Below are 57,671 nucleotides of genomic sequence, written 5' to 3' on the forward strand. Positions count from 1 at the left end.
GATCATCCTCTCAGACCAGCTATCGATCGTCGCCTTGGTAGGCCATTACCCTACCAACTAGCTAATCGAACATCGGTCCGTCTGACCGCGCGAGGTCCGAAGATCCCCCGCTTTCTCCCGTAGGACGTATGCGGTATTAGCGTAAGTTTCCCTACGTTATCCCCCACGTTCAGGTAGGTCCCGATGCATTACTCACCCGTCCGCCACTCGCCACCCACAGTATTGCTACTGCTGTGCTGCCGTTCGACTTGCATGTGTTAGGCATGCCGCCAGCGTTCAATCTGAGCCAGGATCAAACTCTTCACTTAAGTTTTCGACAATTCGTTCCTTGCGGAACTCCTCATCTATCTTTCTGAAGCGTTAGTCCCAACCGAAAAACTCATTACTGTGTTTCTTTGGTTGGACGCTTGCATTTCTTTGGACAGGTCGTAACCCTCCATCGCAAGACGTCCACACAATTCACCTGCGCACACTGTCAAAGATCAATCGCTTGTCACTGATTCCTCAGTAACTACCTGAGACGTTTCGTCCTAGGTGAGCCGCCCATTCTACATCGCTTTTCGCGACCGTCAACACCTTGAGAAGAGAAATTTTCTATCCGCGGGGGTGGTGACACCCTTCGTGAAGAGCTGCTCGTCGAAGGGGGGAGAATCATAGCGCCGCAGCGCCTCTCTGTGAAGAGGGCGCGCACACTTTTCTCGAAACAATGCACAAGATGACGACATTCCACCTCACGTCGTCGACTCTGCAGGTGCTCTACTGATGATCTCGCTCGACGTCATGCATTCGATGCAGATCGTATCGGTGAGCAGCATCGATCGCTTGCGAAGCCGCGCCACACCTGCACGTGCGAGGTCGCTCCCCGCACGTACTACGCGCTCTATCCATCCACGCAAGGCGTCTACTTGTTATGTACCGGAGTTTTCAGCCGGTGAAGCGCTTTGAAGGGATGCGCAGGCAGGTGTTGCGCCGAAGATCGCGGGCAGCGTATGCGCGGTGGGCAACTCTGATGTACCGAGCAGGCCGAGGCGAAAGGGGATCAGGGCCTCTGGGCGCAGATTTTCCAGCGCGTCCCAGTCATCTTCAAAAGGAATGAACTGTTGCATGGTGTGCTCCCTGAACGATGCGCCGCATGGTGGCGCGCAGGAGCATCAGAACAGACGGCCCGGTCAATGCGATGACGAGATCGGGCCGTTTGCGGGCAGGCAGCCGCCTTTAGTCGAGTTCAATCATCTCGAAATCGTCCTTGGTGGTGCCGCAGTCCGGGCAGGTCCATGTCAGGGGCACGTCTTCCCAGCGCGTACCGGCAGGAATACCTTCATCGGGCACGCCGACGGCTTCGTCGTAGATATAACCGCAGACAACGCACATCCATTTGCGCAAGGCAGTAGTGGCTTCGGTGGAACTCTGGCTCATTGTCGGACTTCTATGATCACGAGGGAAAGGCACATTCTCGCAACTCGTCGGGGATTGCGAAAGCATGCATCATCGCGCATCAGCCTATCCACGCGTGTGAGATTACGATTTGAAAACGTTCGCACAAACTATAGGCCGCGGCCTGTATGCGATCACCGATGGCCCGCGGGCCGACCTGACGGACGTGGTGACGCAGGCGCTGGCCGGCGGCGCGCGACTGCTGCAATACCGCGACAAAAGTAACGATTCGACACGACGTTACAATGAGGCCGCAGCGCTCAGGCAGCTGTGCGACGCCTACGCCGTGCCGCTAATCATCAACGACGATATCGCGCTGGCGCAGGCGGTGGCTGCCGATGGCGTGCATCTAGGCAGGGACGACGACGACCTTGCGGCCGCTCGTACCGTGCTGGGCAAGAACGCGATCATCGGCGTCTCGTGCTACGACTCATTGCAGCGGGCAAAGACGGCGGCGGGCGCAGGTGCGAGCTATATCGCATTCGGAGCATTTTTTACTTCGCCCACCAAACCGCTGGCGCCACGCGCTTCGATCGAGTTGCTGAGGCAAAGTGCCGCGCTGGATGTGGCGCGGGTGGCGATTGGCGGCATCACCCCGGACAATGCGGCATCGCTGGTTGAAGCTGGCGCCGACTATCTGGCCGTGATCTCGGCGGTGTTTGCCGCTACTGACGTGCGCCGCGCGGCACAAAGCTTCACCGACCTCTACTCATCTTTTTGCGGAACATCACCATGACGAGCAACCACGAACTCTTCCAGCGTGCACAGGCGCTGATGCCCGGCGGCGTGAATTCGCCGGTACGCGCGTTCAAGTCGGTCGGTGGCGAGCCGTTCTTCACCGCACGCGCGGATGGCGCCTATCTGTGGGATGTGGAAGGTACGCGCTATATCGACTATGTGGGCTCATGGGGCCCGATGATCGTCGGACACAACCATCCGGGCGTACGCGAGGCCGTCGAGCGCGCCGTGAAAAACGGACTGTCGTTCGGCACGCCCTGCCCGGCCGAGGTGACCATGGCCGAGACGATCACTCGACTGATTCCTTCGATCGAGATGGTGCGCATGGTGAACTCCGGCACCGAGGCCACGATGTCGGCGATCCGCCTCGCCCGCGGCGCCACTGGCCGCTCGAAGATCGTGAAGTTCGAAGGCTGCTATCACGGCCATGGCGACAGTTTCCTGGTGAAGGCCGGTTCCGGTGCACTCACGTTCGGCGTACCGACTTCGCCCGGCGTACCGAAGGCCAATGCCGATCTCACACTGACGCTGCCGTACAACGACCTCGATGCGGCGAAGGCATTGTTTGCCGAACAGGGCAACGACATCGCAGGGCTGATCATCGAGCCGGTTGCCGGCAACATGAACTGCATTCTGCCGATGGATGGCTACCTGCAAGGCCTGCGCGAACTGTGCACGCGGCACGGTGTGCTGTTGATTTTCGACGAGGTGATGACCGGCTTCCGGGTTGCGCTGGGCGGCGCGCAGGCGCATTACGGCGTGACGCCGGACCTGACCACCTTTGGCAAGATCATTGGCGGCGGCATGCCGGTGGGTGCTTACGGCGGCCGTCGCGAACTGATGGAACAGATCGCGCCAGCCGGACCGATCTATCAGGCAGGTACCTTGAGCGGCAACCCGGTGGCGATGGCCGCAGGTCTGGCGATGCTGGAACTGATCCAGGTACCGGGCTTTTACGACCATCTCGCGGCAAGCACGCGTCTGCTGACCGACGGACTCCAGTCGGTGGCTGACGCTGAAGGCATCCCTTTCAGCACCAACCGCGTCGGCGGCATGTTCGGTTTGTTCTTCACCGGCGAGAAGGTGGAGAGCTACGCACAGGCCACAGCGGCGGATGCGGCTCTGTTCAATCGTTTCTTCCACGGCATGCTGAAGCGAGGCGTGTATCTCGCGCCATCGGCGTTCGAGGCAGGCTTCATTTCAAGTGCGCACAGCGAGCAGGACATCGCCGATACGTTGCAGGCTGCGCGTGAAGCGCTGCGCGAAGCACGCGCCTGACCCGCTTCGCCCACGCCGTCATGGCGTGGGCGGCAATCTTTACCAGCTGCCAGTATTCGGCATCGACACCCACGGCTCCTGCGGTGGCAGGTGGCCGTCCTGCAACAGCTCAATTGAGATCAGGTCGGGCGAGCGCACGAACGCCATGTGTCCATCACGTGGCGGGCGACAGATGGTGTAGCCCATGGCCCGCAGTCGGGCGCAGGTGACGTAGATGTCGTCCACGCGAAACGCGAGGTGGCCGAAGTTGCGCGCCGAGCCGTAGTCTTCCTGCGAGCCCCAGTTCCAGGTCAACTCGATTTCCGCTGCGGGACTGTCGGACGCGGCGAGAAACACCAGGGTGTACTTGCCCTCGGGCTCCTCCTTGCGGCGCACTTCGCGCAGACCCAGCCCCTCGCAATAGAAACGCAACGAGGCGTCGAGGTCACGCACGCGAACCATGCTGTGCAGATATTTCATCAACTTGCCTCTTTGCAAAAGAACTAGGCTGCCACGTAGGCCGTCAATGCCACATGCAGGCGCCGCAGACCTTCGGCCAGGTCGGCGTCGCTGATCGTCAGTGGCGGCACGAAGCGCAGCACGTCGGGGCCTGCCTGCAGCACGAGCAGACCATGCGCAGCGGCATGATCGAGAATCTCACCGGCCTTGCCCTTGTGCGCATCGTTCAATACGGCGCCGAGCATCAGGCCGCGACCACGCACTTCGGCAAATAGATTCAGTTCGTGGTTGATGCGTGCCAGCCCTGCGCGCAGATCGTTCGCCTGCCGCTCCACATTCATCAGTACCGCCGGCGAAGCGAGCTTGCGCAATGCGACGCGCGCCACCGCCGCCGCCATCGGATTGCCGCCAAAAGTCGTCCCGTGCGCGCCGTATTGCAGTACCTCGGCCACCTTCGGGCCAGCGAGCATCGCGCCGATCGGGAATCCACAGCCGAGCGCCTTGGCCAGGGTCACGATGTCCGGACGCACATGATCCTGAGTGTGCGCGAACAAAGTCCCGGTGCGGCCCATACCGCACTGGATCTCATCCAGCACCAGCAGTGCGTCGTACTGATCGCACAGTTCGCGGATGCGCTTGAGGAATCCCGGCGCAGCCGGCAGCACCCCGCCCTCACCCTGCACTGGTTCCAGCATCACGGCGGCAATGCCGCCTTCGGCGAATGCCGTTTCCAATGCAGCGACGTCGTTGAAATCCAGATAGCGGAAGCCTCCCGGCAACGGCTCGTAACCTTCCTGATACTTGGGCTGCGCGGTTGCGGTGACGGTAGCCAGCGTACGGCCGTGGAAGGAGCCGCGGAACGTAACGATGACGCGCTGCTCCGGCGGGCGCCCCTTGGACGCAGCCCAACGACGCACCAGCTTGATCGCCGCCTCGTTCGCCTCGGCGCCGGAATTGCACAGGAACACACGCTCGGCGAAGTGCGATGCGCGTACCAGCTCTTCGGCCAACCGCAGCGGCGGCTCGGTGTAGAACACATTGCTGCTGTGCCAGAGCTTCTGCGCCTGCGCGGTGAGCGCGGCAAGCAGATCCGCATCCTGATGGCCAAGCGCGTTGACCGCGATGCCAGCACCGAAGTCCACGTATTCGTTGCCATCGGTATCCCAGACTCGCGCGCCCTTGCCGTGATCGAGCACCAGCTCGCGCGGCTTGTATACCGGCACCCAGTAACGCTTGCCGAGGTCGATCAGGGACTGCGTGGAGTGATCTTGTGCGTGCATGGTGGATTCCGGGCGCTGTCGCCAGGACAACACCGTCAAGGGGATGAGCGGGAACGCGACTGCCCGCGAGCCTCGCGGCGTCCTGCGCTGATGCGCATCATAAACTGCAGCTGGCTTTTGCACGATGTGCCGGATCAGGTCGGCGTGTCCGAGGCGGTTCAATCCGCCGGCCGCGCACGGACACGATGCCTTCTCGGCATGGCGGAGCATTCCCAGTGCGACTGAGCCAGGTCAGCGCAACTGCTCAGGCACCAGCTGGTGTTTCTTGCACAGCCGGTAAACGGTGACCCGCGAGACCTTCAGCCGACGCGCGCATTCACTGATGTTGAAACGACTCTCGCGCAGACAGATCTCCACCGCTTCGCGTTCGGCTGACACGCGGGTCAGCCCCAGACTGGAGCGGTGGCCGTTCGTCAGCGGAGCATCTTGCAGATCCAGATCGGCCACGCTGATCAGCGTGGCTTCGGCCACCACCGCGGCGCGCTGCACGCGATTGAGCAACTCGCGTACGTTGCCGGGCCACGAAAATGCGCGCATCGCCTGCTTGGCGGAATCGCTGAACAGACGGGCGTGGCTATGGTGCTGCTCGCGGAACGCGTCGAGAAAATGCTGCGCAAGCATTTCCACGTCTTCCGCGCGCTCGCGCAATGCCGGCATGCGCAAACGCAGCACGTTGAGCCGGTAGTAGAGATCCTCACGGAAGTGACCTGCGGCTACCGCCGTCTCCAGGTCGACATGGGTGGCCGCCAGCACGCGTACATCCGCACGGATCGGCTGGCTGCTGCCGACTCGCTCGATGGTGCCCTCCTGCAGGAAGCGCAGCAAGCTGGTTTGCGCGTCCAGCGGCAGGTCGCCAATCTCGTCGAGGAATACCGTGCCACCGGATGCACTCTCGATGTGGCCGATCCGTCGCGCATTGGCGCCGGTGAATGCGCCGCGCTCGTGACCAAACAACTCTGACTGAACCAGGTTCGAAGGCAGCGCACCGCAATTGATGGTGACGAATGGCCGCATCGCGCGCACCGACAACTCATGCAACGCGCTCGCTGCAACCTCCTTACCTGTACCGGTTTCACCCGTGATCAGCACGGGCAGATCCACCGGTGCGTATTTGCGGATACTTGAACGCACGGCCAGCATCGCGGCACTCTGTCCGACCATGCCGAGCGTGTCCGCTTCGGGCATCGACACTTGGGGCTGCTTGCTGTCGCTGAAGCGCGCCAGCGTCTCCAGCAGCCGTGGCATATCGATTGGCGCTGTGAATAACTCGGCGCAGTTGAGCAAAATGCGCTTTACCAACGGCTGTTGCGTCGGCATTTCGGACGAGACCAGCGCGATCCACGGCACTCTTGGATATTGGGCGATCTGGCGCCCCATCGCCTGCAACACGTTGTCGTCGCCATGGCGGAAATCGGCCATCGCCACCACGGTTTGACCGGTGCGGACCCCGACCCCTTCGCGCGCCTGGATATTGGCTACCCGGACTGACCAGCCTGAATTGGCCAGGGATTGTTGCTCCGCTGCGATCGGCTGACCAAACCAGACCACGCAACGCCCGCCCCTCGCAGTGTCGTCCATTGTCCCCTCCCGTCCACCATCCTGCTTATTGGTTGTCCGCTACCGGCAGTTCACCGCCAGTCATGGCTTAGGCATAGAAGAACATTGCTGTCAATAGAGTGCCGAACTATACGCCACAATTGATGCACTGAGATGACTTACCGTCAGGTAATCACCTGAATGCGTGTCAGGGAATACTCCGCATGCACGCTGAAATCCAGTCAAACCGGCATTAGAGCGGCCTCAAGCGAGAAATAAATCCGGCAACAACGGCGTGCCGGGGCTTACGGCATAGGCATCGAAGTCATTGATCCCGGACATCCGCAAAATCTCTTCATCGATGGCGAAATGGCCGGTGTAGCTGCGCGCCGGCAGGCTGAAGATGGCATGTGCGGCATCGGCGACGATTTCCGGCTTGCGGCATTGCTCGGCCTTCACACCATCGATCATGGCGATGGCTGCAGTGGCTATCACCGTGCGCGGCCACAAGGCGTTCACCGCGATGCCGAGCGGCGCGAACTCCGCGCTCATGCCCAGCACGCACAGGCTCATGCCGTATTTGGCGATGGTGTAGGCGGTGTGCGGCGCGAACCATTTCGGATCGAGGTTCGGCGGCGGCGACAGCATCAGCACATGCGGGTTGGCCGCCTGCTTCAGGTACGGCAGGCAACTACGGGTCACCAGGAACGTGCCGCGGGTATTGACCTGGTGCATCAGATCAAAGCGTTTCATCGGCGTGTCGGCGGTGCCGGCCAGCCAGATCGCGCTGGCGTTGTTGACCAGAATATCGATGCCACCGAAATGTTCAGCCGCCTGCGCGGCGGCGGCCACGACCTGCTCTTCTTCGCGGATATCCACCTGCAGCGCCAGCGCCTTGCCGCCGGCTGCCTCGACCGCCGCGGCGGCGGTATGGATGGTGCCGGGCAACTTCGGGTTGGCCACGCCACTCTTGGCCGCGATCACGACATTCGCCCCGTCACGCGCCGCGCGCAGCGCAATCGCCAGTCCAATGCCCCGCGAGGCACCGGTGATGAACAAGGTCTTGCCAGCCAGATTGCCCATGAGCATCGACTCCGTGGAAAACGTCAGTCTAAAGCTCCCGGTCGGTTGACGCTGATCCAGTCCACGAGCACGCCACGCTACGCCGGCAATTCAGGGCTTCTGAAAGCGCGGCAGGATGTCGCGCAACTCTGCCAGCCTCAGCAGCGGATCGGTGAGCTCAAGCATGTGCTGCTGCTCGCTCGGATCCAGCGGCAACAACTCGGCCAGACGGAAACCCAGCCAGCTCGCATCGTCGTAGGCACTGCGCGGCGCGTGTCGCCAGTGCGGCGCCATGGTTTCGATCAGTCGTTCGAGGATGCTCTGCAACAAGGCGAATTCCACCGGTACCTGCTGCTCCGGCTCGGTCGGCCAGATCTCAACTTCGCCACGCAGCAGACCATCGGCACGCGCCCGGCTGCGCTCGACGCGGAAACGTGAGCCGCCCTCGGCAACGATGCCGAGCAGACCATCTTCATCACGGTGGAAATCGCTGATCCGGGCGATCGTGCCGATCGCGGTCGGCACGGCCGGCATACCGGCTTCGCGCCCTTCAAGGATCAGGCACACGCCGAAGCCGGTGTCGTGACGCGTACACTCGCGCACCAGGTCGAGATAGCGCGGCTCAAAGATGCGCAGTTGCAACTGGCCACCGGGGAACAGCACCGTGGCGAGCGGAAACAATGGCATCTCGATGAGCGCAGACTGGGTGGCCATACGGCAAGTGTAGCCAGTGCGTCGTATCCGGTCAGCGGCGCCCGTCACGACAACGGCAGATTCAACCTTGGCGCAAACGTTCTACGAAGCGACGCGGCGCCGCCTCGAAGCCGCCGTTCGACATGAAGATCACCTGATCGCCGGGCTGTACCTTTGTCTCCAGCAAATCGATCAACGCGTCCACGGTTGGGGCGGTGTGGCCGCGACCATCCAGCGCCGCGGTGACGTGCCCGGCATCCCAGGGGAGTTCGGGGCGATGCAGGAACACCACCGCATCGGCGTCCTTCAGTGAAGGGGCCAGTGCTTCGGCGTGAGCGCCCTGACGCATCGAGTTGGAGCGTGGCTCCAGCGCCACCAGGATGCGCGCCTTACCCACGTTTGCGCGCAGGGCGGCCAGCGTGGTGGCGATCGCGGTGGGGTGATGGGCGAAGTCGTCGTAGACACGCACGCCATTCACCTCGCCGACCAGCTCCATCCGTCGCTTGACGCTTTCGAACGTGCTGAACGCGCTCAGCAGCGCATGAGGATCGGCGCCCTCGGCAGTGGCGGCGGCCAGTGCGGCGAGCGCGTTCATCACGCTGTGGTTGCCCAACAGGGACCAGCGCACTTCGCCGATCAGCTCGCCGCGGCGGTGCACGGTGAATGCCGAGCCATCCGCTTCGATGAGCGTGGCCTGCCAGTCGCCACGGCCGATACCGAATGTTTCAACCGGAGTCCAGCAGCCCATCGCCAACACGTCGGCGAGAAAGTGATCGTGCGCGTTGACGATCAGCCGACCGTTGCCCGGCACGGTGCGCACGAGATGATGGAACTGGCGCTGGATTGCAGCAACATCCGGAAAAATGTCCGCATGGTCGTATTCGAGATTGTTGAGGATCGCGATGCGCGGCCGGTAGTGCACGAACTTCGAGCGCTTGTCGAAAAACGCGGTGTCGTACTCGTCCGCCTCGATCACAAACGGCTTGCCCTGCCCGAGCCGTGCCGACACACCAAAATTGCCGGGTACGCCACCAACCAGAAACCCAGGGGCGAAGCCTGCGCTCTCCAGCAGGTGTGCCAGCAGGCTGGTGGTAGTGGTCTTGCCGTGGGTGCCGGCGACCGCCAGCACGTCGCGTCCGGCCAGCAACGTCTCGCCCAGCCATTGCGGGCCGGAGATGTAGCGCAGGCTTTGGTCGAGCATGTATTCCACGGCGGGGTTGCCGCGGGTCATCGCATTGCCCACCACCACGAGATCGGGCGCGGGCTGCAGGTGTTCGGCAGTGTAGCCCCGCATCAAATCGATGCCGAGTGCTTCGAGCTGGGTGCTCATCGGCGGATAGACGTTGGCGTCGGAACCTTCGACCTCGAGTCCCAGTTCACGCGCCAGCGCGGCGACACCGCCCATGAAGGTGCCGCAGATACCGAGGATGTGCAGTCGCATGAGCTACCCGATGGTGTGAAGAACGTTCGCGTGAAGAACGTTCGCCTAAAGACTTGCCATGGCGCAACGCGATTGCGGGTTGCCCCCAGACAGCGGATCGCCAACTGGCGACCCGCGAGGATCAGCCGCTTGCCGCGGCCGATTCGTTCTCGAGCGCATGCTTGACCCGCGCGGTGACCTCGTCAAGCTCGCCGACGCCGTCGACGATCTGCAGCTTGCCGCGCTTGGCGTAGAAATCCGCCACGGGCGCGGTCTGTTCGGCATAGATGGCCAGGCGCTTGCGCACGACTTCGGGATCGTCATCCTTGCGATGCTCCGCCTTGAAGCGGATTTCGCAGCGGCCGATGATCACCTCGCTCGGCACCTTCAGCTTCACCACCGCATCGAGCGGCTGGACGATACGTTCGAGCAGGTGGTCGAGCGCGTCAGCCTGGGCCAGGTTGCGCGGATAGCCGTCGAGAATGAAACCGGCCTTGGCGTCGTCCTGGGTCAGACGATCCTCCAGCATACCGAGCAGGATGTCGTCAGATACCAATTGGCCCGCATCCATCACGGCCTTGGCCTTGAGCCCCATCGGAGTGCCCGCCGCAACGGCGGCGCGCAGCATGTCGCCGGTCGATATATGCGGCACACCTAATTCCGTCTTCAGCCGGGCGGCCTGCGTGCCTTTGCCCGAGCCGGGCGCACCAAGTAGGACGAGTCGCATAATGCTCCACAAGTTCGGCGGCCTGCCGCACACTGCAGCAACCCGTCCGTATCCAGATTTGGCTGTCAAATTAGCGTCTGCACCCGGTGCCGTCAAACGGCGGCATCACTCACCTGTCGCCAAGTGCTTGTTGTCAAAAGATTTGCCCCTGACCAAAAACACGCCATTACCGCCTGAACAGCGGCCCGAATGACTGCTCCAGTGAGGACCCCATGAGCCCGACCCGCCGCCCGGCCCCTATCTCCGGCAACCTGCTTTACGCCCAATCCGGTGGCGTCACGGCCGTTATCAATGCCACCGCCGCCGGCGTGATCGAGGCCGCGCGCGCCAGTGGCGTAAAGGTCTATGCCGCACGCAACGGCATTCTCGGCGCACTGCGCGAGGAGCTGATCGATACCTCGAAGGAATCGAAGAGCGCGATTGCCGCGCTCCGCCACACGCCAGGTGGCGCGTTCGGCAGCTGTCGCTACAAGCTGAAATCGCTGGAGGACAATCGGGCCGAGTACGCACGATTGATCGATGTGTTCCGCGCCCACGACATCCGCTGGTTCCTCTACAACGGCGGCAACGACTCCGCCGATACCGCGCTGAAGATCTCGCAGCTGGGCAAGGTCATGGGCTACGACATCCGCTGCATCGGCGTACCCAAGACCGTGGACAACGACCTTGCCGTCACCGATTGCTGCCCCGGCTTTGGCTCGGTCGCGAAATACACCGCCATCTCCACGCTGGAAGCGAGCCTCGACGTGGCGTCGATGGCCTCGACTTCGACCAAGGTATTCATCCTCGAAGTCATGGGCCGCCACGCTGGCTGGATTGCCGCTGCCGCCGGTCTGGCCGGTGAAGGTGCGGATGCCGCGCCGCATATCATCCTGTTCCCCGAGAACCCGTTCGACGAAGCGGCGTTCCTGGCCAAGGTGAAGGCGACCGTGGAGCGCGTCGGCTGGTGCACCGTGGTCGCCTCCGAGGGCGTGCGCAACGCAGCTGGCCAGTTCCTCGCCGAAGCGGGTACGCGCGATGCGTTCGGCCACGCGCAGCTCGGTGGCGTGGCGCCGGTACTGGCGGCCTTGGTGAAAGAGAAGCTTGGCTACAAGTACCACTGGGCGCTACCCGACTACCTGCAGCGCTCTGCACGACATGCCGCGTCGAAGGTCGATGCCGAACAGGCCTATGCGGTCGGGCGCGCCGCCGTGGAATACGCGCTGAAAGGCATGAATGCAGTGATGCCGGTGATCGTGCGCACGGCAGATGCCCCTTACCGCTGGAAGATCGAACCGGCGCCGTTGGTGAAGGTCGCCAACCGCGAAAAGAAAATGCCCAAGGGCTTCATCAGCCGCGACGGCTTCGGCATCACCGCCGCCGCGCGCCGATACCTGGCACCGTTGATTCAGGGCGAGGCACCGCCTCCGTATGGCAAGAACGGGCTGCCCCAGTATGAGGTGTTGAAGAATCTTGCCGTGGCGCAAAAGCTGCCGGTGTTCGGCCGTTGATGGATTGAAGGCAACCGCAGTTCGGCCTTGCAGGCTCATGGCCCGGGCACGTCTTTTCCGGATGGGTGTTGTCTTTCGTAGGTTGGGGTGAGCGCAGCGATGCCCAACGTCTTTGCGGGATGCTTGAGGGACTTGTTGGGCATCGCTGCGCTCACCCCAACCTGAGCGAGGACTCGTCGGGGTGTGTTCCTACAATTTCAGGAAGGCGTCGAGTGCGCGTTGATACGCAGGATCTTCCTGGATCGTATTGTGTCCCGCCCCGACAATCACGAGTTCCTCGGGTGGCGCGACAAAACTTGCCACCAGCACGGCGGTGCGCGCCGGATCGATGACCTGGTCATCAGCGGCACGCAACACCAGTACTGGGCAACGCACCTGTCCGGCAAAACGCCATGATTCGTAGCGATCCTTCAGTAGCCACGATACCGGCGCGTAGGGATACGCGCCTTGTGCCACGCGCTGCAGACTGTCGAACGGGGTGACCAGCACCAACCGCTCCAACGGCCGCCGCGCGGCAAGCTGCATCGCAACGCCACTGCCCAAGCTGCGGCCAATGACAGCCACACCGGTGTGGTGACCCGCCACCTCGTCATACAGCGCCAGCGCATCATCGATCAGCGCCGACTCACTGGGTTCGCCGCTGCTCGCACCGTAGCCCCGGTAAGGCAGCAGGTAGATCGTCCGATCCGGAAACCAGCGGGAAAATTCCTCGCGCAAATCCTCGATGCGCTCGCCGTTGCCGCCGAAGTACAGCAGCGCCCTGGTCTTCCCCGGATTGACGACCCAGCCGCGCAACACCACGCCATCTCGCGGCAACACGAAGTCCGGTGCCTGCCGCACCGGACGGCTCGACGCGGGCATATAAATCAGGTGCCTCTGATTCAGATACAGATAGACACATGCCAAACCGTACAGGCACAGCAAGATGGCGATGGATACACCCACTACGCGCCATGGCATGCGATTCCCCTGTTTCCATTGCAGGCAACCTTGAGCTTAGGCTCGCCCAGGACTTGCGCACAAGCGAAAGCCTGCTCGACATTTCCATTCGCGCCGAACTGCATCGCATCCGTTGCGCCGCACAACACGATACGTCACAACCTCTGCCTATACTCGACCGGGCCGCCCGTTCTGGACGGCCGCCGTCGGGATGCCAACGGCATTCCGGCTTCCTGAGACGATAACTCGTGGGGGAGGTTCCGATGCTGCAGCAGTATGGTGTGTGGATAGCGCTGGCGTGTGCGGTGGTGGCCATTCTTTATGGCGCGTTTTCGGTGCGCTGGATCCTGGCGCAATCCCCCGGCAATGATCGGATGCAGGAGATTGCCGCGGCGATCCAGGAGGGCGCACGCGCCTACCTCAATCGCCAGTACACCACCATCGGTGTGGTCGGTGTGGTGCTCTTCCTGGTGGTCGGCTTTGCCCTGAACTGGCCCACGGCGATTGGTTTTGCGATCGGCGCGATCCTCTCCGGCGCAACCGGCTATATCGGCATGAATGTCTCGGTGCGCGCGAACGTGCGCACCGCCGAAGCCGCGCGCAGCGGTCTGGCCGCGGCAATGAACGTGGCGTTTCGCGGCGGCGCGATCACCGGCATGCTGGTGGTCGGACTCGGCCTGATCGGCGTGGCCGGCTACTACGATGTGCTGCGGCACGTCGGCTACTCGAGCGATGCTTCGCTGCACGCCATGGTCGGTCTCGCGTTCGGCTCCTCGCTGATCTCCATTTTCGCGCGCCTGGGTGGCGGCATCTTCACCAAGGGTGCGGACGTCGGTGCCGATCTGGTGGGCAAGGTCGAGGCCGGCATTCCCGAGGATGACCCGCGCAATCCGGCCGTGATCGCCGACAACGTGGGCGACAACGTGGGCGATTGCGCCGGCATGGCGGCGGATCTGTTCGAAACCTATGCGGTAACGCTGATCGCCACGATGCTGCTGGGCGGCCTGATGGTATCCACCGCCGGTGCGAACGCGGTGCTCTATCCGCTGGTGCTTGGCGGCGCTTCGATCATCGCCTCGATCATCGGTGCATTGTTCGTCAAGGTGAAGGCGGGTGGTTCGATCATGGGCGCGCTGTACAAGGGCGTCATCGTCTCGGCGGTGCTCGCTGCCGCTGCGTTTTATCCGCTCACCACGCAACTGATGAGCGACTCGTCGTACGGCGCCACGAATTTGTGGGGTTGCTCGCTGATCGGGCTGGCGCTGACCGGCGCGATCGTGTGGATCACCGAGTACTACACCGGCACCCAGTACAAGCCGGTGCAGCATATTGCTTCCGCCTCCACCACGGGCCACGGCACCAACATCATTGCCGGGCTGGGCGTGTCGATGAAATCGACGGCGATGCCGGTGATCGTGATCTGCCTGGCGATCTGGGGCGCGTTTTCCCTGGGTGGCCTGTACGGCATCGCGATCGCCGCCACGGCCATGTTGTCGATGGCTGGCATGATCGTCGCGCTGGATGCTTATGGCCCGATTACCGACAACGCCGGCGGCATCGCCGAGATGGCCGATCTGCCGCCGGAAGTGCGCGGTGTCACCGACCCGCTCGATGCGGTCGGCAACACCACCAAGGCAGTGACCAAGGGCTATGCGATCGGTTCGGCGGCGCTCGCCGCTCTGGTGTTGTTTGCCGACTACACGCATAACCTGCAAGCCGAGCATCCCGGACAGACGTTCGTGTTCGACCTGTCCGATCACATGGTGATTATCGGTCTGCTGATTGGCGGTCTGATTCCGTACCTGTTCGGCGCGATGGCGATGGAGGCCGTCGGCCGCGCTGCCGGCGCGGTTGTGGAGGAAGTGCGTCGGCAGTTCCGCGAAATCCCCGGCATCATGCTGGGCACTGCCAAGCCGGACTACTCGCGCGCGGTGGACATGCTGACCAAGTCGGCGATCAAGGAAATGATCGTGCCATCGCTGTTGCCGGTGGCCGTGCCGATTGTGGTCGGTCTGCTGCTGGGGCCGAAGGCACTCGGTGGTGTGCTGATCGGCACCATCGTTACCGGCCTGTTCGTGGCGATCTCGATGACCACCGGTGGTGGCGCTTGGGACAATGCGAAGAAATACATCGAAGATGGCCACCACGGTGGCAAGGGCTCGGAGGCTCACAAGGCCGCGGTCACCGGCGACACTGTGGGCGACCCGTACAAGGACACCGCCGGCCCGGCCGTGAATCCGCTGATCAAGATCATCAACATCGTCGCCCTGTTGCTCATCCCTCTGCTCTGACCATGAACCACACGGTCACGCCGTAACGAGCAACGGAGAAGCCCCGCCCTGTGCGGGGTTTTTCTTTCATTCCTGAGATCCTTCAACCCGGCTGCGTTGGCCCTGACTTTAGTCACGGGCGGCCATGCCATCCAACGCGTACGCTCGGCCGAAGGCGGGCCGCATCCGCTGGATCCATCTGCACACAAGGAGCACACGATGAAATCGGTCTGGCTGATGCTGGCACTCGGCGTCACACTGACGGGCATGAACACTACCAACGCCCAAGACAACAAACCCGCCACCCCACCCGCAGACACCCAGGCCAGCGATGATCCGTTCCTGTGGCTGGAGGACATCCACAGCACCCGCGCGATGGATTGGGTGAAAAAAGAGAATGCGGTGACGACGAAGCAGTTCGTCGGCAACGCCGAGTTCACGAAAACCCGCGACGGCATACTCGAAGTGCTCGATTCGGACGCGCGGATTCCCGATGTCCGCCGCATGGGCGATCACCTGTACAACTTCTGGCGCGACAAGGCACATCCGCGCGGCATCTGGCGGCGCACCACGTTGGCCGAGTACCGCAAGGCCAACCCACAGTGGGAAGTGTTGCTGGACGTCGACGCGCTGAACAAGGCCGAAGACAAACGCTGGGTCTTCAAGGACGTGCAATGCCTGAAGCCGAAATACGACCGCTGCCTGATTTCGCTGTCACCGGATGGCGGCGATGCAGTGACCGTGCGCGAGTTCGACATCCCTGGCAAATCCTTCGTCAAGGGCGGTTTCGACTTGCCTGTTGCGAAGACCGAGGCCAGCTGGATCGATGAGGACACCCTTTACGTCGGTACCGATTTCGGTCCCGACACGATGACTGAATCGAGCTATCCGCGCATTGCCAAGGAATGGAAGCGCGGCACGCCATTGACGGCGGCCGCCACGATCTACGCGGGCAAGCCCACCGATCTCGCCGTCAGCGCGTCGCACGATCGCACGCCGGGTTTCGAGCGTGATTTCGTCAGCGTCGCGAAGGATTTCTTCCACAGCGAGCTGTACCAGCGCATCGGCGACAAGCTCACACGTGTTGATGTTCCCACCGATGCCACCGCCGACGCCCATCGCGAATGGTTGTTGGTGCAGACGCGCTCACCCTGGACGATCGATGGCACGACCTACCCGTCCGGCGCACTGCTGGCAACGACATTCGATGCGTTCATGGCCGGCAAGCGCGTGTTCACCGTGCTGTTCAAGCCGGACGCGCATACCTCGCTGGCCACGTACGCCTGGACCCAGCATCACTTGATCCTGGATGTGCTGGACGACGTCAAGAGCCGACTGGAAGTGCTGACGCCGCCAGAAAACGTGACGACCACGGGCGACTGGAAGCGCGAGGCGATGCCGAACGCGCCCGCGATGAGCACCATCAACGTGGTCGACACCGATCCCGACCACAGCGACGAGTACTGGCTCGGCGTCACCGGCTTTTTGGCCCCGTCGTCGCTGCAGCGTGGTGTGCTGGGCAGCATACCGGCCGAGACGATCAAGCATGACCCGGCATTTTTCGATGCCTCGAAGTTCGAGGTCAGCCAGCACTTTGTCAGTTCGAAAGACGGCACCCGCGTGCCGTACTTCGAGATCGCGCCCAAGGGCATCAAGCTGGATGGCTCCAACCGCGCGCTACTGTACGGCTACGGTGGTTTCGAAGTTTCGCTGCAGCCGCACTACAGCGGCAGCATCGGTCGCGCCTGGCTGAATCGCGGCGGCGTATACGTGGTCGCGAATATCCGCGGCGGCGGTGAATACGGCCCGGCCTGGCACCAGGCCGCACTGAAGGCAAATCGCCCGCGTGCGTACGAAGACTTCGCTGCAGTCGCCGAGGACCTGGTCAAGCGCGGAGTGACTTCCGCGAAGCATCTGGGCGCCGAGGGTGGCAGCAATGGCGGCCTGTTGATGGGCAACATGCTGACGGTCTATCCACAGCTTTTCGGTGCGATCGCGTGCGAGGTACCGCTGCTCGACATGAAGCGCTACACGCACTTGTCGGCCGGTGCGTCATGGATGGCCGAATACGGCAATCCGGATACTTCGGACTGGAACTTCATCAAGACGTTCTCGCCGTATCAGAACGTGGAAAAAGACGCGCACTACCCGCCGGTGCTGTTCTACACCACCACCAGCGACGACCGTGTCGGCCCGGTGCAGGCTCGCAAGATGGCTGCGAAAATGCAGGCGATGGGACACGCGAACGTGTGGTTTTACGAGAACCTCGAGGGCGGCCATGGTGCGGGCGCGGACAACAAGCAAGCCGCGCTGATGCATGCGCTGGCCTACGATTTCTTGTGGGATCAACTGAAGTAACAGAACATCTTGTACAACCCGTCACCCGATCCGTCATCCCGAAGGCAGGGACGACGGATCGGGGCGTTTTCGAGGCGTCGGTATGCGCACGGCAACAGCGCTGTTCACAGCGCATGCTGCCGTCAACGCATGAAGTAAACTTTGCGCCACACCGATCAAGTCCCTGCGCCATGAGTACAAGTACCCCGATCCGCCCCGAATTACGCGAATGGATTCTTGCCACGACGCGCGCCGGGCACGGCCTGCCGGCCGTCCTGCGCCTGATGGAGGAGAACGGCTACAACCCGCGGCAAAGCCGCAGCATTGTCGCCGAAGTGCTGAAGGTACCGCTGGCCGCGTTGCATGCGACCACCCAGCATGCGGCCGCCAAAGCGCCGCAGGGTATGCGCACGAAACACCCCGAAGCGCCCGAGGTCATCGTCGACGGGCACACTATCGGCGTCTCGCTCAGTGTGGACGCTCCCACACTGCGGGTACTCGATGGCATCCTTTCGGAGCAGGAATGCACCGATCTGATCGAACTGGCACGGCCGCGACTGCAGCGCACACTCACCGTCGACACCGATGGCAGGTATCAGGTGGATCAGCGGCGCACCAGCGAAGGCACGTTCTTCGCGATCAACGAACTGCCCCTGATCGGCCTGATCGAGCAACGTCTCAGCCGATTGCTGGAGATTCCCGTCGATCACGGCGAGGGCTTGCAGATCCTGCATTACCTGCCAGGCCAGGAATACGAGCCGCACTACGACTGGTTCGATCCCGAACTGCCCAGCTTCGGCCCGATGACCAAGTGGGGCGGTCAACGCATCGCCAGCGTGGTGATGTATCTGAACTCCCCCGAGCAAGGCGGCGGTACCGCGTTCCCCGGGATTGGGCTGACGATTACCGCACGGCGGGGTTCGGCCGTCTATTTCGCCTACGAGGGCGGTGACCGGACTTCACTGCACGCTGGCCTGCCAGTGATCCGCGGCGAAAAATGGATCGCCACAAAATGGCTGCGCGAACGACCGTTCCGGAACCGGCGGATGGCGTAAACCGCGCCGTTTTTCTGATCCATTGCTGCGCCGCAGCAGCGTTTCGCGTATCCTTGTAGACCCACTACCCACTCTGCGCAAGGACATCCCATGGGTCTGCATCTTGTCTCCGCCGGCCGCGACGTGCCGAACGAAATCAACGTCGTCATCGAAATCCCCAAGGATGCCGAGCCGGTAAAGTACGAAGTGGAAAAGGAAAGCGGGGCGATCTTCGTCGACCGCATCCTGTCCACGCCGATGCGTTACCCGTGCAACTACGGCTACGTGCCGGGCACGCTGGGTGGCGATGGCGATCCGCTGGACGCGCTGGTGATCCTCCCGCTCCCGCTGATTCCCGGCTCCGTGATCCGCTGCTTGCCGGTCGGCATGCTGAAGATGACCGACGAGGCGGGCAGCGACGAGAAGCTGCTCGTGGTGCCCGCGCCGAAGATCTTCCCCGGCTACTCGCACATCAACGACATCAAGGGCGTGTCGCCGCACTGGCTGGAGCGGATCGGCCACTTCTTCGAGCACTACAAGGATCTGGAGAAGGGCAAATGGGTGAAGGTCGAAGGTTGGGTCGGCGCCGACGAGGCGAAGGCAGAGATCGTCGCCGGCATCCAGCGCTACGAGCAAGCCAAGTGACCCTGGTTTGATCCTGCGGCGCGGCGTTTCATCGAAACGGCGCGCCGCTTTTTTTTGCGCCATCGCCGAGCGAAGGTGCAGGTCACTTTTCCCAGGGTGGATGATCACCCAGTCGCTCGGCTAGAAAATCGACGAAAGCGCGCACTCGTGGCGGCACCAACCGGCGCTGTGGCATCAGCGCATGAATGCCGGTCTCCGCAATCGAATAGTCCGGCAGTACCTGCAGCAATCGCCCGTTACGCAGCTCCTCGTGAACATGCCAGGTCGAATGCAGTGCGATGCCAAGGCCGGCCACCACCGCATCACGCAGCAATTCGCCAAGGTTGCTCTCGAAGCGCCCATGCACCCGCTGCGCCATGTCGCGACCCGCCCTATCGGTGAAGCGCCATACATCCTGCCTCCCCTGACTACCTACCAGCAGCAGGCACTCATGTGCTGCCAGATCGGCGGGAGTGCGTGGATGCCCGTGCTGCTCCAGATAGGCCGGTGAGGCACACAGCACACGTCGATTGGTGGTGAGCTTGCGCGCCACCAGGCCTGAATCGTCGAGCGCACCGACCCGTATCGCCAGATCGAAGCCCGAGGCGACCAGATCCAGCATCTGGTCGTTGAGGTTCACGCTCAGCTTCACGCGAGGATGAAGCGCGAGGAACTCCGGTAGCAAGGGCGAGATGTACTGACGCCCGAACGAAGCCGGCACGGTGACCCGCAACGTACCGGCGACCTCGGTGCCCGCCTGGCGCAAGCCACTGGTCAATGCCTCCAGATCCTCCACCAGGGAGCGGCCCTGTGCAGCCAGCGCAGCACCTTCCGGGGTCGCATGCAGCTGGCGCGTCGTCCGATGGAGCAGACGCACGCCAAGATCCCGCTCCAGCCGTTTCAGCCGCTGGCTGGCGACTGCCACCGAGAGATCGAGACTGCGGGCGGCAGCGCTGATCGAACCCAGATCGAGCACGCGCAGGAACAGGCTGAGGTCGCCGACGCGATCCATGATTATCAACCATTTGTTGAGGATGATTACTCATCTTGGTGGTTTTTGACAAAAAGGCAAGCGCCTAAGCTGGCGACTCTTTCCCACGCGATTTCTTGTCATGGCCATCGTCCCTGTCACCCGAGCCCGCACGCCACTGGCGCTGTGCGCGCTGACCGCCGGCGCGTTCGGCATCGGCACCACCGAATTCGTGATCATGGGTCTGCTGCTGCAGGTCGCCGCCGACCTGCACGTCAGTGTCGCTGCCGCCGGCCTGCTGATTTCCGGTTATGCGCTGGGTGTGTTTGTGGGCGCGCCAGTACTCACCGTGCTGACCAGCCGGATGCCGCGCAAGGCAGTCTTGGTGGCGCTGATGATGATCTTTACGGTCGGCAACCTCGCCTGCGCGCTGGCGCCGAACTACGACGTGTTGATGGTTGCGCGGGTGATCACCTCGCTCGCCCACGGCACCTTCTTCGGCGTCGGCGCGGTAGTGGCTACCGGACTGGTCGCCGAGGATCGCAAGGCCTCGGCGATCTCGATCATGTTCACCGGCCTCACCGTAGCGACCTTGCTTGGCGTGCCCGCAGGCGCGTGGCTTGGCCTGCACTTCGGCTGGCGCGCCACGTTCTGGGCGGTGGCCGCGATCGGCGTGATCGCCACGCTCGTTATCGCCACTCTGGTGCCCACGGCGAAAGACAATACGTCGCCGATCAACGTGCGTGCAGAAATGAAAGCCATCGCCCGTCCGCCGGTGCTGCTTGGCCTGCTGATGACGGTGCTTGGGTTCGCCGGTGTGTTTACTGTGTTCACCTACATCCAGCCGATTCTGACCCGGGTGACCGGCTTCGCCGATAGCGCCGTGTCGCCGATCCTGCTGGTCTTCGGCGTCGGCCTGATCGCCGGCAACCTGCTCGGCGGCCGTCTCGCCGACCGCCGTTTGATGCCGGCCCTGCTGGCGACGCTGACGACGCTGGCCGTCGTGCTGGGTGCGATGACATTTGTCTTGCATGACAAGACCCTCAGCGTGATTTTCGTCGGACTGCTCGGCGTGGCCGCATTTGCCACCGTGCCACCACTACAGCTGTGGGTCCTGCAAAAGGCCAACGGCGCACAGAGCCTCGCGTCGAGCCTCAACATCGGCGCGTTCAACCTTGGCAACGCGCTGGGTGCATGGCTTGGCGGTGTCGTGATCGAGCGCGGCCCCGGCCTCGGCTCGGTGACCTGGATCGCGGCGCTGGTGACAGTGGCCGGCCTCGCCGTCGCGCTCTGCAGCCTGCGTCTGGAGCGCGGCCGACGCCCGGTGCTGGCTATTGCCGCCTGCCCACAGACATAACAACCCACCACTTCCCACCACTCATGCAACGCAACGGAGTCTTCCCATGGACTATCGCTATCTCGGCAATTCCGGCTTCAAAGTTCCCGCACTCGGTTTCGGTGCCGGCACGTTCGGTGGCAAGGGACCCTTGTTCAGCGCGTGGGGCAACACCGATATCACGGAGGCAAAACGCCTGATCGACATCTGCTTCGATGCCGGCGTCAACTTGTATGACACCGCAGACGTCTATTCGGATGGCGCGTCGGAGTCGATTCTCGGCGCGGCGCTGAAGGGCCGGCGCGAGCGGGCCATCATCTCCACCAAGATCACACTGCGCGCAGGCGATGGCCCAAATGACGTGGGTGCGTCCCGTCATCATCTCGTCAGCGGTGTGGAGCGTGCACTCAAACGTCTCGGCACCGACTATATCGACCTGTTGCAACTGCACCACTTCGACGCGATGACGCCGGTGGAGAGCGTGATGTCGACGCTCGACGATCTCGTGCGTGCCGGCAAGGTGCGCTATCTCGGCGCATCGAATTTCTCCGGCTGGCAGCTGATGAAATCGCAGGCCGCAGCGGATCGTTACGGCTACTCGCGGTTCGTGGCGAACCAGACCTATTACTCGCTGATTGGGCGCGACTACGAGTGGGAGCTGATGCCGCTCGGCCTCGACCAGGGTGTCGGCGCGGTGGTGTGGAGCCCGCTCGGCTGGGGGCGACTCACCGGCAAGGTCCGCCGCGGCGAGCCGCTGCCCGCTGGCAGCCGCCTGCATGACACCGAAAGCTTCGCGCCGCCGGTGGACGAGGAGCGCCTGTACCGCGTCGTCGACGCGCTGGATGCGATCGCCACGGAAACCGGCAAGAGCATCCCGCAGGTTGCATTGAACTGGCTGCTGCAACGCCCCACGGTATCGACCGTGCTGATCGGTGCACGCAACGAGCAGCAGTTGCGTCAGAACCTCGATGCGGTGGGCTGGAACCTCAGTAGCGAACAGATCGCAAAGCTTGATGTTGCCAGTGCTGTCACGCCGCCTTACCCCTATTACCCGTATTGGAATGGACAGTTCACCGAACGCAATCCACCTGCCGTCTGAATCATCCGGTCACACCTGTCTTTGGAGCTCTCCATGAAAGCTGTTGCCCTCACCCGCTACCTTCCCATCGACGATCCCGATGCTCTGGTCGATGTCGAGCTACCCAAGCCTGTCGCAGGCGAGCATGACTTGCTGGTTCGTGTCGAAGCAGTCTCGGTGAACCCGGTCGACACCAAGCTGCGCTCGCCGAAACCCCAAGTCGAGGCGCAGCCGAAAGTGCTCGGCTACGACGCGGCCGGTACGGTCGAGGCCGTCGGTGGATCGGTCATCGGTTTCAAACCCGGCGATCGCGTGTACTACGCCGGCGACGTTACCCGACCCGGCAGCAATGCCGAGTATCAGCTGGTCGATGCGCATCTGGTCGGCCATGTGCCGCAATCGCTCGATCTGGCCGCGGCGGCGGCGCTACCGTTGACCACGCTCACCGCATGGGAACTGTTGTTTCAGCGCATGCCGTTCGATAGCGAGCACGGTGGCGAGGGCAAGTCGTTGCTGATCATCGGCGGTGCCGGCGGGGTCGGCTCGATTGTGATCCAGTTGGCTCGACATGCCGGCTTCACGGTGATCGCTACCGCTTCGCGCCCGGAAACCATCGCGTGGTGCCGCACGATGGGCGCCCAACACGTGATCGACCATCGCCACCCGTTGCCGGCACAACTGGCGACGCTGGGTTTCGAGCAGGTCGATGCCGTGCTCAACCTCGCCGACACCGAACGCTATTGGGACACCATTGGCCAGATACTGGCACCGCAGGGCCACGTCGGCCTCGTCGTCGAACCGGCCGGCGCACTGAAAATCGGTGACCCGTACAAGGCCAAGTGCATCGGCATCCACTGGGAAATGATGTTTGCCCGGTCACGCTTCAAGACCGCCGACCAGGCCGAACAAGGCCGTATCCTCGAGCGCGTTGCCGCGCTTATCGATGCCGGCAAGCTGCGCAGCACGCGCACCGAAACGATGGCGCCGATCTCGGCGGCGAACCTGCGCGAGGCACATCGTCGGCTGGAATCCGGTACCAGCATCGGCAAACTGGTAGTGGCTGGCTGGTAGTACGCGCTTCTACTACGCGCTTGCGCAGACGGACCAGCGTATGCGCCCCGTCTGCGCAAACAACGATCTGCTATCAGCCGCGTTTGCCGGACGCGGACTTTTTACCCGGCGCCGCTTTTGCCGGCTCGCCTTTCTTGCCCAGCTGTTCCAGTAGCGTATTCATGTCTTCGGCATGCTCCTCTTCCATCGCCAGAATGCCTTCGAGCATGCGACGCGTGGTCGAATCGTCGGTGCCGATGTAGTCGATGATTTCGCGGTAGCTGTCGATCGCGATGCGCTCGGCGACCAGGTCTTCCTTGATCATGTCGACCAGGTCGACACCTTCGACATAGTCGGCGTGGCTGCGGCTGAGCATGCCTTCCGGCGACAGGTTCGGCTTGCCATCCAGCTGGGTGATGCGCTCGGCGATCAGATCGGCATGACCCTGTTCCTCATTGGCGTGTTCAAGAAATTCGGCCTTGACGCTTTGCGAGTTGATCCCCGACGCCATGTAGTAGTGGTACTTGTAGCGCAGGACGCAAACCAGCTCGGTCGCCAGCGCATGGTTGAGCAGCTTGATGACGGTGGGCCGGTCAGCGGCGTAGCCCGCCGTCATCGCACCCTTCTCGATATCCTTGCGTGCGCGTTTGCGGATGTTCTCGATGTCGCTGACGAACGGCTTGCTCTTGGCCATGGCTTGCTCCTGTGGACGCGGGAATGGGTAGCGGCATGGCTGGCTGCCGCTACCAACGAAACCTCCACAGCGTAGGAATGCGCATGAAAAAGCCAGGTGAAGACGACTTCACCTGGCTTGGATTTGCACCCTACTGCTCAACCATCAGGCCTTGCGATACACCTCGGCACCCTGCTCACGGAATTCGGCAGCCTTTTCGGCCATCCCCTCGTCGATCGCCTCGAACGCTTCCATGCCGTGTTCGGCGGCGTAGTCTCGAACGTCCTGGGTAATCTTCATGGAGCAGAATTTCGGCCCGCACATGGAACAGAAGTGCGCGCTCTTGTGCGCATCCTTCGGCAGCGTTTCGTCATGGAATTCCTTGGCCTTTTCCGGATCCAGACCCAGGTTGAACTGGTCGTCCCAGCGGAACTCGAAGCGTGCCTTCGACAATGCGTTATCGCGCACCTGTGCACCCGGATGACCCTTGGCCAGGTCCGCCGCATGGGCGGCGATCTTGTAGGCAATGATGCCGTCGCGCACGTCCTGCTTGTTCGGCAGGCCGAGATGCTCCTTCGGCGTGACATAGCAGAGCATTGCGGTGCCGAACCAGCCGATCATCGCCGCACCGATTGCGCTGGTGATGTGGTCGTAGCCCGGCGCGATATCGGTGGTCAGTGGCCCCAACGTGTAGAACGGTGCTTCGCCACACTTCTCCAGCTGGCGATCCATGTTTTCCTTGATCAGGTGCATCGGCACGTGGCCGGGACCCTCGATCATGACCTGCACGTCGTGCTTCCAGGCGATCTGGGTCAGTTCGCCCAGGGTGTCGAGCTCACCGAACTGCGCCGCGTCATTCGCATCCGCGATACAGCCCGGACGCAGGCCGTCGCCGAGGCTGAAGGCGACGTCATACGCCTTCATGATTTCGCAGATGTCCTCGAAGTGCGTGTAGAGGAAGTTTTCCCGATGATGGGCCAGGCACCACTTCGCCATGATCGAGCCACCGCGCGAGACGATGCCGGTAACGCGCTTGGCAGTCAGCGGCACGAAGCGCAGCAGCACGCCGGCGTGGATGGTGAAATAGTCCACGCCCTGCTCGGCCTGCTCGATCAGCGTGTCGCGGAAAATTTCCCAGGTGAGGTCTTCTGCGACGCCGCCCACTTTCTCCAGCGCCTGGTAGATCGGCACGGTGCCAATGGGGACCGGCGAGTTGCGGATGATCCACTCGCGGGTCTCGTGAATGTGCTTGCCGGTGGACAGATCCATCACCGTGTCGCCGCCCCAGCGAATCGACCAGACCAGCTTCTCCACTTCCTCGGCAATACCCGACGACACGGCCGAATTGCCGATATTCGCGTTGATCTTGGTGAGGAAGTTGCGGCCGATGATCATCGGCTCGGATTCGGGATGGTTGATGTTGTTCGGGATGATCGCGCGGCCGCGGGCTACTTCATCGCGCACGAATTCGGCCGTGATCTTTTTCGGCAACGACGCGCCAAACGATTCGCCAGGATGCTGGTTGAGCAGCGCGCTGCCAGCCAGTGCTTCGATCTTCTGGTTCTCGCGAATCGCGATGTATTCCATCTCCGGCGTGATGATGCCGCGGCGCGCGTAATGCATCTGGCTGACGTTCGCGCCGACCTTGGCACGACGCGGCGTGCGGCGGGAGGGGAAACGCAAGGCGGCCAGTTCCGGCGCTTCGGCGTGGCGACGGCTGAACTCGGAGCTCAGCCCAGGCAGCTCTTCGGTATCGCCGCGATCGGCAATCCATGGCGCGCGCATCGCGGGCAGTCCGGCGACCAGGTCGACCTGGTAATCCGGATCGGTGTAAGGGCCGGAGGTGTCGTACACCGCGATCGGCGGGTTCTCTTCGCCACCGAACAAACCCGGCGTCTGCGCCTGGATGATCTCGCGCAGTGGTACGCGCAGATCGGCGCGACTGCCCTGCACGTGGATCTTGCGCGAACCGGGAATCGGCCGGATCACGGCGTCGGAGAGTTCTTGCGCGCTGCGCACGAGATCGGAGGGCTGGGCATTCATCGGCATTCGTCCTGTTGGGTGGGAAAGCCCACACACATGGGATGTGCGGGCTCTTGCGAACGACCCTCACTCCAGCCACTCCGCAAGGAGATGTCCGGAGGCTTGCGAGGGATTCGCAGCACAGACGAAGCGACGGCACCGGACGCACGAGGACCACAGGGCCCGTGCGGCGAAGCTCCCTACACCGGTGCTAACCGGATCAGGTTCGAAGGGACTCTCTCAGCCGACGGTTGCCGGCACCCCCGCTTCAAAACAGCTGCTATTCAAACACGAAGCGGCCCCACTGGCGAGTACCGGCCAGCGGGTTCGACCGTTCACCTTGGCAGGTAGGCGCGCAGGAAGGTTGCCACGCCGGTGCGCGCCATCACCTCGATTTCTGCGGCCGCGGTGACGGGACATTCGTCGCAGGCAAACAGTCGGCGCAACAGCAGATCACCCTTGATCAGCGAGAAAAACTGGATGCTGGCGGTCTTCACGACGGGAATATCCAGCGCGCCGTGGTCAACCGCCTGCTGCAACAATCGTTCCATAAGACCGTGGGTACGCGCCGGCCCCTCTTCCCACAGCAATTTGCCGTAGCGGGGGTTGCCTTGGCGGCAATCGCTGAGGATCGCGCGGAATGTACCGACGTTTTCCGCCTCGCAGTCGATGCGCATGTGCGCCTGCGCAATATTCTGCAAGGTCACACCGATATCGACGTGCGGGTCGTAATAGTAAATATCTTCCGGCAACAGATCCTGGATGCGCGAGCGAATCACCTCACGGAACAGATTGTCCTTGTCACCAAAATGGCTGTACACGGTGAGTTTGGACACCCCGGCGTCAGCCGCGATGGCATCCATGCTGGTACCAGCAAAGGCATTGCGGATAAACAACGCCTTGGCCGCGGCCAGAATCGCCGCGCGTTTCTCCATGTCTTTTGGACGACCGGGTCCCTGCGGTCGGCATTGCACGCTGGAAGTCATGCGGCACCTTCACAAATCAAAACCTGAGGTTTATTATACGCGACGGTTCAATTATTTTCCAAGATGACGCCAGTCGCGCGACTAAGCCATTCAGTTGCGCGTATTTGCCGCGCCGGATGACGTACGTCAACTTCTTGCGGTGACTTCCGGCACTTCGTGGTCTGTTGTACAACCGGCAGGCTAGTCATTGTCGAAGGTAGTCGTTGTGGGAGCGGGGTTAAGCACTTATCCTTTTTGACCTTTTCGATCCGCACGGGACATGAACAAGATGGCAATGAACTTCGACCAGGCGCGACTGAACATGGTGGAAAACCAGGTGCGCCCGTGGGAGGTACTGGACGGTCGCGTATTGGACATCATCAGTCGCGTGCGCCGCGAGGACTTCGTCGATGCCGCACACCGCCAGCTGGCATTTGCCGACCTGTGCCTGCCGCTGGGCCATGGTGAGGTGATGATGAAGCCGGTCGTCGAAGGCCGTGTATTGCAGGCGCTGGAGCTGCTGCCGACCGACCGGGTACTGGAAATCGGCACTGGCTCGGGCTTTCTCACCGCTTGTCTTGCCGGGCTATCGGCACACGTCACCAGCGTGGATATCCATGCCGACTTCACCTCCGCAGCGTCACAACGCCTGGGCGCGACCGGTGTTGCCAACGTGACCCTGGTCACCGGCGAAGCCGTCCGGGGCTGGCAGCCGGGCGAGCAGTTCGATGCGCTGGTGGTGACAGGCGCCGTGTCCGACATTCCTCCAAGCTGGCTGACCTGGCTCAAGCCCGGCGCACGTGCACTGATCGTGCGCGGTCAATCACCAGTGCAGCAAGCGACCCTGCTGACCCACGAGGGCGCAGGTCGTTACCGCGAAGAAGCCCTGTTCGAAACCGATCTGCCTTATCTGACCCACGCCGAACCGCCACAGCGTTTCGTCTTCTGACTTGATCCCCACGAGGCACTCCATGCGTTTGAAGTTGCTCACCCTGGCCGTGGCCCTGGCCACCATTTCGCTGCCCAGCCATGGCGAGGATCTGCTCGACGCCTACCGGCAGGCGCGGGCCAACGATCCGGTGCTGGCGCAGGCCGATGCGCAAAACCTTGCTACCCGCGAAGGCGTTCCGCAGGCTCGTGCGCTGCTGTTGCCGCAGATAAACGGTAGCTTCGGTATTCAACAGGTCAGCGGAGGGTCAGCTGCCGCGAACAGCAACACTGGAGCCCTGTCCATCGGCAATGAGCGCCAGCGCACCCTGAGTGGCCAGGTCGACCAGGTCGTGTTCGATCTGAGCAAGATCGCCAGCCTCCAGGCCGCACATTCGACTGCAAATGCAGGCGACCAGACCTATCAGTCGGCGGAACAGGATTTGTATATCCGCGTCGCGGCTGCCTACTTCACCATCCTGACCGATCAGGACGCGCTGACGTTTGCGAAGGCCAGCGAAGACGCTTTCAAGAAGCAGTACGACCAGGCCGACGCACAGTACAAGGCAGGTATTGCGGCGATCACCGGCTCCTATCAGGCCAAGGCCGCCTTTGAAGCTGCCAAGGCACAGACCATCACTGCGCAAAATACGCTCAGCGACGCGCGCGAGGCGCTGACCCAGATCACCGGCAAGCCGGCCGGCGACCTGAAGAAACTGCGCGATGACCTGCCGCTGGAGCCACCGGTGCCAAACGATCCGGACGCGTGGGTGCAGGATGCGCTGAAGTACAGCCCGAGCGTGCTCTCGCAGCAGTACACCCTCGAAGCCGCGCAGCACGACATCATGGTCGCGCGTGCGGGCCACCTGCCAACCATCAATGCCACGGCGGTGCGCGGCGAAACCACCAGCTGGTTTGAGAACGTCGGTTCGGGCGGCCTTCCTGGCAATGGTCGGTGGGGCAACACGATTGGCGTCACGCTTTCGGTCCCGATCTTTTCCGGTGGTGCCACGCAATCGCGCGTGCGCCAGTCGATCGATCAACGCGATGCCGCGCAGGACTCACTGGAGTCCCAGCGCCGCCTGGTGACCCGCACCACGCTCAACTTCTATCGCTCCGTGCTGGCCGACATCGAAGAGGTTCAGTCCGGCAAGGCCGCCGTGGAATCCGGTCAGAAGGCGCTTGACGCCACCCGCGCCGGATTCAACGTCGGTACGGAAACCATCATCGATGTGTTGAACGCGATTCAGACCCTGAGCTCGGCCGAGAACATCTATTCGCAGGCGCGTCATCAGATGGTTCTGGACAAGCTGAATTTGAAGTTCTCCGTGGGCACCGTCGAGTACAAGGATCTGGAAGCGGCCAACGCGCTACTGCAGTAAAGCTGCGTATCCGCGCTGTCAAAACCAAAACCGGGCAACTCTGCCCGGTTTTTTTATTCGCTATTTCGGCTCGACCTTCCCAAGCTATTCCTGCAACAACGCATCGATCATCTGCATGATCCGCTGCACCGCCCCGCGCTCGCGATCGAAAACCTGCTGGGCCGCTCGCCCCATTCGATCGCGCTTGGCGGGGTCGCGCAGAAGCTCAAGCACGTCATGGCCAAGCGCCTCGTTGCTTTCCACACGCTCGGCACCACCTTGCAGCAGCAGGCTGCGAGTGATTTCCTCGAAATTGAAGGTATGCGGCCCCACCAGCACCGGCGTGGACAAAGCCGCGGGTTCCAGCACGTTGTGGCCGCCGATGGGCACCAGACTGCCACCGACGAAGGCAACCTCGGCCGCTGAAAAAAACGGCATCAGCTGGCCCATCGCGTCAATCACGAATACCTGATGCGATGGCAGCGGCACCCCGTTGGCACTGCGCGTGGCCACGGTGAAGCCCAGGCTGCGTACCGATTGTTCGACCATCCGGAACCTCTCCGGATGCCTTGGAGCGAGCAGCAGCAGCGCGTCAGGGAGCCGCTTGAGCACCTGCAGATGTGCCTCCAGCACGGCCAGCTCCTCGCCTTCATGGGTGCTGGCAGCCATCCACACCGGGCGTCGCGGCCCCCACTGTTCTCGCATGGCTGCACCGTCGGCCACGGCGCCCTGCGGTATCGGCATGTCGAACTTCATGTTGCCGATGACCACAACCTGCTGCGGGTCTGCGCCCAGCAAGCGGTAGCGTGCGGCATCCGTACGCGACTGTGCAGCAATCTTGCGCACACAGCGCAGCGCCGACCGAACCACGCCACGCAAGGGCTTGTAGCCGCGCAACGAGCGCTCGGACAACCGCGCGTTGACGATCATCAGCGGAATCCCGCGATTGCGGCAGGCGAAATACAGGTTCGGCCAGATTTCGGTCTCCACGATCAAGGCCAGTCGCGGACGCACCTTGCGCAGGAAGCGACTCACCGCGAACGGCAAGTCGTACGGCAGGTAGACATGAAACACGCTGTCACCAAACAGCTGATGCACGCGCGCCGTACCAGTCGGAGTCACCGTGGTGATCACCAGCGGCGCATTCGGATAGTCCCGACGCAACGCCTTGATCAGCGGTTCGGCCGCATTCACTTCGCCAACCGAAACTGCATGCACCCACAGACTTCCACTGAATCCGGGAGTATCGAAAAATCCGAAGCGCTCGGGCCAGCGTCGATGGTAAGGCCGCGAACGCACGCCGCGCGCAAGCAGTCGCAGCACCATCAACGGCGTCACCAGGTACATCGCGAGGGTATAGAGATAGCGCAACAGTCGATCCTTGCAACGAACGCGGCAGTATAGCGAGCGCGGCCCATGTAAGCCGGATCGCGGCGTGCGCCGCTACAATGCGCACGATGCCCGGTACCCCACGCCCCACCTTCACCCGTTCACTGCTTTCGCCGCGCCAATGGCCGGCGTGGCTGGGTGCGGGCGTGATCTGGCTGATTGCCCAACTGCCGTACGCCGCGCTGTTATGGCTCGGCCGCCGTCTCGGCGCCCTGGTGCTGCTGACTCCCTCGGCGCGGCGGCACATCGCCGAAACCAATATCGCGCTGTGCTTTCCGGAGCTCGATGACGCCGCGCGTACCGCCCTGGTCGATGCGAACCTGCGCGATATCGGCCTGATGCTGGTGGAGTTTGCCCTGGGCTGGATGGGCAGCGATCGCAGCATGGCGCGCATACCCACGGTCATTGAGGGACTGGAGCACCTCGAAACAGCACGCGCTCAAGGCAAAGGTGTTTTGCTGGTCGGCGGCCACTTCTCGCATCTGGAGCTGTGCGCACGGTTGGTCTCGCAGCGCATCCGCATCTCCGGCATGTATCGGCGGATGGACTCGGACGTGTTCGAGTGGGCCGTGCTGCGTGCGCGACTGCATTACGCGACGGCCATGTTCGACAAGGACGACATCCGTGGCACGGTGAAGCACCTGCGCAGCGGCGGTACGCTTTGGTATGCACCGGATCAGGACATGCGCAGCAAGGACAGCGTGTTCGTGCCGTTCTTTGGCGTGCCGGCGGCCACCATCAGCGCCACCCATCATCTGGCCAGAATGTCCGGCGCGGTGGTGATCCCGTTCTTCCATCGCCGCCTGCCGGATGGCCAGGGCTATGCCTTGCGTCTGGGTGCGCCGCTGGAAAACTTCCCCAGTACCGATGTTCTGAACGATACGGCCCGCGTCAACGCTTGCATCGAGCAGATGGTGCGTGAGGCACCTGAACAGTATCTGTGGGTGCACAAGCGCTTCAAGAGCCGACCGGACGGGCAGCCACCGGTGTACTGAGTTCGACAGATTGGCGACAGGAGGTCGCCGGAAAATCACCGCCTGATCACCATCTCTCGCGGCAATGACAACTACTCGTACTGGACCGTCACGGAAGAGCGTCCGAAGCATGAATTACCCTGCGCAATCGTCCGCGGCGCCTGTTTCCATGGCGCCCATTCCTATCCTGATGTATCACAATATCGCGCCGGCGCCTCGCGATATTCGTGTTTACCGCAGTCTCTACGTGAGCCCGCGCGCATTCGCACGTCAGATGTGGCTGCTGCGACGGCTCGGTTATGTCGGACTGTCGATGACTGCGGCTGCACCCTATCTGCGCGGCGAGCGCGAGGGTCGCGTCGCAGTGATCACCCTCGACGATGGCTACGCGGACAATCTTCAGGCCGCCATGCCCGTGCTGCAACGCTTCGGATTCGGCGCGACCTGCTATGTCGTGAGTGGCCAGATCGGTCAACACAACCGTTGGGATGCGGAGCGACTAGGCGTGAGCAAGCCGCTGATGACAGCCGAGCAACTGCGCGAGTGGCATGCCGGCGGGATGGAAATCGGCGCCCATACGCGCACCCATCCCCGACTGACGCAATGCGACGAGACGCAGCTGCGTAATGAGATCCATGGCAGCAAGGCCGAGCTGGAAGACCTTCTGGCACTGCCCGTAAGCCAGTTCTGCTACCCCTATGGCGACTACGACGATCGCGTGGTGGGGATGACCCGTGAAGCAGGCTTCGCGGCCGCGACGACAACCCACCGTGGCCGCGCCATTCCCGGCACTGATCCATGGCGGCTGCCGCGCATACAGGTTGCCCGGCACCACCTGTTGCCGCAATTCGGAATGAAGATCCTTTCTGGCTACGAGGATCGCCGCGAATGACTGCGGCGCCCATGAAATTCCTGTTCGTCGGCACCAATCCCGAACACACCGGTGCGGCGACCCATTTTGTGGCACTGGCGCAGGCCATGGCCGAGGCCGGACACGACGTCAGTGCGGTGGTCTATCCGGACGGCCTGATTGCACAGGGCCTGGCGGCATCGAACGTGCGCCTGTACTACGCCAAGTTTCGCAATGCGTTCGACCCGCGCGGCTATCGCGCCGTCATCGCCGCTATCAGGCAGCACCGACCCGACTGGCTCATCGGCAATTTCGGCAAAGAATATTGGCCGCTGATTTTTTGCGGTCGACTGATGAAGGTGAAGGTCGCCCTGTTCCGGCATCGCACACCGGCGATGAGCCGCATCTCCGGTTATCTGCTGCCACGTCTTGCGCAACGTTTCTTCGCGGTTTCCAACTACGCGCGCCAGGCCTATCTCGACTGGGGAGTTCCTCCACAGCTCGTGCAGATTTTGCACAACCCGGTGGACATGGCCTTGTATCAGCCTTCCACCAGTCAGCGTGCTGAAATCCGGAATCAGCTAGGCCTGGATGATGACTCGATCGTGGTCGGCTACTTCGGGCGCATGAGTGAAGGCAAGGGCATCTTCACCCTGCTTGAGGCCGCCAACGCGGCCATGCTCATCGAGCCAAAGCTGCATTGCCTGTGGGTCGGCGATGGTCCTGACGCGGCGCTGTTGCGCGAGCGTATAGCCGCCCAACTGCAGACGGCGCATCGACATCACTTCACCGGCTGGGTGCATGACGTGCACCCTTACTATAAAGCGATTTCCGTGCTGGCCTTCCCCTCGAAACTGCCCGAAACGTTCGGCCGCGTCGCGGTCGAGGCACAGGCATGCGAGGTTCCCGTACTGGGTAGTGATATCGGCGGCGTACCAGAAACTTTGCAGGCCGGCGTCACCGGCTTCCTACTGCCGCCCATCGATGTCGATGCGTGGCGCGAAGCGATCCTGGCGATGACCGATAACGACCGTCGTCAGACAATGGGAGCGGCGGCGAGAGAGTTCGTCGCACAGCATTTCAGCACCACGGTCATCGCCGAAGAGTTCGCAAATAACTTGACCGGCAATCCTCCCGCTGTGGGCGCATCCCGCGCCAGCTCGGGTATGCACTTGGGCTGACCCATCGAAAAGTGGGACGGCTTGGGTGACTCAGCAGGAAATCTCAAAAACACAGGCGGCCGCACCGTCGCCGTGACAGCTCGTCTCGCGCACGAATAACGAAGGCGATGCCACCGGCTCGGCCAGCAACCCCTCGATGAAGCCGCAGAAAAACCGGCCGCCTGACGCGCCTCCGGTTTGGCATAGCGGGCAGTCGCGGATATGCAATCGCTCGTTATCCACCTCGGTGGAAACCAGCTTACGCAGTGCCGGCAACGCAACCCGCTTGATGGCGTCGGCTAGTCCAAGCTTGGCGCCCAGTTCGAAATCGCGCCTGTAGACCCAGCGACCGATGCGACGGCCCGCAAGGTACAGCGAGGCATCACGCGCCTCGGGATGCAGTGCGTGTCCAAGCTTGATCAGCAAGGGGAATATGCCGGGATATTCCCTGGCCAGATTCGGCAGAACCCGCTCGACCGACGCTATGTCGGCACCTGTGGCGACCGGTGTGAATGTCGCCGCTGATGCACGCGCCAAGGCAGCAGGGCGCTTCCTTCCGGCAATGAACGTTGCACGGTTTGCCGAAGCGGATTCGTACGGTATCGACTCGAAGCTCAGTACACCCGGATGCGTGCCCAGTGCGTCTTCCAGCGCCAATTGGCGCTCGTCGGGGCCGCGCAACACCATGATCAGGCTCGCCCCTCGCGCCTCCTGGGTCAGGCGCTGTCGCAACAGCGCATAACCATACTCGTAGACGACACGACCGAGCTCCACCAGCAGCCCTTCCCTGCGCATGGATACCACCCGTATCTCCAACTCAGCCATGATTCCCCCCGAAATCAAGCCAACCATCGATCAAGTTTTCAGCCACGAATGTGAGCTAACTCCGCACGCCCAACCCTTTGTTCGCATGAAAAATGGAATGTGCATCAGATGAGCCGGGTGCCACCGCAAAATCTTTTAAATTCAGACGTCTGGACGTCTGGAATGCCCGGCTGAGAGACATGCCCTGGGGTAGCGGATTGCCGACCCCATGAGTCCCCGGCAACAAAAGGATGGCGTCCGAGGCCGCAAGCTTAGCGCTCTCTGGCACGAGCCAGAGAGGGAACCAGGGTCTCTGCGCCCGCCGCCTCCAGGACGACGTTGGCGACCGCCGCGGCGGCCGCAGCATGGCGCGAAGCGAAAGCTGCGCTTCCGTCCGCGCCACGCCACGCCTGCCTTTATCAAACCATGGCTTATGGCCACTCAGGAGGTTCCATCCAGCATCGGCTGACGCGGCCGCTGCGCCTCAATTTGGCCTGCGCCTGGGATTGCTGGAGAGTCCGCTATCGATCCAGCGGGCTTTCACCCGTCACTGCATCATTCGTGCAGGCCGCTCTCAGTGCCTGTTGTCATGGCCGTCATCATGCCCATGTTCGTCGCCGTTGCTTACATGGCCACGCCCATCGCGCATTTCATTGCCTCTGAAGTTGGCAACCCGTTCAGGGTGCCTCGATGGATCGGCTCTCTCGCCACGCGCGGGCATCGGACCGCGATAGCCACGCTGCGCATCGTAGTGATTGTCTACATGACCATGGAAGTTGCCGTGTCCACGAAACCACGGGCCAGCGCCGATGAAGACACCTCCGGTAAACCACTCCGGTCCGTAGTAGCCGTAGGGCGCGCAGGGGTAGGGATTGTAGTCGTAGTAGCCGTAGGGACATTCCGGGGCGACGCCGACACGGATGACAACCTGAGCTTCTACCTTCGGAGCGGTCGCTGTGAAGCACGCTGCGGCAACGGCTGCCAAAGCGAGATATTTGAATGTTTTCATGCTTTTCTCCGCACGACCGTCAGGGTCAGGATTGACCTGCCCCAAGTTAGTTGACCAAGAGGACTCGGATCGTCGTGATCCAAGAAGAGGGATACATCTGCTGTCGGCTGCGTCTTCCCAAACGCGACAGATATCTTGTCAGCGCCGACTGAGCTCAGCGTCCGCCAAGTTGCGTGATGATCGTGTCTGCATCGCAACGCGCAACTGAATGTCCCTTGTACGGTTGTACTCATTCAACAACTGGTGGCAGGAAGGACTTCAAGACGATCTGATTGCAATGGGATCGCATCTCACGAATTCGTGTGGCCGTGGATCGCTGATTGTCTCGGGACGAGCACCGATGCCTTGAAGCCCTTTTACAGCCCCAAGATCAAACGCCCCGTTTTCGTTGGGCCCCTGATCTTGAATGGGAGACTGGGACTGTTCGGCCCATTCAAAGCCGAACTCCGCTTCGCGGGGCCAGCCTGCAGAAGTCCCTGTCGTTCCTTATGACTAGTCGACCGGAAAGGCGGAATGCAGAAGCGAACATCGGCGCAGCCGATGGCCCAAGGGCGAGGCATCGGAGGTGCCTGGTCACTAGCCTCGCCTCCTTTCCCCAGCCAAAACAAAAAACCCGCCACGAGGGCGGGTTTTCTGTTTTGGCTGGGAGACTAGGATTCGAACCTAGATAGACAGCGTCAGAGGCTGTCGTCCTACCGTTAGACGATCTCCCAAAAACTACTGGATCGATGCGCTCTGACTTTTGTGCATCGAACCGACAAACGCGATTTCCGTGACAGGAATTAGCGCTTGGAGAACTGGGTCGCGCGACGCGCCTTGTGCAGACCAACCTTCTTGCGCTCGACTTCGCGGGCATCGCGGGTAACAAAACCAGCTTTGCGCAGCGGCGACTTCAGGCTTTCGTCGTACTCGATCAGCGCGCGGGCAATGCCCAGACGGATCGCACCGGCCTGACCGGTGATGCCGCCGCCGGCGACGGTGACCGTGATGTCGAACTTGCTGGTGTTCTCGGTCAGTTCGAGCGGCTGGCGCACGATCATGCACGAGGTCTCGCGACCGAAGAACTGCTCAAGTGACTTGCCGTTGACCACGATCTCGCCCTTGCCCTTGCGCAGGAACACGCGGGCGGCGGAGGTTTTGCGGCGGCCGGTGCCGTAATTCTGCTGGATCGTCATGATAATTCCTTAGAGTTCCAGCGCCTGCGGCTGCTGTGCGATATGCGGATGCTCGGCGCCGCCGTACACCTTGAGCTTGCGATACATCTCGCGGCCCAGCGGGTTCTTCGGCAGCATGCCCTTGACGGCGATCTCGATCACGCGCTCCGGATAGGTCGCCAGCAGGTCCTTCAGACTCGTGGTCTTCAGGTTGCCGATGTAGCCGGTGTAGCGGTGGTACTTCTTGTCGTCCAGCTTGGCACCGGTGACGGCCACCTTCTGCGCGTTGATCACCACGATATAATCGCCGGTGTCGCAATGCGGGGTGTATTCCGGCTTGTGCTTGCCGCGCAGACGACGAGCGATTTCAGTCGACAGGCGACCGAGCGTCTTGTTCGTGGCGTCAACCACGAACCAGTCGCGCTTGACGTTGTCTGCATTGGCGCTAAACGTTTTCATTTCAGAATACCTAGTCTGCCGCCGTCAGGCGGTACACGTAATCGGTGGAACAAAGGCGCGAGATGATAGCGGAGCTGTCATGCATGGCGCAAGCCCACCGACCGGCGGGCTGTGAGCTGGCAATGATAGCATGACCAGCATGCCGCTTGAAAAGTCCCCCGTAAGCTTGGCTTCCGGCCGCATTGTCGAGCTGGCCGACCAGTGCGTGCAATGCGGGCTGTGCCTGCCGGTTTGTCCCACGTACGCGCTGGACCGCAACGAGGCGGAATCGCCGCGCGGCCGGATCGCGATCGCCGCTGCACTGGCTCGCCGCCAGGCCAGCCCCAGCACCACATTGCGCGAACACCTGGATCATTGTCTGGGCTGCCTGAATTGCGAAAAGGTGTGTCCGGCCAACGTGCAATACGGCGAATTGCTGATCGAGACGCGAGCTCTGTTGGGGCCGGCTCCGCAACGCCCGCGCCAATTACTGAACCTGATCAGCCGCCCTGCATCGATGCGCCGGCTACGTCGGGTCGGCGGCTGGCTGGCCTTTGCTCGCTGGAAAAACTGGCTAACTGACGTGCTGCCGACCCGTTCAGCATGGCGCACCGCCTTGCTTACGATGCCTTCCAGCGCCCCAGCCGCACCGGTTCGTGCCAGCCGAGAGGCCCGTGGAAAATCACCGTTGGCACTGTTTCCCGGTTGCGTGGCCAGCGTCGATGACGCGCAAGCGCAACAGGCGGCCATCACCCTGCTCGAGGCTGCGGGATTTCAGGTGAGCGTGCTGCCCGCGTTTTGTTGCGGCGCGATGGACCTGCATGGCGGCGCAGCGGACTCCGCCGAACAGGCCGCACAGCGTGTACGCCAGGCCTGGACGGCCAGTGGAGCGACCCAGCTCATCTCCGTGACGCCCGGCTGCCTCGGCACGTTGCGCCGCGCGCTTCCCGGCGTGAGCGTGATCGATCCGCTGGAACTGTTGGCAACACATGCCGATCGACTGCGCTTCCGACCGCTGGCGCAAAGAATCGCGCTGCATCTGCCGTGCACCCAGATCAATGTGGCGCGCAGCGATGGCGCACTATGGCAGCTGCTGCGCCGCGTGCCCGAGCTCGAGGTAATGTTGCTGCCACGGCCACCGTATTGCTGCGGAGCAGCCGGCAGTCACCTGCTGGAGTTTCCCGAACGTGCCGCGCAACTGCGTGACGACACGCTGCGTCAGGCCGCCCCACTGGAACCGCAGCGTCTGCTGTCGTCCAATATCGGCTGCCGTCTGCATCTGGCCGTCGGCATCGATGCGCAGGGCTTGAATTGGTTGCACCAGCATCCACTGACCTTGCTGGCACAACAACTGGAACCCCATTGAATCAGGAAGCATCCATGAACGCTCGCACGCTGAGTCCCTTCGATCGCCTGCTGGCCGGTTGCGAGCGCGCGCTGGAAGCGATCGCCGGTTCGCCGCAAGCGCACCGCCCCTCGCCCGCCGCCGATATCCCCGAAACGGATATGGATGACGCCGAGCGCCGCCACGCCGCTGGCCTGATGCGGATCAACCATACCGGCGAGGTCTGCGCGCAGGCGCTGTACTTCGGCCAGGCCGCGCTGGCACGCAGCGCCGACAACCGCAGGCATCTGCTGCACGCCGCCGCGGAGGAAACCGACCACCTGGCCTGGTGCGCCGCCCGCCTGCAAGAACTGGACAGCCGTCCGAGCCTGCTCAACCCGCTGTGGTACGTGGGCAGCTACGCGATCGGCGCTGCGGCCGCCCTGGCCGGCGATCCGCTCAGCCTCGGCTTTGTAGTGGAGACCGAACGTCAGGTCGAGGCCCATCTGGCCGAGCACCTGGAAAAACTTCCCGCCCAGGACGAACGCTCGCGCGCCGTGCTGGCGCAGATGCAGACTGACGAGATCCGGCACGCACAAGCGGCGCGGGAGCGAGGCGGCATCGAATTGCCGTTTCCATTGCCGAAGCTGATGCATTTCAGCTCGATGGTGATGAAGCTCGTTGCGTATCGCGTGTAAGAGCGGTATTCGCCGCGATGGCAGTGATTTGGGTCGGCGGCTTTGGCCCTTGTGGGAGCGACTTCGGTCGTGATGCTCTGGCTTGGCTTGCTTGCTATAGAGCTACTGAGTTTAGTCCTCCGTAGGAAGACGAACCGTTCTGCACTGCAAAAACAATAAATCAAGCAGAGCATCGCGACTGAAGTCGCTCCCACAAGAGCAACGACAGCAAAAGCAGGGGTGACGGGGAATAAGCATTACCGCGAGCGCCCGAACCCTCACCCCAACCCTCTCCCAATGGGAGAGGGGGCAGAGCGCGAAATCGCCCCACAACCCGAGTGAAACAACTCGAGTCCCACAACGCCAGTCCCACAACGCCAGTCCCACAACGCCAGTCCCACAACGCCAGTCCCACAACGAAAAACCCGCCTTTCGGCGGGTTTTTCGTCACATCAGATTGCGGCCGTGAAACAGTTCCTCGATCTCGCGGCGCAGCAGCTGCTCGATGCGCTGGCGCTCTTTGAACGAGAGGTCATCGGCGTGCGAATCGAACAAATACGTATCCAGGTCGAAGTCCTTGATGTGCATCTTCGTGTGGAACATGTTTTCCTGGTACACGTTGACGTCGAACATCTCGTATTTCTGGCGGATGTGCTTGGCCAGATAGTCCTGCACCGAGTTGATCTTGTGATCGATGAAGTGCTTCTTGCCCTTCACGTCACGGGTAAATCCGCGCACACGGTAGTCGCACACCACGATGTCCGACTCGAAGCTGTCGATCAGGTAGTTCAACGCCTTCAGCGGGGAGATCACGCCACAGGTGGCCACGTCGATGTCCGCGCGGAACGTCGCGATACCGTTGTGCGGATGCGTTTCCGGATAGGTGTGGACGGTGATGTGGCTCTTGTCCATGTGCGCGACGACGGCACCGGTAATGGTGTCGCGGCCGAGCTTCTCCAGCACCGGTTCCTCGGAGATCAGCATGGTCACCGAGGCGCCCTGCGGGTCGTAGTCCTGACGCGCGATGTTCAGGATGTTCGCGCCGATGATCTCCGCCACGTCGGTGAGGATCTGGGTCAGGCGGTCAGCGTCGTACTGGTCATCGATGTACTCGATGTAGTTGCGGCGCTGGTCTTCGGACACCGCATAGCAGATGTCGTAAATGTTGAAGCTCAACGCCTTGGTCAGGTTGTTGAAACCCTGCAGACGCAGACGGGGAAGTGGTTTTACCACGGGCGGCTCTCCATGACCGTTCATTCGGCCAGAATGTGGAGGCGGGTTAGCGACAAGGGTCCCCGCAGAATGGTATGACGCGCAGGTAGTAACCTTCCGCGACCCTCGTGACCGGCGTGCGACAAACCCGTCGCCACCGTAAAGACCGCCAAGTATGCGGCAAAATGGAAAAAAACTGAACCTGCGGCAAGTCGCCCAGGTTTGTCATAATGCCGCACCAGCGGGGATGGTCACGGACAATGCATGCTGTGCTTGCAGTAATCGACGCTGACAACAATCATTTCGGGAATGAACGTGGCGCAACTCAAATACCAGCTCCAACAGGCTTTCGAACGTTCCCAGGCGCCGCTCGGGTTTGCACCGGACCCGGCCGCGATGGAGCGCTTTCTGGCGCTATGTCATCGCCGCCGTTATCCCGGCAAGACCGCCATCATCCGCCCGGGCGATCCAGCCAACACGCTGTATTACGTCATCGAAGGCTCGCTGGCGGTATGCACCGAGGACGAGCAGGGTCGCGAGCTGATCCTCGCCTACATCAGCCGGGGCCAGTTCATCGGCGAGATGGGCCTGTTCGTAGAGCAGGCGCAGCGCGAATCGATGGTGCGCACGCGTACACCCTGCGAGATGGCCGAAATTAGCTACGAGCGACTTTTCCAGCTGATGGAAGGCCCGCTGCGCGAGGAATGTCCGAAGATACTGTTCACGATCGGCGCCCAGCTGACCAACCGTCTGCTGCGCACTTCACGCCAGGTCAGCCGGATGGCGTTCATGGATGTCACCAACCGCATCTCGCGCACCCTGCTCGACCTGTGCCAGGAGCCGGATTCGATGACCCACCCGGACGGCACGCAGATCCGCATCTCGCGTCAGGAAGTGAGTCGTATCGTTGGCTGTTCGCGCGAGATGGTCGGCCGCGTGCTCAAGCAGCTGGAAGAGCAGCGCATGATCGACGTCACCGGCAAGACGATCGTGGTGCGCGGCACCCGCTGAGGTTTGCGCCCGCCGGCGATACCCGTAGGTTGGGCTGAGTGCCGGCGAACCCCAACAATCCCGCATCCAGGTGTTGGGATTCACCGGCACTCAGCCCAGCCTACGTCGCTACGTCGCTGGTGGGCTCGGTTTCGTGGGCTTGGGGCATGATCGCTATTGGGTACGGACGGCAGGAGCATCGCGACTGAAGTCGCTCCCACAAGAGCGCGGAGCGCCTTGCTGCCACCTGGGGCGCATCACGCGCGCACATAGACCCAGGCCTGGGCGCCCGATTTGAGCGTCACGGCAATGCGCCGATAGTCGGAAACCTCGTACTCGTCGGCCGCTGCCAGTTCCCGGGCGGTGATTTCAAACACCGTGCCCGTAACCTCATCGTGGGGATTCGATGCCGGCTCAACGATCGGATGGTGTGTCTTGCCGCTGGTTGTCACTACATGCGGATCGTCGATCGCCACCATCGTCTGCGTATAGCCAGGCAACGCATCCGCACGGCCGATCAATTCGCGGCCGAAGTTCGCGAGCTGGACCTGTCTGTCCTGCAGGGTGCCGTACGAGAACAGCAAAATCGGAGCGGCCGTCGGTGCTTCCATGTGAATGCTCCTATGCATCGTGCCCAAGATAAGTCGGCCCAAATGTATCCCCTGTGCCGACATCGTGCATGCAGGAAACCATGCAGCACGCGCCAGCCGACCCCGATGTACCGCGTAGGTTGGGTGAGCGCCGGCGAAGCCCATCATTCCCGCAGCGTGGCTGGTGGGATTCGCCGACGCTCATCCCAAACCACACCGCCGGAGCGCAGCTACAAGAAGGTCGTCGCGACTCGCTTCAAAACCACTCGACGCGGGTAATCGTCCGGCCAAGTGCCTTCTCGACTTTCTTGCACAGTTTGGGCGTGCCGTTGACCAGCACCACCTCCCTGGCCGGCTTCAACATCGGCACGTCAAGCAGCGAATCGCTGTACGCCACCTGCCACGCGGTGAGGCCGTGCTGCGCCAATTGCTTCACTTTGCGCCGGCCCACGTTGTGTCGAAGCGGCCGCATGCCGAGCCAGCCGGGTCGCAACTGCGAGGCAAATACCTCCAGGTTGGTCAGTCCCAGCTGCTGCAGGATGCCGTTCACCAGGACCTGTTCGCAGCCGGTCACCACGATCACCCGATCGCCAGCTGCCTGGTGACGACGTAACGCATGCAATCCGTCGCGGTAGAACTGACGCGGCCGGCGCGCCAGTGTGGCGGCGAAACCACATGCGATGGCCTGGTAGCGCTTCTCGCCCAGACCAAGCAAGGCGATGCGCACCAGCATGCGCACCGGCAGCCGGCGCGAGAACGGCAATTGCAGCAGCAGCAGCGGCGTGCACAGCAGCGCCAGCAACGGACGCCAGAGCGAGCGGACATAGCGCTCGCGGATGAACAGATAGAACGCGTCGCCGTGAATCAGTACACCGTCAAAATCGAACAGCACGACGGGCGCCATCGTGGCGTCCCCATCCATCTTGTCCACATCTGTGTTGCCCAGCTCATGCACTACGTTTGTATCCCCCGGGAGCATGGCGGTCACGGGGTGCCGAACAGCCGCCGCAATTCGCTGCCGGGATCTTCCGCACGCATGAACGCCTCGCCGACCAGAAACGCCTGGATGCCGCCTTCCCGCAAGCGCGCCACATCCTCGGGTGTATGGATGCCGGATTCAGCCACCAGCACTCGGTCGTATTCGATCAGTCCCTGCAGCGTCAGCGAGGTTTCCAACGAAGTTTCGAAACTACGTAGGTTGCGATTGTTGACGCCGATCAGCGGTACCGGCAAGGCCATCGCGCGCTCCAGCTCTTCCTCGTCGTGCACTTCGCACAGCACGTCCAGATCGAGTTCAGCCGCCAGCAGTGACAGCTGCAGCAACACGTCATCATCCAGCGCGGCGACGATCAGCAGGACGCAATCGGCACCGATCGCACGGGCCTCGTGTACCTGGTACGGATCGATGATGAAATCCTTGCGCAACAACGGCAGCGAACAGGCCGCGCGGGCCTGCTGCAGAAACGCTTCGCTGCCCTGGAAAAAATCGCTGTCCGTAAGCACCGACAGGCAGGCGGCACCGGCCGCCTCGTAGCTGCGCGCAATCGACGCCGGATCGAAATTCGCACGGATCACGCCCTTGCTCGGGCTGGCTTTCTTCACCTCGGCAATCACGGCCGGCAGACCAGCGGCGATCTTCGCCTCGATCGCGGCGGCAAAACCACGGGTATCCGGCAGTTCGGCGATGCGGGCCGCCAGTTCCACCAGCGGCAGCTTCGCCCGGCGTTCGGCGATCTCTTCCGTCTTGCGGGCAAGAATGCGATTAAGGATGTCGGTCATGGCATCTCGCTGTTTGTGCAGGAGCGCATCCTATGCGCGATGGCGATGTGGTGTCGTCAATGGAATGAGTCGCGCACGAGTGTGCTCCTACATCGAGCCGGCAAAAAGACGTTGGGTAGCCGCCACGAAGGCTTGCATTTTCGCATGTGCAGCGCCACTGGCAACCGTTGAACGCGCGAGTTCGATGCCGTCATCGATGGAATCCACCACGTCGGCCGCATACAGCGCCGCGCCGGCATTCAGGCAGACGATGTCATGCGGGACGCCACGACGGCCCTCCAGCGCCTCCAGCAGCATCGCTTTCGATTCCGCGGCATCCTCCACCCGCAGATTGCGGCTGGAGGCCATCGCCAGGCCGAAATCCTCCGGCTCAATCTCATACTCACGCACCACGCCGTTGCGCAGCTCGCCGACCAGGGTCGCCGCGCCCAGTGAAATCTCGTCCATCCCGTCGCGGCCCCACACCACCAGCGCATGCTGCGCACCGAGCTGCTGCAATACACGCACCTGGATGCCAACCAGATCGGGATGGAATACGCCCATCAGGATGTTCGGCGCGCCAGCCGGGTTGGTCAGCGGACCGAGAATGTTGAACAGCGTGCGCACGCCCATTTCCTTGCGTACGGGGGCTACCACCTTCATCGCCGGATGATGGTTCGGCGCAAACATGAAACCGATGCCGGTTTCTGCCATGCACTGCGCGACCTGCGCTGGGGTCAGATCGATCTTTGCGCCCAACGCTTCCAGCACGTCGGCACTGCCGGATTTCGACGACACGCTGCGTCCGCCGTGTTTGGCCACGCGCGCACCTGCGGCCGCCGCAACAAACATCGATGCGGTGGAGATGTTGAAAGTGGAGGCGCCGTCACCGCCGGTACCGACGATATCGACCAGATGATCTTGGCCAGCGGCCGTTTCAGTACCGGTGAACGGCACCTTTGCCGACAGCTCGCGCATGACACGTGCCGCGCCGGTGATCTCGCCAATGGTTTCCTTTTTCACGCGCAGGCCGGTAATGATCGCCGCCGTCATCAACGGGCTCACATCGCCGCGCATGATCTGACGCATCAGCGCAATCATTTCGTCGTGGAAGATCTCGCGGTGCTCGATCGTGCGCTGCAACGCTTCCTGCGGCGTGATCGTGATGTCGCGCCCCGCCCTGCTGATCACTTCTGCGTTCATGCCGCCAGCTTCAGCGGCAGGCCCAGGAAATTGCGCAGCAAGTCGTGGCCATGCTGGGTCAGGATCGACTCGGGATGAAACTGCACACCTTCCACCGGCAGCGTCTTGTGGCGCAAGCCCATGATCTCGTCGATCGAGCCGTCCGGGTTTTCGGTCCACGCCGTCACTTCAAGACAATCCGGCAGCGATGACTGCTCCACCACCAGCGAGTGGTAGCGGGTCGCCTCGAACGGGTCCGGCAACCCCGCGAACACACCCTGACCGCGGTGGCGCACCGGCGAGGTCTTGCCGTGCATGATCTGTTTGGCGCGGATCACCTTTCCGCCGAACACCTGGCCGATCGCCTGATGACCCAGGCACACGCCGAATATCGGGATCTCGCAGCCCAACTCGCCCAGCACATCAAGCGATACACCCGAGTCGTCCGGCGTGCCGGGGCCCGGCGAAATCATGATGTGCGTGGGCCTCAATGCGCGAATGGCGGCCACATCCAGCGCGTCGTTGCGCACGACCTTCACCTGCTGTCCAAGCTCGCCCAGATACTGCACGAGGTTGAACGTGAAACTATCGTAGTTGTCGATCATCAGGAGCATATGCGATGTATCTCTTTGTTTTAATTCATTGTCATTACAGTAAAACAGAATTCATACCCGCATAGATACCCGCAAATTCCGTTGATACCCTGCGCAGATGACCCATACCCGCTCCAAGGCGTCATTTTTGCACGTGTCCACATCTAGCCGAACAAAACAGCGTCCGCCGTGCACGCTTCCTGCGGACAGTCCTGCTCGCTCAATTTGCGCACCCCCACTAGCCAACAGACCGAAGGTCGCATATCCACGGCGGACCCTCAAGAAGGCTGTCGCGCTTCACTCGCGAGGGGTCCGAGTCGTGATGCCGATCCTGCCGATATAGACCTTCAGGACAGACGAGCCACCGTTACGGCATTGCCCAAAGTGGCCTGTGCGAGATCCGTGAGATGCTGGTGATGGGTGAAGTAAACGACCTGCGTGCGGCGCGCCAGTTCGCCCAAGGCGGTGAAACCTGCCGCCGCGCGGGTGTCATCGAAATTCACAAACAGATCGTCAGCCACGAAGGGGAGCGGCGTGCGGCCTTCGTCCAAGTGCAGTTCCAACCCTGCCAAGCGCAATGCCAGATACAGCTGGTCGCGCGTCCCTTCGCTCAAAGCCGCCATGGTTCGCGGCATCTGTGAATCTCTTCCCAAAACGAGGAGCTGAGGGTTCCGGGGGTTCGAATCATCAACCAACAGTCGCGTGTGCGCCCCACAAGTCACGATCTGCAGGTAACGCTCGGCCGCTGCCACCAGAGGCGATTGGTGGTCCTCCCTGAATCGTCCGATGGCCCAATCCAGCAACTGCTGCTGGATCAAGCATCGAACATGTTCGTCCAGCGCCCGATTCCACGCGAGGGTCGCACTGGCACGCTCACTCATCGCAAGCACAGCAGCGTCCGATGGTGTCACGCCGTCTACGGCCTTCTCTGCGAAGCGCAGTGCCGCCACGGCCTCCCCGTAGCGTGTCTCGATCCCCTCAACCTCCTGGTTCAGCGCGTCAATCTCAACCATCAGGTCGTCGGCGTCCACCCCCTCGGCCTCCGAACGAAGCGTTTCGATCGAACGCCCATCTTCCGCCTGCATTAACGTGCGTCGTTTCTCATCACGCGCTGCTACCGCACGATCCCACTCGTCCCGAGCGTTGGCAAGTACGCTGAATTCGTCAAAATCAGCTACCTCAAGTTGCGCATAGTGGGCCTGCAGTTGATCGTCCATCTCCTTCAACTGGCCAGAGACGTCATTCAATTTGAGTTGACGCTCACCCATTCGCTCCTCGATGGTCTCGTGTTTGCGCGCCAGAGCGACATGTGATTCGCTCAACGTCACCAGCGACTCCAGCATCGCTTGCCAAGAGCCTACTGTCGGCTCTCCTATCCGTGCCGCCAGCTCTCGCACCTTGTTCTCATACTTATCCAGATCACGGCGCATGGGATTGATGCGGGCTTCGTCGCGCTCATGGAACTCACGGGCCTTGGTCCGTAACGCCTCGATGCGTCGCCCCGCGTCGCGAGCCCACTCAGCTGACAGCGTCTCGGCGAGGCCCGCCATACTCAAGACCTCACGCAACGTCTTCGCGTGATTGGTGGCCTCTGCCTCCAGCGCGGCTATACGTGCAGCCGACTCTTCAAGGAGACGCGCACCTTCGTCTCCACGCCGTTTCAGGCTAGCCGCTGCACTTTGCTGTTTCTCACATTCACCCAGGACGCGCTTACCTTCGGTCAACACGGCATCAATAGGCACCAGCGGGTCGTCGCCCCATGGCTGCTGTGGAAGCGCCAAGTGCCCGAGAATATCCATGGCGAGCGGAACAAGGGCATCAAGCGTTTTTCGGTGGCTCTTGGCGCGCGACCGATGCGCGGTATCGGAAGCACGCACCGCTCGATACTCGCTCAACCACGAGCCATAATTCTCCATATCCACGGCTGGTAGCCCGGCAGCCTGACACAAGCTTTCCCAACCACCCACTACCTCCAGCTGCTTACTTTTCGCCGACTCTACCGCCGCCCGCGCCGCCTTCGCTCGTGCCATACACGCCACGTGGTCTGCACGCAGACTATCTAGCTCGTGGGCCGCACTGGCCTTGTCGAAGCGCCGATCGCTCAACGCATCTGCTTCGGTTACCAGTGGCCGATACTTAGACACGGCAACGGCGTCCGGCGATCCATTAGAAATGAGCTCATCCAAGGCAGAATCTCGCTCGCGCCGCAGTTGCATTAGCGCATCGAGACTTGGAATATCCGACTGCTCCATCTCGGCCAGCCGCGCTTCCAGGCCGACGCGGGTATCCTCACACTCTTCGACAAGACGCCCCTGCGTGACGACGCTCTCAGCCAATTTCCGCTGCTCGCGCACGATATCTTTGGCCACGGCCTCCTTCGGCGGGTCAAACTCGGCGTCGAGGTCCTCGGGGGACAGTCCCAGCACCACCCGGCGTTCCGTCAGGCTGCTTGCTTCAACAGCCAGCTGATCGCGCCGAGCCCGCAGCTCGCCGAGATTGGCTGTCGTTTCCAGGGCATACAAGCAACGACGCAGCGGTTCAGGGTCCTCAGCGCTAAGTTCGGCGATGTCGGCCAGCAAAGCCGCCTGCGTTTCTACTGCCGCCTCATGACCGGAACTCAGGTCCCGGCGCCGCGTTTCCAGCTCGGTCATCGCCGTGGCCGCCGCCGCAATGGCACTGATCTGCGCGAGCGTGGGTAATCGCGTATATAAGCCATCGAGCGATTCTCCGGCCATGCCCAGCACCGCTAGTTCCTGCTCGATTTCTGGTCGCAGCTGCTCGCGCTGCGCGATCCTCTTTGGAATGTCCTCCAGCGTCTTGAGCGCTTGACTGCGTAGCAGTTCGAGTTCCTTGACGTCAGGCGCAGCGGCGACCACCTCTGGTCGGACACTTATCGTGTTTCGATCGCGCTCGTCGGCCTCCTGCGCTCTGACCAACCCAGCACGGCGTTCGCTTAACGTCTGCCTTTCGCTGTATCCCTTCGTAACCTCCGTCCGTAGTTCGTTGCCTACAACCATCGGCTCCGTGCTAGCCAGCTGCGATTCCAGCTCGTCGTAGTCGCGCAATTGCGGCAGGGTCCTGGCTATCCGTGTCCTGCCAGTCAAATAAGCGCGTTTCGCACGTCGGTCGCTATCGATCTCCTCCAGCTGCCGCTGTGTCTCACTCCGCGCCTTTTGCAACACACGATAGGCAGGCTCCTTGTGCTCATGTTGACGCAGGGACGCGGACGCCAGTTCAAACCGCTCTTTCGCCTTAGCAAACGCCGTACTCTGCCGGCGCGACGAATATGCCTCGGCCGCTTCGTCGTTCAAGCGACGGGACATTTCGGTATAAGTGGTCAGGCCCGCCGCTGCCTCAAACAACGTCCTGCTCGCGTTCGCATCAGGATCGAGCATTTCTCGTGCACCCGCGACAAGTTCATCCCTGCCAAGTGCAAACAGGCGCTCGAACGTGGCGCGGTCTATCCCACCTAGGCGCGCTAGCCACGTCGCCTCGTCGAACACGCCCTGGCCCTCAACCGTCAAAGAGTCCCGGCGCTTCGTGTTGCGCGTCACCCGCAAGGATTGATCAGCAACCAACACATCGGCAGCGAGGATGATGCCTGGCCTTGGGTGCAGGTAGGCCTGGCTGGTTTGTAGTGGGACGCCAAACAGAAAATCGACGATAGCTTGCCGCATCGACGACTTCCCTGCTTCATTGGGGCCGTAGACCAACAACACGGAGGGTGCTGCGGGGAACTCAAGCTTCTGCAAGTCAAACTTGCCGTAAGCAGTGGCCTCGAACGTCTGGAATCGCATTACTCGATCGTCCGCAATCGGGTGCGCAGCTGCTCGGCCGCATCGTTGATTGCCGTATCCAACTCATCGTTGGCGATTTGCTCCAAAAGCGATTCCGTGGATGTCTCCGACGGTTTACGCTTGCTCAGCACCGCTTGCAGGTTGTCCCGGAGTGTCCCCATGAATGCCGGATCTCCGGCTGCCTGCGCAAAGTAGGCGTCCAGGGAAGCGATCGCGTCCTGGGCCTCGCCCGTTCCACTCGCCGCCGGCCGCGCGCGCAGATGGAATTCAGTGCCCTCCAGAGTGACCTGATCCTCGAACTGGGCGAACAAGCCTTCCATCTCATCCCGTAGCATGGTCTTGGACCGGCACAGCGACGGATGTACCGTCGTGTCAAGACGCAAAACCACACGCATGGCCAAGTGCCGCCCGTCAGCCCCGTCGCTCGCCGATTCAATGGCCTTTCGCACTTCCCCAACCAAGGCGGCTAGCGTCTGCACCGATGCCGGCACGACCATGTCGAGCAGGTGGAACCGCAGGACATCCATGGCCACGAATTCTGGCGCACCCAGGTGCCCGTCTTCGATGGGTACGGACACCGCGCCACGTGCACCCAGTTCCTTTATGTGCAGCCCCTGCAGGTTGCCTGGGAAGACTATGTAAGGGTCTGTCGCAAGCATCTTGTACTGATGCACATGCCCCAACGCCCAATAGTCGTAACCATGCCCCTTCAGCTGCTCCAGCGTGCACGGCGCGTAGGGCGAATGTGGCGGTGAGCCTGCTAGCGCGGTGTGCAACACCCCGATGTTCACGCAACCGGTTACCGGGCGTGGGTACGCACTGGCCAAGTTCTCGCGCGTGTCGGCCTGAGCGAAACTCTGGCCATGCAGATGGATGTGCAACGGCTCAAACTCAAACGACTGTGGGGAGCGCGCCGAAAAGAGCCGTACGTTGTCTGGCGGCACCAACGTCTTGGGCATCGCCGACTCCGCGTCGTGGTTCCCATGCAACAGGTATACCGGCACCCCGCGTGACCTCAAGCGACCGACCTGTTGATGGAAGAACAGGCCCGTGCTCACGTCCTTCCACGCGCCGTCGTAGACATCGCCGGCCAGGACCAGGAACGCCGCATCCGACTCGATGACGTAGTCGATCAGGCGGATAAATGCCAGGCGCGGTGCGAGCACAAACGGATGCGTCGCCCGGCCATCCAGTAGCGCTGGCAAGCTTCGATCCAGGTGAATGTCGGCAGCGTGGACGAAATGCGCCATGGGCAAAGTCTAGTGAGTGTGTGAATCAAGGTAACCCAAGCAAGCACCCGTCGTCATGTTGCCCTCTTCCGGTAGCTCGCGGGCAATGTTGCGAACCTCCGCTTTCGGCCGATTCGGAATTGGACAGTGCGTTGGCGACGATAGGCAAAGTGACCACTAATTAGGCTGGCGATTGCGTCTAGGCTAGGTCGGCGTCCTGAAGGATGGCGTTTAACAAGTACCCGCAACACCTCAATCGATGGCCGCCGACGAGCGGCGGTGATGTGCAAGAATGGCCAGACTTGGCAAGCAGCGATCAACAGGGGCGCAAGCAGCAACATGGCAGGTTCTAAAGGGGAAATCCTGACACTCGATGAGGTTGCCGTTTTTCTGAAGGCCGGCAAACGCACGGTCTATCGCCTAGCCCAGAACGGAGAAATCCCCGCGTTCAAGCTGGGCGGAACCTGGCGCTTCCGACGCTCAGAACTCGATAGTTGGATCGACGCCAAGAGCAATCAGCGCAAGCCCAGCGACAAGGGGCAGCGCTGATGGAGATCATCGACAACATCAACCGACTGCTCGGTGACGATCTCAAGCAAAGCCTCAAACCGGGAGCCAAGCTCAAGGTCGCTGCGTCCTGCTTTTCGATGTACGCCTACGAGGCCTTAAAGGCGGAGCTGGAGAAGATCGACGAACTGAGCTTCATCTTCACCACCCCCACGTTCGTCGCCGACGAAGTGACCGACAAAATCCGTCGGGAGCGGCGCGAGTTTCAGATCTCCAAGCTGGATCGCGAGCGCAGCCTCTACGGCAGCGAGTTCGAAATCCAGCTGCGCAACAAGCTTACCCAGCGCGCCATCGCGAAGGAATGTGCTGACTGGCTACTGCGCAAAGCCAGGTTCAAGAGCAACCGCAGTAAGGCTCCCATGCAGCAGTTCGTCTGTGCCCAGTCGATGGGCACAGACACGGCTTATATGCCCCTGCATGGCTTTACCGCTGTCGATCTGGGTTACCAGCAGGGCAATGCCGTCTCCAACTTCGTCAACAAGATTGACGAGCCTACCCTTACGGCTCAGTACTTGAGCCTGTTCGAGCAAATCTGGAACGACCCGGAAAAACTCGAAGACGTCACCGCGCAGATCTGCGACCACATTGCCTCGGTGTATCAGGAGAACTCGCCGGAAAGCATCTACTTCCTGATGCTCTACAACATCTTCAACGAGTTCCTGGACGATATCGACGAAGACGTGCTGCCCAACGACCGCACGGGCTACCAGGACACGTTGATCTGGAACAAGCTGTTCAACTACCAGAAGGATGCCGCCACCGGCATCATCAACAAGCTGGAAACGTACAGCGGCTGCATCCTGGCCGACAGCGTGGGTCTGGGCAAAACCTTCACCGCGCTCGCGGTCATCAAGTACTACGAGCTGCGCAACAAGTCCGTGCTGGTTCTCTGCCCCAAGAAGCTGGCGGACAACTGGCTCAATTACAACCGCAACCTCAAGACCAACCTGTTTGCCCGCGACCGCTTCAGCTATGAAGTGCTGTGCCATACCGACCTGAGCCGTACCAGCGGCGAATCGTTCGGCACGCCGTTGAACCGCATCAACTGGGGCAACTACGACCTAGTTGTCATCGACGAGTCGCACAACTTCCGCAACAACGATGCCTATAAGGACAAGGAAACCCGCTACCAGAAGCTGATGAACAAGGTGATCCGGGAGGGTGTCAAGACCAAGGTGCTGATGCTCTCGGCCACGCCGGTGAACAACCGATTCGCCGACCTGCGCAACCAGCTGGCACTGGCCTATGAAGGTGATTCGGAAAACCTCAGCAAAAAGCTGCGCACCAGCAAATCGGTCGAGGAAGTCTTCCGCAACGCCCAGAAAGCCTTCAACACCTGGTCGAAGCTGCCGTCAGAAGAGCGCACTCCGCGTGCGATCCTGGATGCGCTGGATTTCGATTTCTTCGAGCTGCTGGATAGCGTGACTATCGCGCGCTCGCGCAAGCACATCCAAACCTTCTACGACACCAAGGACATCGGTCCCTTCCCCGAACGGCGCAAGCCCTTGTCGTTCCATTGCCCCTTGACCGAGCGGCCGGACGTGATGGGCTTCAATGAAATATTTGAGCAGCTGTCCCAGCTCAAACTCGCCGTGTACGCCCCTATCAGTTACATCCTTCCTAGCCGTCTGAAGAAGTACGAGGAGATGTACGACACCAAGGTTGGCAGCAAGGGCACGCTACGTCAGGTCGACCGTGAGAAGAGCCTGCAGGCACTGCTGACGGTGAACCTCCTCAAGCGGTTGGAAAGCTCCGTTGCCTCGTTCCGGCTCACGCTGGAATCCCTGCGCAGGAATCACAAAGGTACGCTGGCCAAGATCGCAGGCTTCAACCAGACCGGCAGCGCCGCCAGCGTGGGTGACCTGACCGACGTGCTGGAAGATCTGGATGCCGAGGACGACGAGCTGGTCGATTTGGATGAGAGCGACAACCTCATCGGCGGCAAGGTCAAGATCAGCCTCGCCGATATGGACTTGCCGTCCTGGGAACACGAACTGAAGCTCGATCTAGACGTCATCGAGACGCTGCTGGCCTCGATGAACAAGATCACCCCTGACGACGACGCCAAGCTCCAGCATCTGAAAGCGCTTGTGCTGGAAAAGATCGCCCACCCGATCAATCCCGGTAACAAGAAGATTCTGATCTTCACCGCCTTCGCCGACACGGCGGACTACCTGTACGCGAATCTGGCTCCCGAACTGCTGACCAGCCAGCATCTGCACTCGGCCAAGGTCACGGGCAAAGGCACACCCAAGTCCACGTTGGCGAAGGGCTACGACTTCCAGGAACTGCTCACGCTCTTCTCGCCGCGCGCCAAGGAGAAGGCTGTCGTGATGCCCAATGAACCGGCGGAGGTCGATCTGCTGATCGGCACCGACTGTATTTCTGAAGGCCAGAACCTGCAGGACTGCGACTACGTCATCAACTACGACATCCACTGGAATCCGGTGCGCATCATCCAGCGCTTCGGTCGCGTGGACCGCATCGGCTCACCCAACAGCAGCATCCAGTTGGTCAACTACTGGCCCGACATTTCGTTGGACGAATACATCAACCTCAAGGAGCGCGTCGAAAGCCGGATGATGATCGCCGACGTCACCGCCACCGGCGACGACAACGTCCTCTCCGCGCAAGCCAACGACGTGTCTTATCGCAAGGAGCAACTACGTCGCCTGCAAGAGGAAGTGATCGAGCTGGAAGACCTGAAGACCGGCGTCTCCATCACTGACCTCGGCCTCAATGACTTTCGCATGGACCTGCTGAACTACGTCAAGGCCCATGGTGACCTCGACAAGACACCCAACGGCATGCACGCCATCGTGCCTGCCAACTTCGATCTGGGGCTGCACCCCGGCGTGATCTTCACCCTGCGTAATCGCAATTCGGCCGTGAACCCGCCCGCCAGCTTGCCCCAGCACAACAGGCTTCACCCTTACTACCTCGTCTACATCAATCACGAAGGCGAAGTCATCCACGACCACACCGAGGTAAAGCGCCTGCTCGACCTGGCGCGAGCCTGCTGCAAAGGCCAGCCGCAGCCCTTCGTGGAGCTGTGCCACCGTTTCAATCAGGAAACGGCGGACGGCCGCAAGATGCAGACCTACTCTGACCTACTAGGCAAGGCCATTCATTCGATGATCGAGGTCAAGGAAGAAAAGGATCTGGATAGCCTGTTCACTGGCGGCAAGACGACGGCGCTAACGCACACCATCTCCGGGCTGGACGACTTCGAGCTGATCGCCTTTCTTGTCGTGCTGAAAGCTGCATGACCCGGCACGTACATACAGCCCTGTTCGCCTATCCCGGCAAGGCCGCCTTCGGGCGCGTCGTCCCTAAGGCCAAGCTTTACGAACACGGCACAGTCGGCGCCCGTCTCAAAGGCCTGTTCGCCGAACAGGTCGAGCAGATCGTGTGGCAATACAAGCTGGCACCTGAAACCACCAATTTGTCTGCTTCACCCGGCGCACCGGAGATCCAGGTATTCAGCATGCGGCTCAGGGCGTCGGAGCTTCACCATGACATCCTGCAGTGCATCGACAAGGCCATTTCGTTTCCCCTCCTGTTCGAGCTGCATTACGAGGATCGTCTTCAAGTTGTCGCCTGCTACAAGCGCCCCAGCGAAGCCGAGGCCAGCCGCTGGGTATGCTCGGACTATTTCGCTACCGATTGGATTGCAGCGGAGAGCCCACGCGCTGCCCTGCCGGTCGCGCTGAATCTGGGCGGGCTGTACGAGCAGTTGCTGCATGCGCTGATCCCGCTGACCCATCGCCCGAAAGAGTCGTTGTCCGATCTGGTCGAACGTGTGAGCAAGGTGCGTATGCTGCGGAAAGAGATGGACAAGGCAGTCTCGCAGCTTGCGACAGAGAGGCAGTTCAATCGTAAGGTGACGATCAACGCTACGGCGCGAGAGCTAAAGCACAACCTGAAGTTGCTGGAGAGTGGCGAATGAGCGAGGCGGAGATGAGCATACCGACCACGGCACGCACATATGACGCCGCCATCCAAAGCCGAGCCGACGGCAAGTTCATCAGCCGCTTCAAGGAACAGACGCGGATTATGTTCGCCACCAATTACGGCGGGCCGTTTTTCGCGATATCCCGTCTTGCCCCCGAGATCTACGCCAAGCCAAACGTCAACCTTCTGTTTGCCGACGCCGGCGGCTGGTACGCGGAGGCGGGCGGGCGCTGGCTCACGCTCTACGCCAAGGCACTACAGCCAGCGCGCAAGCACACCATCACTGTGTGCTCATCCAGGCGTCCCGAGTACGGTAAGGCTCCCAAGCCAATCCTGTTCCAGCCCCCCCAACAAGTACTGCTGAAGAGCTGGGACAAGCATCTGCAGGGCCTGGATACCCTGCCAGATCTCACAGTGCTTCCTGTTCCGGACGATTTCGAGCGTACGGTAGCGCTAGTGGAGTCGCTGCGCACGATTACCGCCGGCCACAAGGCCCTGATCTCGTGTCATCTCCGTGCCCAGGCGCTCCTCGTGGGCGCGCTATTCCGCGCCTACGGATTCGAAACCAGCCCAATTGTTGGATTCGATCTCGCCGACGGCGAACCCCAACATCTAGCGCAGGGCACCTGGTGGTTGTCGGCCATTGTTCCGACGAAGGAACACGCTACCGAGCCCGCCAAGGAAGTCATTGATGAGCTCGGCCTTACCTTCCACTGTCTGCGAAGCCAGGTCGCTCAAGGGGCGACAAAGGAGGATGCCGCCCTGGTCGCAGCCACAATTGCCACGCGAGCCACCGTCTCTGTGGAGGGAAAGGACATCCGTGCTGTCCGCATTCCACCGCTTGGTGGCATCGACCTTGATACGGGGCGATTTTTCAACGTCACCGAAGAAGCCAAAGGCAAACTTCTAGTTTGGGACACGCTGACAACGGGTACTGATCTCTTGACCCAAGCGCCCGCGGAAGACAAGGACAATTCGGCAGACGAGGATCGCCTCAACCTGATGCTCTGGGTCGCGAAAGTGCTGGCTGAACTCGACAAGCGCGAGCCCGATGAACCCGCGATCAGTCCTGCGCTTCAAGGCCCCGACCAAGAAATGGCAGTTGATGGCAAGTCTGACGGGCTCCAAAAGCAACCCGTAGCAGATGGCGCCGTTGACGCCGACGCTAAGCACCCTGGCGAAGTTCGATCCGACACCATACCCGCGACGCGTCCGCAGCGACCGCGCCTCTCGCGACACGCTGGCGCCATCAACGTGCTCGCTCTCGCTGCGCGACTGGGACGCGCTGGGCAGCGCACGGAGAAGACCTTCGACACGACCAGGGCACGCATCCTGCTCTGGCTGAAAAGCAAGGGCTTCCATGCCACCGATCCGATGGGCAACAACCACATTGAGTCGCTGGACGGCGAGGTGACGATCGAGAGCGATGGCACACGCATCTGGTCGCTGCGCTTCGACGACCGCCGGTCCATGGAACAGGGCGCCATCTGGCGCGTGGAAGCAACACTCATCAATGGCGCTCAACCAGCCATGGGCCTGCGCTTGATTCAGGTTCGAAGCACCGAGGAAGCGCCCCTTCCGGTAGCCAGCGGCGTCCCACAAGTTGTCGCGGACATCGCCAAGGACATCGGCCTGATGGATGCGGGCACCGCCTTACTCAACACGGCCACGCATCTGTCCGGCGAGGAAGATGCACCACGTCTTATCCAGCTGCTCCTCAACGCCGAGCGTATCCAGCCCGTCATCGTGATCGCTGGCGATATCGACGCTTCGGCTGACCGCCTGGCCAGGCGCCTCACCGGCGTGGCCCACATCGTCTGCATCGACACGCCTATCTCGCATCAGCTTGTCCGACGGCTTGGCCGTGAGCGCTCGGTCTACGGCCATGCCGTGCGTTTGTACCGACCCGGATTCAACGCCGAAGCCGACCCTTACCTGCATCCGGTATGGCCCCTGAAAACCAACCAGTTGCCCAAGTGGCTGGTCAACGACCTCTTCGAGGAGGCTTGCGCCACCAGTACGGCCGCCGAGGATCTGGACGAACGCGTCCCACCTTTCCAGGCCATACGCCAACACCTAGCCGCCGAACGCGTCCGCAGCTCGGAAGCGCGACTGGCGACCTTGCGAGAACAGGCCACCCATGCCGCAGCCTCGAAGGATGAGCAGATCAGCCAACTGCAGGCCATTCGTGAGGAGCTGGAATCTGCACTGGCTGCGCATCGAGCCACGGCCACCGAGTTTGACGCACAGATGGCCGAGCTGCGGAAGGAACTTCAGGCAACCCGCCGCGAACGCGATGATGCCCGCGAGGAAATTCGCCGGAGCCACTACCAATTCC

49 protein-coding genes, 1 tRNA gene, 1 rRNA gene and 1 riboswitch (1 of these 52 running past the window's edge) are annotated in these 57,671 nt (G+C 61.9%); of the genes, 22 read left to right on the forward strand and 29 right to left on the reverse strand.

Translation table 11 applies throughout. From position 1 onward, the window contains the following. The 3 genes from HDE77_RS12185 to HDE77_RS12195 all read right to left on the reverse strand — a co-directional run. Positions 1-308 (reverse strand): 16S ribosomal RNA (locus HDE77_RS12185); the annotation flags it as partial. A gap of 600 nt (positions 309-908) precedes the next feature. Continuing rightward, a complete protein-coding gene (locus tag HDE77_RS12190; RefSeq protein ID WP_184417615.1) occupies positions 909-1,106 on the reverse strand; it encodes a hypothetical protein in 198 nt (65 codons plus the stop codon). Positions 1,107-1,215: 109 nt separating this feature from the next. After that, positions 1,216-1,416: a rubredoxin gene (locus tag HDE77_RS12195; RefSeq protein WP_184417616.1), complete on the reverse strand. Its 201-nt coding sequence runs from the start codon at positions 1,414-1,416 to the stop codon at positions 1,216-1,218. A gap of 109 nt (positions 1,417-1,525) precedes the next feature. Between HDE77_RS12195 and thiE the strand changes: the two genes are divergently transcribed. Together thiE and hemL are read left to right on the forward strand one after the other, a co-directional pair. Further along, positions 1,526-2,170, forward strand: coding sequence for a thiamine phosphate synthase (gene thiE, locus HDE77_RS12200; RefSeq protein WP_184417617.1), 645 nt, complete (start codon positions 1,526-1,528; stop codon positions 2,168-2,170). Beyond that, positions 2,167-3,450 (forward strand): glutamate-1-semialdehyde 2,1-aminomutase, encoded by a 1,284-nt coding sequence (gene hemL / locus HDE77_RS12205; RefSeq protein ID WP_184417618.1) that lies wholly within the window; start codon positions 2,167-2,169, stop codon positions 3,448-3,450. Before thiE ends, hemL begins: the two co-directional genes overlap by 4 nt. Before the next feature lie 39 nt (positions 3,451-3,489). Here hemL and HDE77_RS12210 read toward each other — a convergent pair whose 3' ends face one another. The 7 genes from HDE77_RS12210 to HDE77_RS12240 all read right to left on the reverse strand — a co-directional run bounded on the left by HDE77_RS12210 (position 3,490) and on the right by HDE77_RS12240 (position 10,606). Next, positions 3,490-3,909, reverse strand: a complete 420-nt coding sequence (locus HDE77_RS12210) for a VOC family protein (protein ID WP_184417619.1) — start codon at positions 3,907-3,909, stop codon at positions 3,490-3,492. A gap of 23 nt (positions 3,910-3,932) precedes the next feature. After that, positions 3,933-5,168 (reverse strand): acetylornithine/succinylornithine family transaminase, encoded by a 1,236-nt coding sequence (locus HDE77_RS12215; protein ID WP_184417620.1) that lies wholly within the window; start codon positions 5,166-5,168, stop codon positions 3,933-3,935. Positions 5,169-5,399: 231 nt separating this feature from the next. Further along, a complete protein-coding gene (locus HDE77_RS12220) occupies positions 5,400-6,746 on the reverse strand; it encodes a sigma-54 dependent transcriptional regulator (protein ID WP_184417621.1) in 1,347 nt (448 codons plus the stop codon). Between the two features lie 222 nt (positions 6,747-6,968). After that, positions 6,969-7,787 carry an NAD(P)-dependent oxidoreductase gene (locus HDE77_RS12225; protein ID WP_184417622.1) on the reverse strand — a complete coding sequence of 273 codons (819 nt, stop codon included), beginning with the start codon at positions 7,785-7,787 and terminating at the stop codon, positions 6,969-6,971. A 90-nt stretch (positions 7,788-7,877) separates the two neighbouring features. Then, the gene (locus HDE77_RS12230) at positions 7,878-8,480 is read right to left on the reverse strand and encodes an LON peptidase substrate-binding domain-containing protein (protein ID WP_184417623.1); all 603 of its coding nucleotides are present in this window, start codon (positions 8,478-8,480) and stop codon (positions 7,878-7,880) included. A gap of 61 nt (positions 8,481-8,541) precedes the next feature. After that, on the reverse strand, positions 8,542-9,900 hold the full coding sequence (gene mpl, locus HDE77_RS12235) for a UDP-N-acetylmuramate:L-alanyl-gamma-D-glutamyl-meso-diaminopimelate ligase (RefSeq protein WP_184417624.1): 1,359 nt from the start codon (positions 9,898-9,900) through the stop codon (positions 8,542-8,544). A 121-nt stretch (positions 9,901-10,021) separates the two neighbouring features. Further along, positions 10,022-10,606: an adenylate kinase gene (locus HDE77_RS12240; RefSeq protein WP_184417810.1), complete on the reverse strand. Its 585-nt coding sequence runs from the start codon at positions 10,604-10,606 to the stop codon at positions 10,022-10,024. Positions 10,607-10,818: 212 nt separating this feature from the next. On the opposite strand from HDE77_RS12240, the gene HDE77_RS12245 reads away from it, so the two are divergent. Beyond that, on the forward strand, positions 10,819-12,096 hold the full coding sequence (locus tag HDE77_RS12245; protein ID WP_184417625.1) for a 6-phosphofructokinase: 1,278 nt from the start codon (positions 10,819-10,821) through the stop codon (positions 12,094-12,096). Positions 12,097-12,285: 189 nt separating this feature from the next. Here the strand turns inward: HDE77_RS12245 and HDE77_RS12250 are convergent, their stop codons facing one another. Continuing rightward, entirely contained in the window at positions 12,286-13,056 is a 771-nt protein-coding gene (locus HDE77_RS12250) for an alpha/beta hydrolase (protein WP_184417626.1), read from the reverse strand. Positions 13,057-13,298: 242 nt separating this feature from the next. Between HDE77_RS12250 and HDE77_RS12255 the strand changes: the two genes are divergently transcribed. The 4 genes from HDE77_RS12255 to ppa all read left to right on the forward strand — a co-directional run bounded on the left by HDE77_RS12255 (position 13,299) and on the right by ppa (position 19,321). Beyond that, entirely contained in the window at positions 13,299-15,326 is a 2,028-nt protein-coding gene (locus HDE77_RS12255) for a sodium-translocating pyrophosphatase (RefSeq protein ID WP_184417627.1), read from the forward strand. A gap of 198 nt (positions 15,327-15,524) precedes the next feature. Beyond that, positions 15,525-17,663: a prolyl oligopeptidase family serine peptidase gene (locus tag HDE77_RS12260; protein ID WP_184417628.1), complete on the forward strand. Its 2,139-nt coding sequence runs from the start codon at positions 15,525-15,527 to the stop codon at positions 17,661-17,663. Between the two features lie 170 nt (positions 17,664-17,833). Then, positions 17,834-18,697 (forward strand): 2OG-Fe(II) oxygenase, encoded by an 864-nt coding sequence (locus tag HDE77_RS12265; RefSeq protein ID WP_184417629.1) that lies wholly within the window; start codon positions 17,834-17,836, stop codon positions 18,695-18,697. 90 nt (positions 18,698-18,787) lie between these two features. Continuing rightward, entirely contained in the window at positions 18,788-19,321 is a 534-nt protein-coding gene (gene ppa / locus HDE77_RS12270) for an inorganic diphosphatase (protein WP_184417630.1), read from the forward strand. An 82-nt stretch (positions 19,322-19,403) separates the two neighbouring features. Here the strand turns inward: ppa and HDE77_RS12275 are convergent, their stop codons facing one another. Further along, complete coding sequence (locus HDE77_RS12275; RefSeq protein WP_184417631.1) at positions 19,404-20,312, reverse strand: LysR family transcriptional regulator; 909 nt, start codon at positions 20,310-20,312, stop codon at positions 19,404-19,406. 100 nt (positions 20,313-20,412) lie between these two features. Here HDE77_RS12275 and HDE77_RS12280 point away from each other — a divergent pair, with 100 nt between their 5' ends. Genes HDE77_RS12280 through HDE77_RS12290 form a run of 3 tightly spaced genes read left to right on the forward strand, consistent with a single transcriptional unit; the run spans position 20,413 to position 23,755 of the window. Beyond that, on the forward strand, positions 20,413-21,627 hold the full coding sequence (locus tag HDE77_RS12280; RefSeq protein ID WP_184417632.1) for an MFS transporter: 1,215 nt from the start codon (positions 20,413-20,415) through the stop codon (positions 21,625-21,627). 46 nt (positions 21,628-21,673) lie between these two features. After that, complete coding sequence (locus HDE77_RS12285) at positions 21,674-22,705, forward strand: aldo/keto reductase (protein WP_184417633.1); 1,032 nt, start codon at positions 21,674-21,676, stop codon at positions 22,703-22,705. 33 nt (positions 22,706-22,738) lie between these two features. Next, positions 22,739-23,755: a zinc-binding alcohol dehydrogenase family protein gene (locus tag HDE77_RS12290; protein ID WP_184417634.1), complete on the forward strand. Its 1,017-nt coding sequence runs from the start codon at positions 22,739-22,741 to the stop codon at positions 23,753-23,755. Between the two features lie 73 nt (positions 23,756-23,828). On the opposite strand, the gene HDE77_RS12295 is transcribed toward HDE77_RS12290, so the two are convergent. From HDE77_RS12295 to HDE77_RS12305, 3 genes are all read right to left on the reverse strand, one after another. Further along, positions 23,829-24,428 (reverse strand): ferritin-like domain-containing protein, encoded by a 600-nt coding sequence (locus tag HDE77_RS12295; protein ID WP_184417635.1) that lies wholly within the window; start codon positions 24,426-24,428, stop codon positions 23,829-23,831. A gap of 144 nt (positions 24,429-24,572) precedes the next feature. Then, entirely contained in the window at positions 24,573-26,450 is a 1,878-nt protein-coding gene (gene thiC, locus HDE77_RS12300; protein ID WP_184417636.1) for a phosphomethylpyrimidine synthase ThiC, read from the reverse strand. Between the two features lie 159 nt (positions 26,451-26,609). Beyond that, positions 26,610-26,704, reverse strand: a riboswitch (TPP riboswitch). A 60-nt stretch (positions 26,705-26,764) separates the two neighbouring features. Further along, positions 26,765-27,415 carry a TetR/AcrR family transcriptional regulator gene (locus HDE77_RS12305; RefSeq protein WP_184417637.1) on the reverse strand — a complete coding sequence of 217 codons (651 nt, stop codon included), beginning with the start codon at positions 27,413-27,415 and terminating at the stop codon, positions 26,765-26,767. Positions 27,416-27,683: 268 nt separating this feature from the next. On the opposite strand from HDE77_RS12305, the gene HDE77_RS12310 reads away from it, so the two are divergent. Both HDE77_RS12310 and HDE77_RS12315 read left to right on the forward strand, forming a co-directional pair. Continuing rightward, the gene (locus HDE77_RS12310) at positions 27,684-28,343 is read left to right on the forward strand and encodes a protein-L-isoaspartate O-methyltransferase (protein WP_184417812.1); all 660 of its coding nucleotides are present in this window, start codon (positions 27,684-27,686) and stop codon (positions 28,341-28,343) included. Positions 28,344-28,365: 22 nt separating this feature from the next. Beyond that, positions 28,366-29,703, forward strand: coding sequence for a TolC family outer membrane protein (locus tag HDE77_RS12315; RefSeq protein WP_184417638.1), 1,338 nt, complete (start codon positions 28,366-28,368; stop codon positions 29,701-29,703). A gap of 84 nt (positions 29,704-29,787) precedes the next feature. Here the strand turns inward: HDE77_RS12315 and waaA are convergent, their stop codons facing one another. Next, positions 29,788-31,053, reverse strand: coding sequence for a lipid IV(A) 3-deoxy-D-manno-octulosonic acid transferase (gene waaA / locus HDE77_RS12320; protein WP_184417639.1), 1,266 nt, complete (start codon positions 31,051-31,053; stop codon positions 29,788-29,790). 77 nt (positions 31,054-31,130) lie between these two features. Here waaA and lpxL point away from each other — a divergent pair, with 77 nt between their 5' ends. From lpxL to HDE77_RS12335, 3 genes are all read left to right on the forward strand, one after another. After that, a complete protein-coding gene (gene lpxL / locus HDE77_RS12325) occupies positions 31,131-32,066 on the forward strand; it encodes an LpxL/LpxP family Kdo(2)-lipid IV(A) lauroyl/palmitoleoyl acyltransferase (protein WP_184417640.1) in 936 nt (311 codons plus the stop codon). Positions 32,067-32,214: 148 nt separating this feature from the next. Beyond that, positions 32,215-32,937: a polysaccharide deacetylase family protein gene (locus HDE77_RS12330; protein WP_184417641.1), complete on the forward strand. Its 723-nt coding sequence runs from the start codon at positions 32,215-32,217 to the stop codon at positions 32,935-32,937. 11 nt (positions 32,938-32,948) lie between these two features. Next, positions 32,949-34,076 carry a glycosyltransferase family 4 protein gene (locus HDE77_RS12335; RefSeq protein ID WP_184417814.1) on the forward strand — a complete coding sequence of 376 codons (1,128 nt, stop codon included), beginning with the start codon at positions 32,949-32,951 and terminating at the stop codon, positions 34,074-34,076. Between the two features lie 30 nt (positions 34,077-34,106). Here HDE77_RS12335 and HDE77_RS12340 read toward each other — a convergent pair whose 3' ends face one another. The 5 genes from HDE77_RS12340 to rplM all read right to left on the reverse strand — a co-directional run bounded on the left by HDE77_RS12340 (position 34,107) and on the right by rplM (position 37,481). Further along, a complete protein-coding gene (locus tag HDE77_RS12340; RefSeq protein WP_184417642.1) occupies positions 34,107-34,880 on the reverse strand; it encodes a hypothetical protein in 774 nt (257 codons plus the stop codon). 553 nt (positions 34,881-35,433) lie between these two features. Further along, a complete protein-coding gene (locus HDE77_RS12345; protein WP_184417643.1) occupies positions 35,434-35,868 on the reverse strand; it encodes a hypothetical protein in 435 nt (144 codons plus the stop codon). A gap of 639 nt (positions 35,869-36,507) precedes the next feature. Further along, positions 36,508-36,581 (reverse strand) — tRNA-Gln (locus HDE77_RS12350). A 69-nt stretch (positions 36,582-36,650) separates the two neighbouring features. Next, a complete protein-coding gene (gene rpsI / locus HDE77_RS12355) occupies positions 36,651-37,043 on the reverse strand; it encodes a 30S ribosomal protein S9 (protein WP_184417644.1) in 393 nt (130 codons plus the stop codon). Positions 37,044-37,052: 9 nt separating this feature from the next. Further along, entirely contained in the window at positions 37,053-37,481 is a 429-nt protein-coding gene (rplM, locus tag HDE77_RS12360; RefSeq protein WP_184417645.1) for a 50S ribosomal protein L13, read from the reverse strand. A 130-nt stretch (positions 37,482-37,611) separates the two neighbouring features. Between rplM and HDE77_RS12365 the strand changes: the two genes are divergently transcribed. Both HDE77_RS12365 and coq7 read left to right on the forward strand, forming a co-directional pair. Beyond that, complete coding sequence (locus tag HDE77_RS12365; protein WP_184417646.1) at positions 37,612-38,826, forward strand: (Fe-S)-binding protein; 1,215 nt, start codon at positions 37,612-37,614, stop codon at positions 38,824-38,826. Positions 38,827-38,840: 14 nt separating this feature from the next. Then, on the forward strand, positions 38,841-39,482 hold the full coding sequence (gene coq7, locus HDE77_RS12370) for a 2-polyprenyl-3-methyl-6-methoxy-1,4-benzoquinone monooxygenase (RefSeq protein WP_184417647.1): 642 nt from the start codon (positions 38,841-38,843) through the stop codon (positions 39,480-39,482). A 426-nt stretch (positions 39,483-39,908) separates the two neighbouring features. Here coq7 and speD read toward each other — a convergent pair whose 3' ends face one another. Then, positions 39,909-40,694 (reverse strand): adenosylmethionine decarboxylase, encoded by a 786-nt coding sequence (gene speD / locus HDE77_RS12375; protein WP_184417648.1) that lies wholly within the window; start codon positions 40,692-40,694, stop codon positions 39,909-39,911. Positions 40,695-40,982: 288 nt separating this feature from the next. Between speD and crp the strand changes: the two genes are divergently transcribed. Next, positions 40,983-41,684 (forward strand): cAMP-activated global transcriptional regulator CRP, encoded by a 702-nt coding sequence (crp, locus tag HDE77_RS12380; protein ID WP_184417649.1) that lies wholly within the window; start codon positions 40,983-40,985, stop codon positions 41,682-41,684. Between the two features lie 236 nt (positions 41,685-41,920). Here crp and HDE77_RS12385 read toward each other — a convergent pair whose 3' ends face one another. The 7 genes from HDE77_RS12385 to HDE77_RS12415 form a co-directional block, all read right to left on the reverse strand. Then, positions 41,921-42,274, reverse strand: coding sequence for a gamma-glutamylcyclotransferase family protein (locus tag HDE77_RS12385; RefSeq protein WP_184417650.1), 354 nt, complete (start codon positions 42,272-42,274; stop codon positions 41,921-41,923). Between the two features lie 235 nt (positions 42,275-42,509). Then, on the reverse strand, positions 42,510-43,175 hold the full coding sequence (locus HDE77_RS12390; protein WP_184417816.1) for a haloacid dehalogenase-like hydrolase: 666 nt from the start codon (positions 43,173-43,175) through the stop codon (positions 42,510-42,512). A 62-nt stretch (positions 43,176-43,237) separates the two neighbouring features. After that, positions 43,238-44,032 carry an indole-3-glycerol phosphate synthase TrpC gene (gene trpC, locus HDE77_RS12395; protein WP_184417651.1) on the reverse strand — a complete coding sequence of 265 codons (795 nt, stop codon included), beginning with the start codon at positions 44,030-44,032 and terminating at the stop codon, positions 43,238-43,240. A gap of 87 nt (positions 44,033-44,119) precedes the next feature. Then, the gene (trpD, locus tag HDE77_RS12400) at positions 44,120-45,214 is read right to left on the reverse strand and encodes an anthranilate phosphoribosyltransferase (protein WP_184417652.1); all 1,095 of its coding nucleotides are present in this window, start codon (positions 45,212-45,214) and stop codon (positions 44,120-44,122) included. Further along, positions 45,211-45,807 (reverse strand): aminodeoxychorismate/anthranilate synthase component II, encoded by a 597-nt coding sequence (locus tag HDE77_RS12405; RefSeq protein WP_184417653.1) that lies wholly within the window; start codon positions 45,805-45,807, stop codon positions 45,211-45,213. Before HDE77_RS12405 ends, trpD begins: the two co-directional genes overlap by 4 nt. Before the next feature lie 326 nt (positions 45,808-46,133). Continuing rightward, the gene (locus tag HDE77_RS12410; protein WP_184417654.1) at positions 46,134-49,583 is read right to left on the reverse strand and encodes an AAA family ATPase; all 3,450 of its coding nucleotides are present in this window, start codon (positions 49,581-49,583) and stop codon (positions 46,134-46,136) included. Further along, positions 49,583-50,833 carry a DNA repair exonuclease gene (locus HDE77_RS12415; RefSeq protein ID WP_072758741.1) on the reverse strand — a complete coding sequence of 417 codons (1,251 nt, stop codon included), beginning with the start codon at positions 50,831-50,833 and terminating at the stop codon, positions 49,583-49,585. Before HDE77_RS12415 ends, HDE77_RS12410 begins: the two co-directional genes overlap by 1 nt. A 318-nt stretch (positions 50,834-51,151) precedes the next feature. Between HDE77_RS12415 and HDE77_RS12420 the strand changes: the two genes are divergently transcribed. The 4 genes in view from HDE77_RS12420 to HDE77_RS12435 are tightly spaced (each overlapping or abutting the next) and all read left to right on the forward strand, a layout consistent with a single transcriptional unit that may run on beyond the window. Beyond that, positions 51,152-51,361 carry a helix-turn-helix domain-containing protein gene (locus HDE77_RS12420; protein ID WP_184417818.1) on the forward strand — a complete coding sequence of 70 codons (210 nt, stop codon included), beginning with the start codon at positions 51,152-51,154 and terminating at the stop codon, positions 51,359-51,361. Continuing rightward, entirely contained in the window at positions 51,361-54,648 is a 3,288-nt protein-coding gene (locus HDE77_RS12425; protein WP_184417655.1) for a helicase-related protein, read from the forward strand. The genes HDE77_RS12420 and HDE77_RS12425 overlap by 1 nt, the downstream gene beginning before the upstream one ends. Then, positions 54,645-55,328 carry a DUF4391 domain-containing protein gene (locus HDE77_RS12430; RefSeq protein WP_072758745.1) on the forward strand — a complete coding sequence of 228 codons (684 nt, stop codon included), beginning with the start codon at positions 54,645-54,647 and terminating at the stop codon, positions 55,326-55,328. Before HDE77_RS12425 ends, HDE77_RS12430 begins: the two co-directional genes overlap by 4 nt. After that, positions 55,325-57,671: the 5' portion of a hypothetical protein gene (locus HDE77_RS12435; protein ID WP_184417656.1), read on the forward strand. The gene runs 518 nt beyond the window's last position; only the first 2,347 of its 2,865 coding nucleotides appear in the window; it begins with the start codon at positions 55,325-55,327; the stop codon falls past the right edge of the window. Before HDE77_RS12430 ends, HDE77_RS12435 begins: the two co-directional genes overlap by 4 nt.

The organism is Rhodanobacter sp. MP7CTX1, assembly GCF_014205795.1.
Lineage (GTDB): Bacteria > Pseudomonadota > Gammaproteobacteria > Xanthomonadales > Rhodanobacteraceae > Rhodanobacter.

Coding starts and splice junctions, on each gene's coding strand:
- ppa (WP_184417630.1), top strand. CDS start 18,788: ATGGGTCTGCATCTTGTCTCCGCCGGCCGCGACGTGCCGAACGAAATC.
- HDE77_RS12315 (WP_184417638.1), top strand. CDS start 28,366: ATGCGTTTGAAGTTGCTCACCCTGGCCGTGGCCCTGGCCACCATTTCG.
- lpxL (WP_184417640.1), top strand. CDS start 31,131: ATGCGCACGATGCCCGGTACCCCACGCCCCACCTTCACCCGTTCACTG.
- HDE77_RS12250 (WP_184417626.1), bottom strand. CDS start 13,056: ATGCCATGGCGCGTAGTGGGTGTATCCATCGCCATCTTGCTGTGCCTG.
- HDE77_RS12310 (WP_184417812.1), top strand. CDS start 27,684: ATGGCAATGAACTTCGACCAGGCGCGACTGAACATGGTGGAAAACCAG.
- HDE77_RS12240 (WP_184417810.1), bottom strand. CDS start 10,606: ATGCGACTCGTCCTACTTGGTGCGCCCGGCTCGGGCAAAGGCACGCAG.
- HDE77_RS12260 (WP_184417628.1), top strand. CDS start 15,525: ATGAAATCGGTCTGGCTGATGCTGGCACTCGGCGTCACACTGACGGGC.
- HDE77_RS12285 (WP_184417633.1), top strand. CDS start 21,674: ATGGACTATCGCTATCTCGGCAATTCCGGCTTCAAAGTTCCCGCACTC.
- rplM (WP_184417645.1), bottom strand. CDS start 37,481: ATGAAAACGTTTAGCGCCAATGCAGACAACGTCAAGCGCGACTGGTTC.
- HDE77_RS12295 (WP_184417635.1), bottom strand. CDS start 24,428: ATGGCCAAGAGCAAGCCGTTCGTCAGCGACATCGAGAACATCCGCAAA.
- HDE77_RS12425 (WP_184417655.1), top strand. CDS start 51,361: ATGGAGATCATCGACAACATCAACCGACTGCTCGGTGACGATCTCAAG.
- HDE77_RS12405 (WP_184417653.1), bottom strand. CDS start 45,807: ATGCTCCTGATGATCGACAACTACGATAGTTTCACGTTCAACCTCGTG.
- HDE77_RS12280 (WP_184417632.1), top strand. CDS start 20,413: ATGGCCATCGTCCCTGTCACCCGAGCCCGCACGCCACTGGCGCTGTGC.
- HDE77_RS12275 (WP_184417631.1), bottom strand. CDS start 20,312: ATGGATCGCGTCGGCGACCTCAGCCTGTTCCTGCGCGTGCTCGATCTG.
- HDE77_RS12365 (WP_184417646.1), top strand. CDS start 37,612: ATGACCAGCATGCCGCTTGAAAAGTCCCCCGTAAGCTTGGCTTCCGGC.
- HDE77_RS12290 (WP_184417634.1), top strand. CDS start 22,739: ATGAAAGCTGTTGCCCTCACCCGCTACCTTCCCATCGACGATCCCGAT.
- HDE77_RS12225 (WP_184417622.1), bottom strand. CDS start 7,787: ATGGGCAATCTGGCTGGCAAGACCTTGTTCATCACCGGTGCCTCGCGG.
- HDE77_RS12190 (WP_184417615.1), bottom strand. CDS start 1,106: ATGCAACAGTTCATTCCTTTTGAAGATGACTGGGACGCGCTGGAAAAT.
- HDE77_RS12390 (WP_184417816.1), bottom strand. CDS start 43,175: ATGGATGGGGACGCCACGATGGCGCCCGTCGTGCTGTTCGATTTTGAC.
- hemL (WP_184417618.1), top strand. CDS start 2,167: ATGACGAGCAACCACGAACTCTTCCAGCGTGCACAGGCGCTGATGCCC.
- coq7 (WP_184417647.1), top strand. CDS start 38,841: ATGAACGCTCGCACGCTGAGTCCCTTCGATCGCCTGCTGGCCGGTTGC.
- HDE77_RS12305 (WP_184417637.1), bottom strand. CDS start 27,415: ATGACTTCCAGCGTGCAATGCCGACCGCAGGGACCCGGTCGTCCAAAA.
- HDE77_RS12255 (WP_184417627.1), top strand. CDS start 13,299: ATGCTGCAGCAGTATGGTGTGTGGATAGCGCTGGCGTGTGCGGTGGTG.
- HDE77_RS12220 (WP_184417621.1), bottom strand. CDS start 6,746: ATGGACGACACTGCGAGGGGCGGGCGTTGCGTGGTCTGGTTTGGTCAG.
- HDE77_RS12420 (WP_184417818.1), top strand. CDS start 51,152: ATGGCAGGTTCTAAAGGGGAAATCCTGACACTCGATGAGGTTGCCGTT.
- HDE77_RS12345 (WP_184417643.1), bottom strand. CDS start 35,868: ATGAAAACATTCAAATATCTCGCTTTGGCAGCCGTTGCCGCAGCGTGC.
- HDE77_RS12210 (WP_184417619.1), bottom strand. CDS start 3,909: ATGAAATATCTGCACAGCATGGTTCGCGTGCGTGACCTCGACGCCTCG.
- HDE77_RS12230 (WP_184417623.1), bottom strand. CDS start 8,480: ATGGCCACCCAGTCTGCGCTCATCGAGATGCCATTGTTTCCGCTCGCC.
- rpsI (WP_184417644.1), bottom strand. CDS start 37,043: ATGACGATCCAGCAGAATTACGGCACCGGCCGCCGCAAAACCTCCGCC.
- mpl (WP_184417624.1), bottom strand. CDS start 9,900: ATGCGACTGCACATCCTCGGTATCTGCGGCACCTTCATGGGCGGTGTC.
- HDE77_RS12330 (WP_184417641.1), top strand. CDS start 32,215: ATGGCGCCCATTCCTATCCTGATGTATCACAATATCGCGCCGGCGCCT.
- HDE77_RS12385 (WP_184417650.1), bottom strand. CDS start 42,274: ATGGAAGCACCGACGGCCGCTCCGATTTTGCTGTTCTCGTACGGCACC.
- HDE77_RS12335 (WP_184417814.1), top strand. CDS start 32,949: ATGAAATTCCTGTTCGTCGGCACCAATCCCGAACACACCGGTGCGGCG.
- HDE77_RS12415 (WP_072758741.1), bottom strand. CDS start 50,833: ATGGCGCATTTCGTCCACGCTGCCGACATTCACCTGGATCGAAGCTTG.
- HDE77_RS12340 (WP_184417642.1), bottom strand. CDS start 34,880: ATGGCTGAGTTGGAGATACGGGTGGTATCCATGCGCAGGGAAGGGCTG.
- trpD (WP_184417652.1), bottom strand. CDS start 45,214: ATGAACGCAGAAGTGATCAGCAGGGCGGGGCGCGACATCACGATCACG.
- HDE77_RS12245 (WP_184417625.1), top strand. CDS start 10,819: ATGAGCCCGACCCGCCGCCCGGCCCCTATCTCCGGCAACCTGCTTTAC.
- trpC (WP_184417651.1), bottom strand. CDS start 44,032: ATGACCGACATCCTTAATCGCATTCTTGCCCGCAAGACGGAAGAGATC.
- HDE77_RS12430 (WP_072758745.1), top strand. CDS start 54,645: ATGACCCGGCACGTACATACAGCCCTGTTCGCCTATCCCGGCAAGGCC.
- HDE77_RS12265 (WP_184417629.1), top strand. CDS start 17,834: ATGAGTACAAGTACCCCGATCCGCCCCGAATTACGCGAATGGATTCTT.
- HDE77_RS12410 (WP_184417654.1), bottom strand. CDS start 49,583: ATGCGATTCCAGACGTTCGAGGCCACTGCTTACGGCAAGTTTGACTTG.
- HDE77_RS12215 (WP_184417620.1), bottom strand. CDS start 5,168: ATGCACGCACAAGATCACTCCACGCAGTCCCTGATCGACCTCGGCAAG.
- crp (WP_184417649.1), top strand. CDS start 40,983: ATGAACGTGGCGCAACTCAAATACCAGCTCCAACAGGCTTTCGAACGT.
- thiC (WP_184417636.1), bottom strand. CDS start 26,450: ATGAATGCCCAGCCCTCCGATCTCGTGCGCAGCGCGCAAGAACTCTCC.
- HDE77_RS12195 (WP_184417616.1), bottom strand. CDS start 1,416: ATGAGCCAGAGTTCCACCGAAGCCACTACTGCCTTGCGCAAATGGATG.